At 69.8% G+C, this 56,090-nt stretch carries 50 protein-coding genes and 3 pseudogenes (2 of these 53 running past the window's edge); 31 read left to right on the top strand and 22 right to left on the bottom strand.

Translation table 11 applies throughout. The annotated features are described in order from the left end of the window. The 4 genes from ACFWPS_RS12530 to ACFWPS_RS12515 all read left to right on the top strand — a co-directional run. Window positions 1-486: the 3' portion of an alpha/beta fold hydrolase gene (locus ACFWPS_RS12530; protein ID WP_383703965.1), read on the top strand. The gene continues 357 nt to the left of window position 1, outside the view; only the last 486 of its 843 coding nucleotides appear in the window; its start codon lies beyond the left edge, outside the window; the stop codon is at window positions 484-486. 69 nt (window positions 487-555) lie between these two features. Continuing rightward, complete coding sequence (locus ACFWPS_RS12525; protein ID WP_383703962.1) at window positions 556-1,458, top strand: MBL fold metallo-hydrolase; 903 nt, start codon at window positions 556-558, stop codon at window positions 1,456-1,458. Window positions 1,459-1,594: 136 nt separating this feature from the next. After that, window positions 1,595-2,314, top strand: a complete 720-nt coding sequence (locus ACFWPS_RS12520) for a hypothetical protein (RefSeq protein ID WP_383703960.1) — start codon at window positions 1,595-1,597, stop codon at window positions 2,312-2,314. Window positions 2,315-2,500: 186 nt separating this feature from the next. Further along, complete coding sequence (locus ACFWPS_RS12515) at window positions 2,501-2,839, top strand: winged helix-turn-helix transcriptional regulator (protein WP_383703958.1); 339 nt, start codon at window positions 2,501-2,503, stop codon at window positions 2,837-2,839. Window positions 2,840-3,399: 560 nt separating this feature from the next. Here ACFWPS_RS12515 and ACFWPS_RS12510 read toward each other — a convergent pair. The 3 genes from ACFWPS_RS12510 to ACFWPS_RS12500 form a co-directional block, all read right to left on the bottom strand. Next, window positions 3,400-4,308 (bottom strand): MBL fold metallo-hydrolase, encoded by a 909-nt coding sequence (locus tag ACFWPS_RS12510; RefSeq protein WP_383703956.1) that lies wholly within the window; start codon window positions 4,306-4,308, stop codon window positions 3,400-3,402. Between the two features lie 309 nt (window positions 4,309-4,617). Beyond that, window positions 4,618-5,970: an FAD-dependent oxidoreductase gene (locus ACFWPS_RS12505; RefSeq protein ID WP_383703954.1), complete on the bottom strand. Its 1,353-nt coding sequence runs from the start codon at window positions 5,968-5,970 to the stop codon at window positions 4,618-4,620. A 162-nt stretch (window positions 5,971-6,132) separates the two neighbouring features. Then, complete coding sequence (locus ACFWPS_RS12500; RefSeq protein ID WP_383703952.1) at window positions 6,133-8,799, bottom strand: Ig-like domain-containing protein; 2,667 nt, start codon at window positions 8,797-8,799, stop codon at window positions 6,133-6,135. A 333-nt stretch (window positions 8,800-9,132) separates the two neighbouring features. On the opposite strand from ACFWPS_RS12500, the gene ACFWPS_RS12495 reads away from it, so the two are divergent. Further along, window positions 9,133-9,591 carry a hypothetical protein gene (locus ACFWPS_RS12495; RefSeq protein ID WP_383703950.1) on the top strand — a complete coding sequence of 153 codons (459 nt, stop codon included), beginning with the start codon at window positions 9,133-9,135 and terminating at the stop codon, window positions 9,589-9,591. A 38-nt stretch (window positions 9,592-9,629) separates the two neighbouring features. Here the strand turns inward: ACFWPS_RS12495 and ACFWPS_RS12490 are convergent, their stop codons facing one another. Further along, window positions 9,630-12,275 carry a glycosyl hydrolase gene (locus tag ACFWPS_RS12490; RefSeq protein ID WP_383703948.1) on the bottom strand — a complete coding sequence of 882 codons (2,646 nt, stop codon included), beginning with the start codon at window positions 12,273-12,275 and terminating at the stop codon, window positions 9,630-9,632. Between the two features lie 3 nt (window positions 12,276-12,278). Here ACFWPS_RS12490 and ACFWPS_RS12485 point away from each other — a divergent pair, with 3 nt between their 5' ends. From ACFWPS_RS12485 to ACFWPS_RS12440, 10 genes and pseudogenes are all read left to right on the top strand, one after another. Further along, window positions 12,279-13,115 (top strand): hypothetical protein, encoded by an 837-nt coding sequence (locus tag ACFWPS_RS12485; protein ID WP_383704037.1) that lies wholly within the window; start codon window positions 12,279-12,281, stop codon window positions 13,113-13,115. A 141-nt stretch (window positions 13,116-13,256) separates the two neighbouring features. After that, the gene (locus ACFWPS_RS12480; RefSeq protein ID WP_383703946.1) at window positions 13,257-13,529 is read left to right on the top strand and encodes a hypothetical protein; all 273 of its coding nucleotides are present in this window, start codon (window positions 13,257-13,259) and stop codon (window positions 13,527-13,529) included. After that, window positions 13,526-13,780, top strand: a pseudogene (locus tag ACFWPS_RS12475) (cation transporter); the annotation flags it as partial. The gene ACFWPS_RS12480 and the pseudogene ACFWPS_RS12475, both read left to right, overlap by 4 nt. An 85-nt stretch (window positions 13,781-13,865) precedes the next feature. Beyond that, complete coding sequence (locus tag ACFWPS_RS12470; RefSeq protein ID WP_383703944.1) at window positions 13,866-14,453, top strand: YncE family protein; 588 nt, start codon at window positions 13,866-13,868, stop codon at window positions 14,451-14,453. 210 nt (window positions 14,454-14,663) lie between these two features. After that, a complete protein-coding gene (locus ACFWPS_RS12465) occupies window positions 14,664-15,038 on the top strand; it encodes a hypothetical protein (RefSeq protein ID WP_383703942.1) in 375 nt (124 codons plus the stop codon). A 39-nt stretch (window positions 15,039-15,077) separates the two neighbouring features. Then, window positions 15,078-15,245 (top strand): hypothetical protein, encoded by a 168-nt coding sequence (locus ACFWPS_RS12460; protein ID WP_383703940.1) that lies wholly within the window; start codon window positions 15,078-15,080, stop codon window positions 15,243-15,245. Continuing rightward, entirely contained in the window at window positions 15,238-16,338 is a 1,101-nt protein-coding gene (locus ACFWPS_RS12455; RefSeq protein WP_383703938.1) for a DNA glycosylase AlkZ-like family protein, read from the top strand. The genes ACFWPS_RS12460 and ACFWPS_RS12455 overlap by 8 nt, the downstream gene beginning before the upstream one ends. Window positions 16,339-17,015: 677 nt before the next feature. Next, window positions 17,016-17,582: an MFS transporter gene (locus ACFWPS_RS12450; RefSeq protein ID WP_383703936.1), complete on the top strand. Its 567-nt coding sequence runs from the start codon at window positions 17,016-17,018 to the stop codon at window positions 17,580-17,582. Between the two features lie 280 nt (window positions 17,583-17,862). Continuing rightward, entirely contained in the window at window positions 17,863-18,336 is a 474-nt protein-coding gene (locus tag ACFWPS_RS12445; protein ID WP_383703933.1) for a nuclear transport factor 2 family protein, read from the top strand. Between the two features lie 25 nt (window positions 18,337-18,361). Continuing rightward, on the top strand, window positions 18,362-18,910 hold the full coding sequence (locus tag ACFWPS_RS12440; protein ID WP_383703931.1) for a TetR/AcrR family transcriptional regulator: 549 nt from the start codon (window positions 18,362-18,364) through the stop codon (window positions 18,908-18,910). Window positions 18,911-19,041: 131 nt separating this feature from the next. Here the strand turns inward: ACFWPS_RS12440 and ACFWPS_RS12435 are convergent, their stop codons facing one another. The 4 genes and pseudogenes from ACFWPS_RS12435 to ACFWPS_RS12420 all read right to left on the bottom strand — a co-directional run bounded on the left by ACFWPS_RS12435 (window position 19,042) and on the right by ACFWPS_RS12420 (window position 21,163). Then, window positions 19,042-20,004 (bottom strand): IS5 family transposase, encoded by a 963-nt coding sequence (locus ACFWPS_RS12435; protein WP_383703929.1) that lies wholly within the window; start codon window positions 20,002-20,004, stop codon window positions 19,042-19,044. After that, a pseudogene (locus ACFWPS_RS12430) lies at window positions 19,964-20,137 on the bottom strand (hypothetical protein); the annotation flags it as partial. The gene ACFWPS_RS12435 and the pseudogene ACFWPS_RS12430, both read right to left, overlap by 41 nt. A 29-nt stretch (window positions 20,138-20,166) precedes the next feature. Then, window positions 20,167-20,901: a hypothetical protein gene (locus ACFWPS_RS12425; protein WP_383703927.1), complete on the bottom strand. Its 735-nt coding sequence runs from the start codon at window positions 20,899-20,901 to the stop codon at window positions 20,167-20,169. Next, window positions 20,888-21,163 carry a hypothetical protein gene (locus ACFWPS_RS12420; protein ID WP_383703925.1) on the bottom strand — a complete coding sequence of 92 codons (276 nt, stop codon included), beginning with the start codon at window positions 21,161-21,163 and terminating at the stop codon, window positions 20,888-20,890. The genes ACFWPS_RS12425 and ACFWPS_RS12420 overlap by 14 nt, the downstream gene beginning before the upstream one ends. Before the next feature lie 200 nt (window positions 21,164-21,363). On the opposite strand from ACFWPS_RS12420, the gene ACFWPS_RS12415 reads away from it, so the two are divergent. Further along, entirely contained in the window at window positions 21,364-22,590 is a 1,227-nt protein-coding gene (locus ACFWPS_RS12415) for a tyrosine-type recombinase/integrase (protein ID WP_383703923.1), read from the top strand. Then, window positions 22,587-25,139, top strand: coding sequence for a tyrosine-type recombinase/integrase (locus ACFWPS_RS12410; RefSeq protein WP_383703920.1), 2,553 nt, complete (start codon window positions 22,587-22,589; stop codon window positions 25,137-25,139). Before ACFWPS_RS12415 ends, ACFWPS_RS12410 begins: the two co-directional genes overlap by 4 nt. Here ACFWPS_RS12410 and ACFWPS_RS12405 read toward each other — a convergent pair. From ACFWPS_RS12405 to ACFWPS_RS12395, 3 genes are all read right to left on the bottom strand, one after another. Continuing rightward, window positions 25,042-25,647: a hypothetical protein gene (locus tag ACFWPS_RS12405; RefSeq protein WP_383704034.1), complete on the bottom strand. Its 606-nt coding sequence runs from the start codon at window positions 25,645-25,647 to the stop codon at window positions 25,042-25,044. The genes ACFWPS_RS12410 and ACFWPS_RS12405 overlap by 98 nt on opposite strands. 93 nt (window positions 25,648-25,740) lie before the next feature. Then, window positions 25,741-26,205, bottom strand: a complete 465-nt coding sequence (locus tag ACFWPS_RS12400; RefSeq protein ID WP_383703918.1) for a hypothetical protein — start codon at window positions 26,203-26,205, stop codon at window positions 25,741-25,743. Next, the gene (locus ACFWPS_RS12395; protein WP_383703916.1) at window positions 26,115-27,386 is read right to left on the bottom strand and encodes a tyrosine-type recombinase/integrase; all 1,272 of its coding nucleotides are present in this window, start codon (window positions 27,384-27,386) and stop codon (window positions 26,115-26,117) included. Before ACFWPS_RS12395 ends, ACFWPS_RS12400 begins: the two co-directional genes overlap by 91 nt. Before the next feature lie 335 nt (window positions 27,387-27,721). Here ACFWPS_RS12395 and ACFWPS_RS12390 point away from each other — a divergent pair. The 5 genes and pseudogenes from ACFWPS_RS12390 to ACFWPS_RS12370 all read left to right on the top strand — a co-directional run. Then, window positions 27,722-28,459: pseudogene (locus tag ACFWPS_RS12390) on the top strand (ABC transporter substrate-binding protein); the annotation flags it as partial. Window positions 28,460-28,521: 62 nt separating this feature from the next. After that, entirely contained in the window at window positions 28,522-29,496 is a 975-nt protein-coding gene (locus ACFWPS_RS12385) for a FecCD family ABC transporter permease (RefSeq protein ID WP_383704031.1), read from the top strand. Next, window positions 29,493-30,284, top strand: a complete 792-nt coding sequence (locus ACFWPS_RS12380) for an ABC transporter ATP-binding protein (protein WP_383703914.1) — start codon at window positions 29,493-29,495, stop codon at window positions 30,282-30,284. Before ACFWPS_RS12385 ends, ACFWPS_RS12380 begins: the two co-directional genes overlap by 4 nt. Before the next feature lie 582 nt (window positions 30,285-30,866). Continuing rightward, entirely contained in the window at window positions 30,867-34,091 is a 3,225-nt protein-coding gene (locus ACFWPS_RS12375; RefSeq protein ID WP_383703912.1) for a bifunctional cytochrome P450/NADPH--P450 reductase, read from the top strand. 65 nt (window positions 34,092-34,156) lie between these two features. Further along, entirely contained in the window at window positions 34,157-35,362 is a 1,206-nt protein-coding gene (locus tag ACFWPS_RS12370; protein ID WP_383703910.1) for an MFS transporter, read from the top strand. 92 nt (window positions 35,363-35,454) lie between these two features. Here the strand turns inward: ACFWPS_RS12370 and ACFWPS_RS12365 are convergent, their stop codons facing one another. Then, window positions 35,455-36,078, bottom strand: coding sequence for a TetR/AcrR family transcriptional regulator (locus ACFWPS_RS12365; protein ID WP_383703908.1), 624 nt, complete (start codon window positions 36,076-36,078; stop codon window positions 35,455-35,457). Between the two features lie 158 nt (window positions 36,079-36,236). Here ACFWPS_RS12365 and ACFWPS_RS12360 point away from each other — a divergent pair, with 158 nt between their 5' ends. Then, complete coding sequence (locus tag ACFWPS_RS12360; RefSeq protein ID WP_383703906.1) at window positions 36,237-38,624, top strand: SpoIIE family protein phosphatase; 2,388 nt, start codon at window positions 36,237-36,239, stop codon at window positions 38,622-38,624. Window positions 38,625-38,660: 36 nt separating this feature from the next. Here ACFWPS_RS12360 and ACFWPS_RS12355 read toward each other — a convergent pair whose 3' ends face one another. Then, a complete protein-coding gene (locus tag ACFWPS_RS12355; RefSeq protein ID WP_383703904.1) occupies window positions 38,661-39,947 on the bottom strand; it encodes an MFS transporter in 1,287 nt (428 codons plus the stop codon). A gap of 265 nt (window positions 39,948-40,212) precedes the next feature. Here ACFWPS_RS12355 and ACFWPS_RS12350 point away from each other — a divergent pair, with 265 nt between their 5' ends. The 4 genes from ACFWPS_RS12350 (at window position 40,213) to ACFWPS_RS12335 (ending at window position 45,020) form a co-directional block, all read left to right on the top strand. After that, a complete protein-coding gene (locus tag ACFWPS_RS12350; protein ID WP_383703902.1) occupies window positions 40,213-41,559 on the top strand; it encodes a flavin-containing monooxygenase in 1,347 nt (448 codons plus the stop codon). Then, a complete protein-coding gene (locus tag ACFWPS_RS12345; RefSeq protein WP_383703900.1) occupies window positions 41,556-42,434 on the top strand; it encodes an SDR family NAD(P)-dependent oxidoreductase in 879 nt (292 codons plus the stop codon). Before ACFWPS_RS12350 ends, ACFWPS_RS12345 begins: the two co-directional genes overlap by 4 nt. A gap of 20 nt (window positions 42,435-42,454) precedes the next feature. Continuing rightward, a complete protein-coding gene (locus ACFWPS_RS12340) occupies window positions 42,455-43,882 on the top strand; it encodes an aldehyde dehydrogenase family protein (RefSeq protein WP_383703898.1) in 1,428 nt (475 codons plus the stop codon). A 61-nt stretch (window positions 43,883-43,943) separates the two neighbouring features. Continuing rightward, window positions 43,944-45,020 (top strand): AraC family transcriptional regulator, encoded by a 1,077-nt coding sequence (locus tag ACFWPS_RS12335; RefSeq protein ID WP_383703896.1) that lies wholly within the window; start codon window positions 43,944-43,946, stop codon window positions 45,018-45,020. A 34-nt stretch (window positions 45,021-45,054) separates the two neighbouring features. Here the strand turns inward: ACFWPS_RS12335 and ACFWPS_RS12330 are convergent, their stop codons facing one another. The 4 genes from ACFWPS_RS12330 to ACFWPS_RS12315 all read right to left on the bottom strand — a co-directional run bounded on the left by ACFWPS_RS12330 (window position 45,055) and on the right by ACFWPS_RS12315 (window position 49,730). Further along, window positions 45,055-45,561 carry a hypothetical protein gene (locus ACFWPS_RS12330; protein ID WP_383703894.1) on the bottom strand — a complete coding sequence of 169 codons (507 nt, stop codon included), beginning with the start codon at window positions 45,559-45,561 and terminating at the stop codon, window positions 45,055-45,057. A 406-nt stretch (window positions 45,562-45,967) separates the two neighbouring features. After that, window positions 45,968-47,296, bottom strand: a complete 1,329-nt coding sequence (gene dacB / locus ACFWPS_RS12325) for a D-alanyl-D-alanine carboxypeptidase/D-alanyl-D-alanine-endopeptidase (protein WP_383703891.1) — start codon at window positions 47,294-47,296, stop codon at window positions 45,968-45,970. A 186-nt stretch (window positions 47,297-47,482) separates the two neighbouring features. Beyond that, window positions 47,483-48,238, bottom strand: a complete 756-nt coding sequence (locus ACFWPS_RS12320; protein ID WP_383703889.1) for an SDR family oxidoreductase — start codon at window positions 48,236-48,238, stop codon at window positions 47,483-47,485. Between the two features lie 13 nt (window positions 48,239-48,251). Beyond that, complete coding sequence (locus ACFWPS_RS12315; RefSeq protein WP_383703886.1) at window positions 48,252-49,730, bottom strand: FAD-dependent monooxygenase; 1,479 nt, start codon at window positions 49,728-49,730, stop codon at window positions 48,252-48,254. A 95-nt stretch (window positions 49,731-49,825) separates the two neighbouring features. Here ACFWPS_RS12315 and ACFWPS_RS12310 point away from each other — a divergent pair, with 95 nt between their 5' ends. Beyond that, the gene (locus tag ACFWPS_RS12310) at window positions 49,826-50,452 is read left to right on the top strand and encodes a TetR/AcrR family transcriptional regulator C-terminal domain-containing protein (RefSeq protein ID WP_383703884.1); all 627 of its coding nucleotides are present in this window, start codon (window positions 49,826-49,828) and stop codon (window positions 50,450-50,452) included. 52 nt (window positions 50,453-50,504) lie between these two features. Here the strand turns inward: ACFWPS_RS12310 and ACFWPS_RS12305 are convergent, their stop codons facing one another. Next, complete coding sequence (locus tag ACFWPS_RS12305; RefSeq protein ID WP_383703882.1) at window positions 50,505-50,627, bottom strand: hypothetical protein; 123 nt, start codon at window positions 50,625-50,627, stop codon at window positions 50,505-50,507. Window positions 50,628-50,787: 160 nt separating this feature from the next. Here ACFWPS_RS12305 and ACFWPS_RS12300 point away from each other — a divergent pair, with 160 nt between their 5' ends. Both ACFWPS_RS12300 and ACFWPS_RS12295 read left to right on the top strand, forming a co-directional pair. Continuing rightward, on the top strand, window positions 50,788-51,483 hold the full coding sequence (locus tag ACFWPS_RS12300) for an alpha/beta fold hydrolase (protein ID WP_383703880.1): 696 nt from the start codon (window positions 50,788-50,790) through the stop codon (window positions 51,481-51,483). 91 nt (window positions 51,484-51,574) lie between these two features. Beyond that, window positions 51,575-52,177, top strand: coding sequence for a helix-turn-helix domain-containing protein (locus tag ACFWPS_RS12295; RefSeq protein WP_383703878.1), 603 nt, complete (start codon window positions 51,575-51,577; stop codon window positions 52,175-52,177). Window positions 52,178-52,231: 54 nt separating this feature from the next. Here the strand turns inward: ACFWPS_RS12295 and ACFWPS_RS12290 are convergent, their stop codons facing one another. The 4 genes from ACFWPS_RS12290 to ACFWPS_RS12275 all read right to left on the bottom strand — a co-directional run bounded on the left by ACFWPS_RS12290 (window position 52,232) and on the right by ACFWPS_RS12275 (window position 55,289). Further along, window positions 52,232-53,284, bottom strand: a complete 1,053-nt coding sequence (locus tag ACFWPS_RS12290; RefSeq protein WP_383703876.1) for an alpha/beta hydrolase — start codon at window positions 53,282-53,284, stop codon at window positions 52,232-52,234. 74 nt (window positions 53,285-53,358) lie between these two features. After that, complete coding sequence (locus ACFWPS_RS12285; RefSeq protein WP_383703874.1) at window positions 53,359-53,766, bottom strand: RidA family protein; 408 nt, start codon at window positions 53,764-53,766, stop codon at window positions 53,359-53,361. Window positions 53,767-53,912: 146 nt separating this feature from the next. Next, a complete protein-coding gene (locus tag ACFWPS_RS12280) occupies window positions 53,913-54,722 on the bottom strand; it encodes a class II aldolase/adducin family protein (protein WP_383703872.1) in 810 nt (269 codons plus the stop codon). A gap of 117 nt (window positions 54,723-54,839) precedes the next feature. Next, the gene (locus ACFWPS_RS12275; RefSeq protein ID WP_383703870.1) at window positions 54,840-55,289 is read right to left on the bottom strand and encodes an Lrp/AsnC family transcriptional regulator; all 450 of its coding nucleotides are present in this window, start codon (window positions 55,287-55,289) and stop codon (window positions 54,840-54,842) included. 161 nt (window positions 55,290-55,450) lie between these two features. Here ACFWPS_RS12275 and ACFWPS_RS12270 point away from each other — a divergent pair, with 161 nt between their 5' ends. Beyond that, window positions 55,451-56,090, top strand: the 5' portion of a protein-coding gene (locus ACFWPS_RS12270; RefSeq protein ID WP_383703868.1) for an acyl-CoA dehydrogenase family protein. 512 nt of this gene lie beyond the right edge of the window; only the first 640 of its 1,152 coding nucleotides appear in the window; its start codon is at window positions 55,451-55,453; its stop codon lies beyond the right edge, outside the window.

The following is a 56,090-nucleotide window of genomic DNA, read 5'->3' as shown; positions in this document are numbered from 1 at the left end:
CTGGTACGGCGTCTCGTGCTCGCCTCGGCAGCACCCCAGGGCGCGCCGGGCATGCACGGCTGGGCGCAGTGGGTCATCGACTCGGTCGGTGAGCCGGAGGTCGTTCCCGCCAAGGTGCTGGACGTCTTCTACACCCAGTCGTCCGAGAGCCGCTCCGCAGGCGAGAAGGCCTTCGGGCGGATGTTCACCCGGGCCGAGTTCGACGCACCCACCACCTGGCAGACGCGCCAGGCGCAGTACGACGCGGTCACCACCTGGGGCATCCCCGACTCCTCGCTCCTGGAGCGGGTGACCGCCATCCAGGCACCGGTGTTCGTTGCCAACGGCGACAGCGACCCGATGATCCTCCCGCGCTACTCCCACCTGCTCGCCGGGCTCATCCCCGACGCCCGGATCAAGATCTACCCGGACTCGGCGCACGGCTTCCTCTTCCAGCACCACGAGGAGTTCGCCGGTGACGTCAAGGAGTTCCTCGACCGCGCGTGAGCACCCCGTCGACAACGCCGACCATCGCACCAACTGCCGTACCCCATGCACTGATCGACAGGAGACATCATGTCCACCAGCATCAACTCCGGCCTCGGTTACGACGTGTTCGTCGCGGACCCGCTGCCCGTGGCCGGTCCCGGACCGCTCCCCAACGGAGAGCCCCGCACCTTCCAGCCCATCGCGGTCACCCTGATCCACGGCACGCAGGACGCCGTACTCGTCGATCCACCGCTCACCCTCGACCAGGCGCAGGCGGTCGGTGACTGGGTCGAGGCGAGCGGGAAGCGGCTGACGCACATCGTCGTCACCCACGGGCACGGCGACCACTGGTTCACCGCCGGTGTGCTCGCCGAGCGCTTCGGTGCCCAGGTGATCACCTCCGCGGCCACCATCGCGCAGATGCACAACAACGTGTACGCCAGGGAGGTCCTCTGGGACGTCCTGTGGCCGGGTCAGATCCCCGAGTCCCCGGTGACGGCCGTCGCGGCGCCCGGCAACCGCCTCACCCTCGAAGGTCACGACCTCGACATAGTGGAGGTGGGGCACGCGGACAGCGACGACAGCGCGGTCGTGCATGTGCCGGACCTCGGCCTCGTGGTGGCCGGCGACGTCATCTACAACGGCGTCCACGTCTACCTCGCAGAGTCCACCGACGGTGACTTCGGCCCCTGGCGCAGGGCCATCGGCACCGTCGCCGCGCTGGCACCGCGCCACATCGTGGCGAGCCACCAGAACGAGAACCTCGACGACGACGCCGCCCGCCTTCTCGCCGAGACCCGCCGCTACCTCGACGACGCCGAGGCCGCGCTGGCCGCGCACGACACCTCGGACGCGTTCTTCCAGGCGATGCTCGACCGCTACCCGGACCATGTCGGCCCGACCGTCCTCTGGGTCAGCTCACGCGCCCTCTACCTCGCACGCGAAGGCGGCGACCCGGTGCAGAACCTCGTCGCGGCCTGGCGGCAGTAGGCCGGGGGCCGGGCGGCCTGTCGGCAACACATCGACAGGCCGCCCCCCGTAGCAGAACTCCCGTAACAGAAATCCGTGACAGAACTCCCGTAACACAACTCCCGTAACACAACTCCCCACGAATGGACGGCGTCCCATGAGCGACCTGCTGAATCTCGTTCTCGAAGCCCACGGCGGCCTCCCTCGCTGGCGGGAGGCTCGGACCATCCGGGCCAAGGGCTCGCTGGGCGGGCTGCTGTGGCCCATGCGCGGCCAGGAGGGGATCTTCGCCGAGGCCGACATGACCGTCGACGTACAGCGGCAGCATCTGGTCTACGAGGGCTTCACCGGCCCGGAGCTGCGCGGGGTGTTCACCCCCGGCCGCGTCGCGATCGAGAAGCGGGACGGCGAGGTCGTCGCCGAACGCACCGCGCCCCGCGAGTCCTTCGCCGACCACGGCCCGGACACCCCCTGGGACGAGCTGCACGCGCTCTACTTCGCGGGCTACGCGATGTGGAACTACCTCACGGCCCCCTACCTGCTCACCCGCCCCGGCGTGGTGCTGACGGAAGCGGAGCCCTGGCAGGAGGACGGTACGACCTGGCGACGGTTCCACGCCGCCTTTCCCGAGGACATCGCCACGCACAACACGGAACAGGTCTTCTACTACGACAGCGAAGGCCTCCTGCGGCGTCAGGACTACGCACCCGACGTCCTCGGCAGCCCCAGCGCCGCACACTTCGCCGAACAGCACGTCACGGCGTCGGGACTGGTCTTCCCCACCCACCGGTACATCGTGCCCACCCAGGAAGACGGTCGCGCTCTCAGGGAACCGGTCCTGATCTCCATCGACCTCACCGAGATCTCCGTCGACTGACGCGTGGGCGACCTCGGCTCTGTGGATCGGGCCGACTTGATCTCCAATGGAGACCATGTCACAGATGGGGTCATGGACCCCTTTGGGGGCATAGTATAGGATCCGGTTGTGACAGTAGAAGACCGATCACTGAGCGGCGCCCCGAACCGGCCGAACGTCCTTGACGCGCTCTGCCCTAGCCGTGACGTGTTCGTGGACCTGGCGGACAAGTGGGTTCTGCTCATGCTGGTGTGTCTTCGCGAAGGCGGCGCTCAGCGCTACTCCGAACTGCACCGTTCGCTGGGCGGTATCAGCCGCAAGATGCTGTCCCAGACCCTGCGGACGCTGGAGCGGGACGGCCTTGTCCTGCGTTCCGTCGACCCCAGGTCGACTCCGCCCCTGGTGCTGTACAGCCTGACCGAGCTGGGCGGTGAACTCGCCGAGGAGACAAGGGCTCTGTGCGCCTGGACCGAGAAGCGGACCAGCGTGGTACACGAAGCCCGCGCGGCCTACGACCGGCGTCAGGGCGCCGGCCAGGACGCCTGAGACGAGCTCGGCGGGGGACCGCCGGACCACCCGGCGTCAGTTGCACCCCGCGCTGCCTCCACCACGCGGAGAACTCCATCGCGGGTTTCTGCCGCTGAGTGCCAGACTCCGCTCGAACAGGGGCGCGTGGACGTCCTGGGGCACTTCGTCGGCCAGGAGGCCGGCGCCCCGCATGCGAGGCGCCTCACGCGAGTAGGTGCCGAGCATGGCCCTGGCCAAGGACTCGGGCACGTCGAGACGTTGGCCGGTGGCTACCGCCACGTCCCAGGCGTGGACGGCGAATTCCGCGATGAGGATCTCGCCGAGTGCCTCTGCGGGTATGGGCGGCCCTCCGCATCCGGAGTCGGGTTCTCGTACTGGTCCACCGGCGCACCGTCGACAGCGCCCGCGACCAGGCCGATACTCTGCGCCAGCTGTTCCGCTCCGGCCAGTGGTGTCATGAGACGTCCCTCCGTTTCGCCGCCGGATCCGGGCGAACGGTCCTGCGGCGGCTTGTTCGAGCTGCACCGCGATACACCGCGCCAGGGAGCGTTCGTCCCTTTGCCGCGCGGGTCTTCGGGCTAGTCGATGAAGACGCTCCAGGCGACCGCGTTGAGGTTGTCACGCAGGAAGATGTCGGTTCCTGCCAAGCGCTCGTCCCAGGAAGGCATCAGCTCCTCCGCGCGCGTGACGACCGCGTCCATCCAGACCTTCAGTTCGGCCTGCCGGTTGTTGTGCGGAACCCTGGCGGCGGCTGCCGCTTCCCGCAGGTCGACCGTCCGCAGCGCCTCGGCGGCAGCGGTGCGCAGGTCGCGGATGAACTCACGGTTGTCCGCCACGTCCTCGCGGGTGCCGGGCAGGGCCATGTGGCCGGTCACGATGGTGTCGTAGTCGTACTCGAGCAGCTCGTCCATCGCGTCGTAGTACGCGGGCACGTGCGCTGAGAAGTACAGCCGGAAGAACGGCGCACTCTTCGGTGTGAAGCTGTCCACCGCTGTCATCAGCCGCTGCTCCGGGAGGTGGATGAACAGGTTGCCGGCCACGTGCCAGTCCCTCGTGTAGTCGAGGACGAACCGGACCCCGTCGATGTCCATCTCCTGGTGCCGGCCGCTGAAGGTCTCGGTGGGAAGCGGGCGCCGGTCGTCCTCGGCCTCTTTGACGAGGTCGCCGGTGATCTCGTGCGCGATGATCTGCAGCCCGTCCCGGTTCAGCAGGTGCGCGGCGCCGATGTGGTCGGCGTGCGCGTGGCTGTAGATGAGGTGGGTGAGGGGTTTGGGGGTGACCGACGCTATGGCTTCCAGCAGTTTGTCCCCGAGGAACGGTGACGCGTCCACGAGGACGACACCCTTCTTCGTCACCAGGAACATCGTGTTGATCATCCCTTGCGTGACGACGTAGGCATCGCCGCCCAGGTCGGTGACGGCATACCCGGTGGACTCGGGGATGTCCGGCCCGAGGGCGAAGCCGGGCACGGGCTTGAACTCGGTCATGGTGGTCTCCTCGTTCGCTCGTGGTTTCTAATGTAGACCATGTTTCTTGGAGGGAGCTAGTGGTCAACGGGGTCTCCGTGTGATGTGTGTGGAAGGACGCGTCACTCGCCGTTGTCCGCGTCCTGTACGGGCCGATCAGAGGGCGGCCGCGCGCATGCCTGCGTGTGTGCCCGGGTGCTGCGGCATCGCCGGGCCAGGCGTCTCGTGTATCGAGGTCTATGCCGCTTCCCGGCTCGATGCATCACGTGCCGCACGTGGTTCGTGACCGTGGGGGCGGCACTCTGTCCGCCGGGTCGCGCTTGTGAAAGGTCAGTCCCGAGGGGCGAGTGCCGTGGACAGGACCTTCAGGGCCACGGCGGGATGGAACAGCACCGCGGGGGAGGCGACCATGTTCACCACCCGCACGAACCTCGACCAGACGGCCGCGTCCTTCACGGCGACCTGGAAGAGCCTCGTGTTGTACCAGTGTGCGAACCGCGCCCCCAGGGGCTGGGGGTCCGGGTTCCACATCAGGTCCGAGTTGGTGGAGAGCGTCCACGGGCCGAGCAGCAGCCGGCCCACCCGCTTCTGGAAACCGCCCGCCAGCCCGTCCAGCTGTTTCCCGGACGCGCTGCGGCGGGCCAGCGTCCGCTGCAGCAGCTCCGCCTCCATCGCGGCCACGGTCAGCCCCTGGCCGTAGACGGGGTTGAAGACGCAGACCGCGTCCCCGACGGCGATGAGCCGGTCCGGCCAGTTCCTGACGGCGTGATAGGGCCGCCACTGGTTGTCGACGTTGGTGTAGCGATGGGTCGGTTCCTGGACCGTACGGCGTCCGATCTGCTGGGCCAGGTGCGGGTTGTCCAGGCTCTCGGCGAACCGCAGGTAGCCGGTGTCGTCGGCCGGCGGCGGGTCCTGGAAGCCCAGCAGCGAGCACGTCCACCGGTTCCGCTCCACGGCCAGCAGGACCCCGGCCCGGGGCACGCGGGGAGCGAACAGCATCTGGTAGGCGATGTAGAAGTCCGGGTGGCTCGGGTGGCCCTCCTCGGGCCGGTCGAAGTTCATCGACGTGTAGGTGACCTTCGCCTTCACGGTCCGCTTCGGGGGGACCGTGACACCGGCCGCGCCCAGCCAGTCCTCCAGCGAGCTGGACCGCCCGGAGGCGTCGACGACCAGATCGGCGGCCAGGTCGATCGCTTCCGCGCCCTGCTGCCGGCACGTCACACCGGTCACCCGTCCTGAGGCATCCCGGGTCAGCCCCGAGCAGGGCGTGGCGGCCATCAGCGTGACCTCGGAGCGTGCGAGCACCTTGCGCCGCAGCCGGCGCTCCAGCTCGTCACGGGTGAACGTCTGGATCCGCACCCCCGTCCGGGCACGGGGTGCCAGTCCGGTCGGCAGCAGGAAGTCGATGCCCTGCCCGTAGTCGAACACCGGCGCACCGGCCTCCCGCAGCTCCTCCCGCAGTCCCGGAAACAGCCGTTCCAGGATCTCGCCGCCCTTGGCCAGCATGGCGTGCGCGTGGTAGCCCTGCGGCGCACCCTGATGCGTACCGGTGTCCTCGTCCACGGCGTCCCGCTCCACGAGGACGACCTCCGCGAAGAAGTCGGCCAGCACCCGCGCGGTCACCAGCCCCGCGTAACTCCCGCCGATGACAACGGCCTTGCCCCAGGGGCGGTTCGTCTGCATGTCGTCTCCCACGCTTGCCGGAGCAGGGCGAATCACGGGGATCAACGACGGCACTGATCAGTGCGACACGGCCGGTCGACGTCCTTCAAGTGCTCGGCCCGGTCCCGCGTGGGCGGGGACCGGGCCGAGCACTGACGGCGGGAGATTCACTCCGCTCGGCGTCTACAGGGGATGCCGGAGCAGACGGTGACAGCCCTTCGAGTGACATGGAGGAGCGGGTTTCGGGTGGTGCTCGTTGGCATGCGGCGGGTCCTTGGTGATCTCCACCTTGAGGATCGGTGATGCCGGGCTCACATTGCCCGCGAGGTCTTCGAGACGTACGGCGAAGCCGTACTTCCCCAGGTCGAGCGGGGCGCTGACGACTTCGTACGCGCCGCCCGAGGTGACGGTGTCCTTGCCGACCACGGCCGGGTGGACGAATCCCTTCGGATCGGCGGTCAGCCGCACCAGTGCGTTGGGCTCGACCGACGAGCCCTGGAAGGCGGGCTTGCTGATCGACGTGATGTTGTCCCTGTGGTTGCCGGTGTCGCTCGACGGCAGCAGGTCCGGGGCGGCCGGACGCCTCGGTGCGGTGGTGTCGAGTGTGATCAACAGCCGGTGCGCGCTCTCCCTGCCCGAACCGACGACGTGGGACACCCCGGCGATGCCCGGGTCGTCGGACCGGTCGACGATCACCACTTCCGCGGTGATCTGGTTCTCGCCCTCCACCAGCACAGGGTCCAGACGGATCCGGTACAGCCCCGGTCTGCCGACCGGGTCCACCGGCCGGGCGAAGCCGACGCGCCGTCCGTCGCGTTCCACGGCCACCTTGTAGCCGGGGGCGTCGTCCGTGAGCGTGGCGGTGCTGTTCTGCGGCGACAGCGGGATGCCTGCGGCCCGCAGTTCCGAGTCGTCGACCCGCAGGAAGAGCTGCGGACCGCGGACCCTGGTGACGTCGTCGTTGTCGTACCGGCCCGAGTCCGACCTGCGTGTGAGGTCGAGGCCGAAGGGTTCGGGGGCCGCCCGGTTGACGACGGTGAGGTCGTAGGTGGCCTGCGGCGGGTCGGTCGGCGAGGCGTCGCCCGGCCTGGTCGGGTCGGCGATGCCGGCGTCGCTGACCGCGACGAAGTACGGCTGGTCCTCGACGACCGGGATGGCGAGTCTGCTGGTCGAACTGCCCGGCCTGGTCGTGGCGACGGTTCCGGCGGCCACCTGGTTGCCGAACTTGTCGTACGCGCGGACCTGCAGCCGGGAGATCACCTCGTTGAAGGCGATCTCGGCCTGCAGGTGCCCGGTGTGGCGAGGCTCGACCCTGAAGAAGTCGACGTCGGTCGCGCTGTGCAGGGTCAGGCGCGGCTTGGTGACCCTGTTCTTCGTGCCGAGCGCGGTGGCGACGGCGGTGTCGATCGACTCGTTCGGTTCGAAGGCGTCCGGGAAGGCCCCGAGCAGCGAGAAGACGTCGAAGTAGGTGGTCTGACTGCCCTGGGCCGACGCGGTGGCCGTCGGCGGGACGGTGTTGCCGGTCCAGGTCGCGTAACCGATCCCGTCGGCCGACCACAGTCCGTTGTACTCCCCGATGCGCAGGGTCTGCTGGGTGGAGCCGGCGCCGCAGTCGAAACGGCAGGGGGCATTGACATCGGGGTCGAAGGGGGAGTCGCTGACCCGGAAGTCCTGCGCCCAGGTCTGCCCGCCGTCGCGGCTCGTCGTGCCGTAGAGCTCCAGCAGGAAGTTGTTGGTGCCGTTCGGCCCGGTGCCGAAGTTGTGCCGGCCGCTGCGGTTGTCGTACCAGGTGACGACCGCGTTGCCGTCCTGGTCGATGTGGGCGGTGGGCATCACGGCGAAGGTCTGGCCGGGCCCGTGGTCGACCCTGCCCCGGGTGAAGGTCTGCCCGTTGTCCGTGGAGCGGGCGATGACGACGTCGGCGTCGTCGCCGTTCCCGAAGACGTTGTCGGGGTCGTCGTTGGCGACGACGTAGACGTTCCCCGGCCGCGCCGGGTCGGGCAGGATCCACGGCTGCATGCTGCCCTGGAGCCAGAAGTCGGTCCCCGGGATGTCACCGGCCGGGGAGCTCACCACGTTGCAGGTGATGGTGGCCTGCCCCGCTCCGAACGCCGTCGTCTTCTGCTCGACCGTACCGGCGGCGAAATCGGCGCCCCCGGAGCCGTCGCGAAGGAGCTGTGTGGTGCCCTGGCCGGGCGTTCCGTTGGTTCCTTCGGTGCATCCGTCGGCGTGGTAGGCGACGTAGAGGTCACCGTTCGGGCCGACCGCCGCGTGGGAGGGCCACACGTTCCCCTCTCCGGCCGCGGAGAGGACCCTGGGCGTCGACCATGTCGTGCTCCCGCTCACGAGGCGGGAGAACTGGATCTGCCACGGGGTGCCGAGGTGTGACCAGACGATGTAGAGGTTGTCCCGGTACGGGCTGGTGGGGTTGGTGTCGGCCACCAGCCAGGGCTTGTCGTCGTTGACGGCGCTGTTCGCGCTCACCTGGGTCGCCGTGTACGTCTGGTTCCCCGGTGTCGTCAGATCGTTGATCCGGGCGACGCCCACCCCGAAGTTGGGGGTGGTGTTGAAACTCCTGGAGAGATGGGCGACGAACAGACGTCCCTGCGAGTCGAAGGCGAGGGACGGGTCGCCCGAGCAGGGGAGGGTCGACGTCCGCGTGACCGGGAAGCCGTCCTTGCCGAAGTTGTTGTCGATCCGGACGGTGCATCCCTGCATGACGGCGACCTGGCTCGGCCTGCGGGGATTGACGGTGGCGTTGTGCGGCTCGTTGCCGTTGGTGGCGAGACTGCGGTCGTCGCCCGCCCACGCGGGTGAGGCGGGTCCCATGACTACGAGCGACTGCAGCATGAGAAGCGTGCTGCCGACAACGGTGAGGACGCGCCGTCGAACGCTGCTGTTCAACACGGGTCCCCCTCTCTGGTCTTCCTCATCCCTCTCCTTCTGGTCCGGCCGAGGTACGGGCACCCTGAAGATCTGTTCATCGGGCCAGATGACTGTGACACCGCGTTACCGCTCACCCTGTGTGCCCCCGCCGGGACACGCTGAATTCACCAAGACCCCAACCGGAACCATCCGTACGGAGCACCTCGCTCGCTCGCCGGCTGCAACACACCGTCAGGCATGCGAGGTGGAGGGCATGCTGGTACGTGTACGTGTACGAGTGCGTCGGGAGGTGGCGGGATGCGCCGGCGGGCCGGGGCGGGGATGATCGCCGGGACGGTTGTGCTGGTGGCGTGCGGCGGATCGGCGGGAAGCCCGTCCGAAGGCGCGTCCGCCTCGGTCACCGTGCCTTCGGCGGGGAACTGCGCTGCCGGACATGCCGAGGTCACCGTCGCGCCGGGCGATGCGCCCCGGCGGGAGGTGTGCGTACGGCCCGGAACCGTGCTGTCGCTCGTCCTGCGGCCCCGCGTCGACGACAGGCGCTGGACGGGGGTGCGGAGTTCGGCGCCGGCCTTCGCCGTGGTCTCCGGCCGGCGGCTGGACGCGGACGGCACCGCCCACGCCTCACTGCGATGCGCCGGCACCCGGGGCGGTTCGACCGTGGTCACCGTGACGGCGAAGGCGCCGGACGTGGCGGGTGCGGCGCGGGTCGCCTTCACGCTTGACGTGAGCGTGGTGCCGTACCCGAGGCAGGGGTGACCCGGAAGAGTCCGGGTCACCCCCGTCAGGCCGCTGCCTCAGTCGCAGTCGCGCACCTTGATCGTGTAGATGCCGCGGCCATGGGTCGCCGCGTACAGGGTGCTGCCGTCGGGGCTCAGCTTCAACTGGAGCACGGCGACCGCCGGGAGCGAGCCGACGCGCTCCCACCGCGTGCGGCCCGGGGCGCGGTAGACGACGCCGAGGTCCGTGGCGACGGCGAGACCGCCGTTCGGCGTGACGACCGCGGAGTCGGCCGGCACGTCGGGGAGGTTATTGGAGATGTCCTTCCAGGTGGTGCCGCCGTCGGTGGACTCGAAGACGTGGCCGACGCCCGCGCCGGGGCCCTCCGTCCAGTGCCGTGAGAAGCCGTTGACCGTGAGGAAGACATGGTCGGCGTTCTTCGGGTCGACGGCGAAGCCGCTCAGGTAGCGGTTCGGTACCGTCCCGTCCACGGGGAGGGTGATGTCGTGCCAGCCGGTGCCGTCCGCGTTGCCGACGGAGATGCCGCGGGCGAAGCCCTGGTTGTTGCAGGGGCCGCACCAGGCCGCGTAGACCTTGCCGCCCGAGGCCGCGACGGCGGTCGCGGTGCGGCCGGCTCCGAGGTCGTACACGCTGGTCCACTCCGAACCGCTGCGGATGGCATAGCCGTGGGTCTGCACCCACACGTGGCGGCCGCCCGCGATCCAGGTCGCGGGGTTCTTGGCGTCGGCCGCGAGCGGGGCGATGAAGCGGGCCTCGCCGGTGGCGTTGTCGGCGGGGGCGACGTTGTAGGAGGTCGCCTTGGTGGAGTCGGTGATCCAACTGCCGTCGTTGACCGCGCAGTTCTGGGTCACCTGGATCGCGAGGTAGACGTATTCCTCTGCGATGTCGCAGCCGTTGGCGGGGTCGGTGAGGGTGTCGCCGCCGTCGCCGCCGAAGTCGGAGCCCATCACGGTGTCGTTGCTGCGCAGGATGGACTGGCCGTTGTCCTGGAGGCCGCCGGTGACGGAGACGCCGCCGTGGGCCAGGTCCTTCCCGACGCCCACCGAGTAGTACTGGAGGGTGTCGATCGTCCCGTCGTTCAGCGAGGTCCAGTCGGTGGCATGTCCCGAGGCGTCCTGGGAGCCGCTGACCGGGCGCCTGTAGACGCCGCCGTCGTTGCCGACGTACACGAAGCTCTTGCCGTGATAGCGGCCGACGGCGACGCCGTGCTGGTCGGAGTGGGTGGTCTGGTTGCAGTCACCGGTCTGCTTGCCCGGGTCGATGGACCAGCAGGGGAAGGAGAAGTTCCAGTACGGTCCGACCGTCGACCAGGTGCTGCCGCCGTCCTTGGTCTCGTAGACCTCCTCCAGGCCCGCGTAGACGTGGTCCGCGTTCGCCGGGTCGACGGTGAGGAACTGGTTGTACCAGGCCTGTACGCCCGGCATGTAGCCGCTGGTCGTCAGTGCCGAGCCGTCGGCGGCCAGGCCCTGGTAGTCGGCGATCTTCGTCCAAGGGCCGGTGGGGGAGCCGGACTTGGAGACGTAGATGCCCTCCAGGCCGCTGTCGGGGTTGGTGTTCAGCTGCTCCGGCGACTGGTCGATGGCGTAGTAGCGCGAGCCGTCGGCGGAGCGGGCGAAGGTGACGTTGCCGACGTCGTCCGCGTCGGCCGGCAGGTCGCCCAGGCCGCTGGTGATCCGCGTCCAGGCGCCGTCCGTGCCCTTGGTGTAGAAGCCGTTGTAGTCGTCGCCGCTGCGCCAGCCGACCGCGAGGACCACCTTGCCAGGGTTCTTCGGGTCGATCGCGATGTCGTTGGCGATGTTCTTGTACGCGGCCGAGGGGTCGCTCGCGAGTGAACCGCCCGGCAGGTAGTCGGGGTTGGGCGCGAACTCCAGCTTCCAGGCTCCGGTGAGCTTCTTCGCGGAGTGGCTCCAGACGCCCTCGCTGGTCGCCGCCCACACCTTGCCGCCGCCGAAGCGCAGTTCGTGGATGGTGGTGGATTCCAGCTCGTCGCCGCCGACCCGGGTGCGCGCGGAGAACGTGCCGTGGTGCGGGTCGGAGAGGACGTAGACGCCGCTGCCGAGATAGGCGTCCGCGTTGGTGGTCGCCTCGCCGGTGCCCAGCCACAGACGGCCGGCGGTGTCGAGCGCGAGTGCGCCGGTGGACTGGGAGGGCAGCCGGTCGCTGATCGGCTGCCAGTGCCCGCCGCCGGACCGGGACCGCCACACACCGCCGCCCGCGCTGCCCGCGTAGACGTAACCGTCGTCGTCGGCGGCCATCGCGGCCATCCGGCCGGTGACGTCGCCCGAGCCGCCGCTGGAATTGGAGTCGATGTCACGGTAGCGGGCGTCGTCGGAGTCGTACGGCAGGTCGGTGACGTTCCGCCAACTGCCGCCCGTGCTGGGAAGGTTGGTGAGGCTCGTCCAGGCGGCGCCGTAGGCGCCGGGGGCGACGATGCCGGGTGAGGTGCGGGCCTCGGCGTACTGGTCCGCGCCCTCGGCTATCTCGTCCGCCTCGTTGCCGTCGTCATCGTCCTCGGCCGTCACCTTGGGGGTGACGTTCCCCGCCGAGTGTGTGCGTTCGGCGGCGAGCCGGGCGAGCTCGCGGGCGCCGAACGGGCTGTTGTCCCGGCTCGATGCGGCGCTCGCGGGCATCGCGAGGAGCGCGGTGGTTGCGGTGATGGCGCAGGTCGTGAGCCATCGTCTTCTTCGGGTTGGTGCTGACACCAGATCCTCCCAAACGGGCATGCGTGTGGCCGTCGCTGGGACCCGATCACGGGCGGGAGGGTGTGTCCGGAACTTGGGCAGGCCTTGACTGGAACCTGTCATTTTCGGGTGCGGCGGGTCGATGAGGGCCCGCCGCTGCCGGGAGACGTGGGCGTGGTGACCGGCGCGGGCGAAGCGGCGGCGCTCGGACTGCGGCTGGTCTCGGGCCCGTTGGCGGACCGCACCCGCCGGTTCTGGGGCCTGACGATCGCCGGCTACGCAGGGACGTACGACGAGCAGGCGCTCGAACAGCACCTGGACTCCCGGGGGTTCATGAACCGCATCCTCGGGCGCCTCACCAAGTCCATCACCCACCCGGGGCAGATGTACCCCCTCGGCCTCCTCTTCGGCGTCGGCTTCGACACGGCCACCGAGGTCACGCTGATGGTGATGGCCGGGTCGGGTGCCGCGGCCGGGCTGCCCTGGTACGCCGTTCTCTGCCTGCCGCTGCTGTTCGCCGCCGGAATGAGCCTGTTCGACACCCTCGACGGCACCTTCATGAACTTCGCCTACCAGTGGTCGTTCTCGAACCCGGTGCGCAAGGTGTTCTACAACCTCACCATCACCGGTCTGTCCATCGCCGTCGCCTTCCTGATCGGCACGATCGAGCTCGTGGGCGTGCTGCACGAGAAGCCGGACCTGACCGATGCCGTGACCGGCTGGATCGCCGGGCTCGACCTGGACAACGTGGGCTGTCTCATCGGCGTTCTGTTCGTGGTGGTGTGGGCGGCGGCGGTCGGGTACTGGCAGCTGGCCAAGGTGGAGCAACGGTGGGTGACCCGGTTGGCGGAAGGCGGCTGACGCCCGTCGGCAAGATTTTGTGACGTGCGTCACATCGCGGTCTCGTCTACTCCTGGGACTCATCTCCCATCCCGACCGACCTCTGATGCAGCACGGCTCGATTCGGCCGAAGCCGTGCCCTGTGACCTGGAGACACGGTTGATGGACGAGTCCCGGCAAACCCCGTCAGGGGCAGCTGCGGTGGTGCGAAGGTCCGCACCACCGCCCGCGCTCTGCGGCTTCCTTCTGCTGCTGGCGCTGATGTTCACCGCGTCGTACGCCGTCGGAACGGCCTCCGGCCCGGTGGCGCCCGGCATGCACGGCACCGGCGCGAGCGTCGGCGGAACCAGCGGCGTCGGCGGTGGCGGTGGCGGGGGAGACGGCACGGACATGGACGACATGAACATGGGTGGCGGGCACGGGGGCGGTCGGTGACGGGCGCGGAGTCCGTCACCGTCCTGGTGACCACCGACCTGGCCGTCGGCGGCATGACCTGCGCGGCCTGCGTGAAGCGCGTCGAGAAGAAGCTGGGCAGGCTGGACGGCGTCACGGCGACCGTCAATCTCGCCACCGGGCGTGCCCGGGTGAGCCATCCGGCGGAGATCAGCCCGCAGGAGCTGGTGGCGACCGTCGAGAAGGCCGGGTACACCGCTGCCCTGCCCGAGCCGCCGAAGGACCGCCGACGGTACCGCCGCGTACGTCTGCACATGGGGCTCCAGCTACATCGCCAAGCTCGACCTCAGCGGTCTTGCTGACGGCAAGCCGGAACTGGTGCGCGAGGTCGCACGAATCCAGATCGGTGAGAACCTCCACCCCTACAGCCTGAACTTTGACCGCACCGGCACCCGCGCCCTGGTGGCGTGCAACACCGGCGCCGTCGTTCCGGTCATCGACCTGGCCACCGACACTGTGATCGCCAAAGCCGAGACGGAGATCGACGGCTGCCGGGCGATCGCGTTCACGCCGGACAACAAGTACGCCCTGGCCACCCTGGAGCGCAACAACACCATCGCGGTCATCGACCTGGGCACCTACCAGGTCACCCGGTCCATCCCGACCGGTCCCGGCCCGCGCGGCATCGCCATCGACGATGCGGACGAGACCCTGTACGTCTCGGCGTTCGCGCGGAACACCCCGTTCGCCCCCGACGACGACCACCCGCAGATGGCGCACTCGGTGACGGTGCTCAACATCAAGAACGTCGACCTGGCCGACGCCGGCGCCGCGGTGCCCTTCGAGGAACTCCCGGTCGGGTTCGGCCCGTGCAGTGTGGCGGTGTTCAACACCGAGAAGGCCGGCTGCGCGGCCGACAAGATCGATACCGCGGTCGCCAACCTCGGTACCTCCGTGGCGAGCTGATCCGCAGACCCTCCCGTTCTATCCTTTCCCGGCTCCGCGGACATGTCGCGGGGCCGGGCCCCTTGTCTCCCACAGGAGAGGTTCATTTTCGTGCCACCCGCTGTCCGTTTCCTTCCCTCGCACCCGTGGGCCCTGGTACCCGAGCAGCAACGTGTCGACCGCGCCACCGCGAAAGCCACGAGTGGCCTGTACCGGGAATCGTTCCGATACGTGCGTGCAGAACGGCGCCCGGAGCACTGCGCCCCGTGGGTGATGGGGCAGGAGCTGGGATGGCGGATACCCAGCCCCATCGACGTCACGCTCAGCCCGCTTGAGCAGACGGAGATCGACCCGGGCGACGACCCCAGAGCCGCGGCACAGGCTGCAGCACGGGGAGAGCTGTGGACGCGGGAACGCTCCGCGCTTGCGGTGGACCGTACGAACTGGCTACACCTGTACCAGTTCCGCACGGAGGCCGGCTGGGAAAACATGTTCCTGCCCAATGGCGCCGGAAGCATCGAATGGCACCTGGGGTGGAACGCCGAGATCCCCAAGGGGTACTTCCTGCTGGTCACGCCACTGGAGTCCGGGCCCGAGGGTCTGTAGATCCCCACAGGGGTGGTCTCCAGCACCGTGTGCGGGCGTATGAGCACGGGCCAGGGATTCGGTGTCGCCATCCGCCCCAGGAGATCGGTCACCATCGAGCGGGGACAGCACATCGCCTGCCTGATCCTCCTGCACGCCGACAGCCTCCAGGCCACCAGCACCATCCAGAACACGGACACGACGGCGGCAGGTGAGACTGGTGCTTGATCTCACCCCCACGCAGGTCAGGACCCTGGCCGTTTACGCCCAGGGCCTTCACGCCCCGGACACGCCCCGCCGTACTCCCGCGGAAGTGCTGGACGCACTCGGCTGCATCCAGATCGACACCATCAACGTCGTGCGGCGCTCCCACGAACTGGTCATGCTCGCTCGTGGCGTCTCCTCCGAGACGGCCCGCGCGTTCGCCTCTCACCAGGACAAGGCGGCCTTCTTCGAATACTGGTCCCACGCCGCCGCCTTCACGCCGATCGGCCTATGGCCTCTGTTCGCCTTCCGGCGCCGTCGCATCGCCGCCCGCGGCTGGCAAGGCCCCGCTGTGGATCCGCAAGCCTGCGCCGACGTGCGGAGCGCGGCCCTGGAGCGCGGCCAGGTCACCATCAGCGACCTCGGAGGAATGACCGGCGCCGGATGGGACCGCAGTTCCCCCCACAAGTGGGCGGCAGAATGGCGGTGGGCCATCGGCGAACTCGTGTGCGTACGCCGCCAGGGCTGGAAGCGAGTCTACGAACCCGCCGAGCAGGCGCTACCGGAACACCTTCACGCGACCGAGCTCGATGACGACATGTGCCTTCAAAGCCTGATCCGCATTGCCCCTCGCAATCTCGCCGTGGCCACCACCGAGGACGTCGCCGACTACTTCCGCCTCCCCACCCCGCAAGTCCTCACGCAGCTCGAACGGTTGCCTGAGGTGCGGCGGGTATCCGTCGAGGGCCGGCCCGACGACACCTGGGCTCACGACAGCCTCCTCGAACAACAAGGAACTGTGGACGAGGAGAGGATCACGCCTCTGTCCCCGTTCGACTCGCTGATCTGGACCAGGCCCCGGATGCGCCGACTGTTCGGCGTCGAGTATCTCCTTGAGGCATACAAGCCCGCCGCCAAACGCGAATGCGGCTACTTCGGCATGCCCGTCCTGGCCGGGGACCGACTCGTCGGCCGTGTGGCACTCCGCGCCAGCCGGAAGAAGGCTGTGATCGAGGGATCCCAGGCCATCGATCCGTCGTGGGCACCTGCCGTCGACACCGCCGCGCATACCGCCGCTGCATGGGCGGATGCCACCCTCAGCCCGGAGACACCGTGACCCCGCCCACCGGCTATCTCACCATCTTCAAGACCCGCGGTGTTCCTCGTGGCCTGCTGGCGGGTTTCACCTCGCGCCTCTCCGGGGGCATCGTCCCCTTCGCCACCATCGTGGCCTGTTCCCAGGCGTACGGCGGCTTCGTGACCTCCGGCATCGCTCCGCCGCGTTCATGCTCTCCGGTGCGCTGCTCGGCCCCACCAGAGGTCGCCTCGTCGACCGGCACGGCTGGCCCGCCCTGCTGGTCGGGGCCTCATGCCACGCCTTCTTCCTCACGCTGGCCGCACTGGCGATCGGCCGGTACCCGGCCTGGGCCGCGCTCCCCCTGCTGGCCGTCGGCGGCGCGATCTCCGCACCCGTCACCTCCAGCGTACGCACCCTTTGGTCCCGTCTCGTGCCCGACAAGCAATCCTTGCAACAGGCCCACGCCCTCGACTCGATTCTCGAAGAGATCACCTTCGTCATCACCCCCCTGATCACCGTCGCCGCGACCACCATGCTTCCGGCACGAGCGTGTATCGCCCTCGGCAGCTGGTGCCCCTGCTCGGCGTTGCTCTCCTCTAAAAGCGCATCACCCGAACCCCAGCGGATCATCCCCCGCGCCCTCGAACGCTGCCTCTCCCGCCGCCCAACGGGCCCCTCGACGACGCTCGTTGATCCTGACCCGGGAAGGTCAAGGCGTGATCACCCCCCTGATCGTGCTGGGACTGGTCGGCGGAAGCCTCAATGTGCTGCTTCCTGCCACCGCCGCCCAGCACGGACACATCACCTCGGCCGGCTATCTCTTCGCTCTTTTCTCCGTAGGCGGCATCATCGGCGGACTCACCTACGGAAAGATCCGCTGGTCCAAGCCGCTACGCCTGCGCTACACCGCAGCAGGCGCCGTACTGGCAGCCGCGACCGCGCTGCTTGCGCCGGCCCTGGGCACTCCCGCCTCACTGCTGGCTAAACTCCTCGTCGGCCTCCCCCTCACTCCCATGTTCGTGATCGGATACCTCCTTGTAGACGAACGCCTCTCCCAGCGGCAGACCGAGGCCAACGCCTGGCTCGGCTCCGGGTACGACATCGGCTCGGCGACCGGAGCAGCCGTCTGCGGTTGGCTTCTCACGCAGATGGCCCCACGCCCTATCACCCTTGGACTCGCGGTCGTCGCCGCTCTCGCCGCGGTCTGCGCACTCCGACTCACACCTCAAACTGCATCGGAGAAGACCACAGCGGCAGTACCGAGCACAGCCGCCACTGAATAGCGGCAACCTCTGTGGTTCAACTCCCGCATTGGTATCTGTCGTGGCGCGATCGGGGTAGCTGTCGCCAGCTGGCTGAGAAGCTGTGTCAGAACCGGTGATCCGTGACGCTGCGTGACGGGTGTCCATAGTGCCGGGCCGTCGCCAGCCGCCTACGGGGCGTTTTCTGGACGTCATCCTCTACGTGAACCGGATCGGGATCCCTGGCGCTACCCCTGCTCGCCTACCCGGAGCGGCTGTCGGCGTGGTAGGTTATAGGTCGACCACTAACGTAGGAGTGAAGATGACAGTCAAGGAAGGCGACGCCGCCCGCCGGGCCGCTGCTCAGCACGCCCTGGCCGAGCACCTGCGCCTTACCGCCGCGGGACTCGTCGAGGAATGGGTGGAGCTGTTCGCCCCGGACGCGGTGCTCGAGTTCCCGTACGCGCCGGCCGGCGTGCCTCAGCGGGTGACAGGGCGGGACGCACTGGTCGCGCACATGAGCAACTTTCCCGAGACCTTCGACGTCGAGTTCGTCGACCTGGTCTTCCATGACACCGTCGACCCGAGTCTGGTGATCGCCGAGTTCCGCTCGAAGGGCACGGCGCTGCCGACCGGCAAGCCGTACGAGCAGGTGTGCATCTCCGTCGTGCGGACCGATGACGACGGGCGCATCACTCACTACCTGGACTACTGGAACCCGCTGGTGGCGATCGAGGCGCTCACGCCCGACGACGTGCCGTCCGACTCCGACCTCAGCGTGACTTTTGGGGGCTGAGGGTAGCCGTGTTTGACTGACGCCCATGCCTGCCGCCGGTACCAGCACGAAGAGCGACGAACGACGCCGGGCCATCATGGCCGCCGCGGTCGACTGCTTCGCGCAAAAAGGTTTCTACGGTACGACGACGCACGAGATCGCAGCGTGGGTCGGCGTCTCTCAGCCGTACCTCTACCGCCTGTACCCGAACAAAGAAGCGCTGTTCGCGGCGGCGGTCGACCACGTGTCGGTCGTCATGACCGACACGCTGGTCGCTCACTCGCCGGCGTCGGGCGGGGCTGGCCTCTCGCCCGAGGCGGCGTTGGATGCCGCACGCGGCGCCTACGCCGCGCTCGTCGCGGACCGGAACATCCTGCGTTTCCTGATGCACGCGAACTGTGCCGTCGGCGAGCCGCTGGTGGCACAGGCCGTGCGCCGGTGCTATGCCAAGCAGGTTGACACCGTCCGGCAGCTGCTGGGCGACGACGAGGCCGTGCGGCGCTGGTTCGGCGCCGGCATGCTCGACAACGTGGTCGCCGTTCTGGGGCTGGCCGACATCGATGAACCGTGGGCGCACGTCCTCGCCGCTCGATGACTCGCCACCCCGGGTACGCCCGGGCCGATTGACTCGGCGGTTGCAGGAGTGGGGCGGCAGCCTGCCGGCCGCGCGAGTGCCATGCCCGGGTCGCGCCACGCTGCTGCCAGCGAGCGAAAGGTAATCCGAGGTCAGCGCAAGGTGGTGGGGGCCAGCCGGATCGTCTGTGGCTGTTGCATCCGGATGCGTATGGGCTTGGGCTTACCGGCCGCTTTCACCGGCTCGACAGGGTGCGGTGACGTGCGCGGTGGTCGGGGAGGGCGGGTGAGGCGGCGGACCATGAGGGTGATGAAGGTCCACGTGATGTGGGCCTCGCTGTGGGAGATGATCCGCTCGTAGTCGCGTACGTTTCTCCTAGCTCTCATGATCCACGAGATCGCCCGCTCGACTCGCCACCTCTTCGCCAGGACGGCGAAGCCGTCCTGGTCCTTGCGGCGGGGCACCGCCTTGAGGGTGATCCCGAGAAAGGTGTGGGACCAGTCGACGAGGGTTCCGCCGTAGGCCGAGTCCGCCCAGGCGACGGTGAGTTCGGGATGGGTCAGGCGCAGGCGGAACAGCTGGTCGCGGGCGGGGATACTGTCGTGCGGCGAGGCCTTGGTGACCATGACGGCCAGAGGCATGCCCCGCATGTCCACGGCCAGGTGCCGCTTCCTCCCATTGGCCAACTTCCCGCCGTCGAAGCCGCGGGTGTCCTGGCCCACCGTCTCGGCGCCCTTGACCGACTGGGAGTCCAGGATCACTGCGACGGTGCGGGGATTGAGTCCGTCATGAAGACGGACCAGTTCGTGCAGTTCGGCATGGATGCGGGCCAGGTCCCCGCTCGCCCGCCACCTCTGAAAGAACCCATAAACAGTGCGCCAGGGGATCCCGAAGTCGACCGGAACCGCCCTCCACTTGCACCCATTGTCGTTGACGTATCGGATGGCGTCGACGACGTTGCGGCGCGGATGCTTCTCCGGGCGCCCGCCCATGGGCAACGTGCAGGCCGGGATGGGCAGCAGCGATTCGAGGACGGCCCATTCGGCATCCGTGGTGTCACTGGGGTAGCGCCGTTCACGCGTGGCCGGCGGCCGGGTCTTGTTGATGCTGGTCATCAGCGTTCCATGCGGGTGAGGACTTCCAGGGTGGCCTTGACGCCGCCGAGCTGGTCCAGGACTGGCCCCGCAGCAGCTGGGCGAGCTGTTCGTCGAGATCGACCTGCCCGGTCGCGGCCGCGGTCTCGATCCAGTCGGCCGTCGCTTCTCTGAACTAGCAGCTCAGGGTATATCTGCGCCGGGTAGGTAGTCGTCCAGGCGAACTGCCGGCTGTGGCCAGAAGTCCTCGGGACACCACGCGGATCGAAACGGCTGTTCCCAGCCCAACGGAAGATCGACGCCGAGATTGCCCAGGATGCTGCCCGGATGCCGGAGGCGGTAGTAGCGCTTCAATACTCTGCCGACTGTATTGAGGGCCCGATTTAGATCGAACCAGGACAGAGTGATCTTCTCGTCTGTGATCTGGCGATGAGCGATGATCTTGTTCGTGTAGTACCGAGTCGTCTCGGCCGCTGCATGGAGTGCTGCGAGATCCCCTTCGATCCGATCCTGATCAAGGCATGAGGCTATTGAGGCCAGGGCGAAGTCGTCGTAGCCACGGATCAGTCCCGCCTTGTACTCGTCCTTAACCTCGGGGTTTGTCGTTATGGCTGCTTCGTAGCGGGCTCGGGAGGCCATGCCGGGCGTCTCGGTTAGCCGACGGAGGCACCGCGCAAGACTGGAGGTTCGAGTGTCTTCGTCGCACTCGCGTCGGATTCCGGTGCACTGTGCGTTGACGTAGAGCCTGATGAACCAGTTCTGTGTGATGGTATTGAGCTGGATCTCCGGCCCCGACTGCACCCACATGTCCTCGATCGTGGTCCAGACGTGCCGGTTGTGGAACAGTGTCCGGATGTCGTCCTCGGCGGCGTCGAAGATCGTGCACCACTTCTGCCATTTGGCGTCAGTTCTGGTCATGAGCAGAGGCTACGGGCCCTGGAGTTCCGTTCGTGTGGCTGGCGATATCCCTGAACGTGGAGATCCCGAGGTGCACCGCAGCGGAGCGACGACCCACCTCGGCTTCGAGCTGGGCCAGCTTCTCGTCCGCGCCGGCGAGGCTGACGCGGAGTCCTTCGACTTCACCGAGCCACCCCTCGCGTTCCGCTTCGGCGACCCGGGCGATGAGGTTGTCGCGGATCTCGATAAGACGGGGACGCGGGGTCGGCTCGGGGCGGAGCATCGGGCAGCGGACGTCCCGTTGACCGAACTAGTTTGGGCTCCCTTTGAGGTCAACGCATAGTGACGACAGGGGAGTTGCGGCTCCTGCTGGCGGGTCGCCGTGACTGCGCGTGTGGTGGTGGATCTGGTTTCATCGCGTGCCGTCGAGTAGGTCGGCCCGTGGAGGTATGGATGCCAGAGGACAGCACGACGGTCCGGGACGTGGCGGTGCTGAAGGTGGCCCGGGTCGGCCGCGTTGAGAAGAGCGATGACCCGCTGAGGCCGTTTCGGCTCGTAGACGCCGATGGCACCGAGGTGGCGGCGGTCAGTGAATTCCTGCACCACATGCTCGCCGACGATGCGAGTCCGATGTCGCTGCGGTCCTACGCCTATGAGCTGTTGGCGTGGGTCCGGTTCTTACGCGCCGTGGACGTTCCCTGGCATCTGGCGAGCCGCGTTGAGGCCCGTGACTTCGCACTGTGGCTGAAGACCACGAAGAAGCCGCCCCGGCAGCGCCGTCCCGACGCGCCCGCCCCGGGATCGGTGAACCCGGTCACTGGGAAGGCCGCACCCGGCGAGAACTATGCCGCTCGGACCAGGCGGCACGCTCGCGCGGTGATCCGCTCGTTCTACGAGTACCACCGCGAGACCCACGGCCGACCGCTGATCAACCCGTTCCCCCAGGGAGGGACTGCCGACGAGGAGAGTCCGAATGCGCATCACAACCCGATGCAGCCGTTCCGGCGGCCCTCGCGCCGGGGTACCTATCAGCCCAAGGAGCCCAAGCCGACCCCGCGGACCATTCCTGACCAGGCGTTCAACGACCTGTTCGCCGGGTTGAAGTACAACCGGGACAGGGCTCTGATCGCGTTCTACATCTCGACCGGTGCCCGCGCCTCCGAGCTGCTGGGTGTCCCACAGGGTCTGGTTGCGCCCGGGGACCAGACGATCGGCGTGGTCCGCAAGGGCAGTCAGGTCCTGCAGCATCTCCCGGCCTCCGCCGACGCGTTCGTGTGGCTGCGGCTCTACCAGCAAGAACTGCGCGGCATGGTCCCCAAGCACCCGTCGAAGCCTCTGTGGTGGACGATGCGACGGCCCTTCCGCCCGCTGGAGTACGACGCGGCGCGGATGGTCTTCACCCGTGCCAACCAGTTGCTCGGCGCGAACTGGACCCTGCACGATCTGCGGCACAGCGCGGCCAAGAGGATGGTCCGCGATCCGAACCTGACCCTCGCCGACGTGCAGTGGGTCATGGGACATGCCCACATCACCACCACGGAAATCTATATCGCTCCCACTCCCGACGAGGTCGTCGCCCACGTCCTGGCCCACCATGAACGGCAGCGCGCCGAGCAGGTCAAGCCGCCGGCCCCGCCGGCGCCGGGATACCGCCCCGAGGTGCTGGCCACGCTGTTCGGCACCTCGGCTGCGGGCGGCGGAAGCCGGTGAACCCGACCGCGAACGTCGGCGTTGCCAGGGCCGTCGAGTCACCTGAGGGAGACAAAGCGCTGGAGTGGGAACCGCGAGTCGGCGAAGCGAGCTGGTGGCAGACCCGTCAGAGCCGGGAGAGTCTGGTCGAGCGGTTGCTGGGATTGTTCACCGACCCCGGTGCGGGCCTGACCCGCGACAAGACCCGGCGGCGGGGCCTGGGCAGGCTGCTGGACTGGCTCGAACGCCAGCCCGGAGAGACCTGGCAGGATCGCTGGATGGACAGCGGGGCGGACGACGCCGGCTTCGAGTGGACTGATCTGCCCCTGCAGGGACGAGGCACGCCCAAGGGCCACTGGCGCGATGAACTGGCCACGGGACTGGTGCTCCTGGTCGCCGGGCAGGCGATCCGTCCCAGCTACCGGTGGCTGCTGCGGCAGCGCGTGACGGTGATGCTCACCGAGTCCCGGGCCGCCAGCGACCCCGATGCTTTCCAGCGGCTCGAACAACTGGCCCAGCACGCGACACCCACAGCAAGGTCCGACGCCCTGAACAAACTCACCTGGATCGTGATCCGCAAGGGCGGCCTGGTCAGCGACATCACCGTCGGCGACTGCGTCGAGCTGACCGCCGCACTGGAGGAACACCACTTCCGGGGCAGCGCGGGCCGGCCGCTGTTCTATGCCCTGCTCAAGGAGACCGGCGTGCTCCCGCCCAGCGCACCGCTGCGGCTGCGGGCGCTTCGCATCGAGGGCCGCCGCAGCGTCGAACAGATCGTCGACGCGTACGGCATCGAGTGCCGGGCTGTCCGTGACCTGCTGGTCGAGTACTTCACCGAGCGGGCTCCCGAGCTCGACCACGTCTCGCTGCGTTCCATCGCCCGCAAACTGTGCCGGTTGTTCTGGCGCGACCTGGAGATCCACCATCCGGGCATCGACTCGCTGCGGCTGGCGCCCGAGGTCGCTCAGGCGTGGAAGGAACGCCTGGCCTACATTCGTGACGCTCAGGGCCACCCGGTGCGGCCGCGGGTGAACTTCCGCGGCGAGCTGGTGTTCGTCCGGGCGTTCTACCAGGACATCGCCCGCTGGGCAGCCGACGATCCGGCGCGGTGGGCGCCTTGGGCGGCGCCGTGTCCGGTCAAGGCGAACGAGTGCGCGACGAAGAAATCCAGGTCCGGGGTGAAGTCCCGGATGGACCAGCGGACCAGGACCCAGCTGCCGCTGCTGCCCGCCCTGCTTCGCGCCGTCGACCGGCAGCGCAAGGACACCATGGCCCGCATCACCGCGGCTCGCGCGACGCCGGCCGGTGGACGGTTCCTCGTTGCCGGGGAGGAGTTCGAACGCTGCGGGTCCGGACAGGCCCGCCGCGTCTACGTCACCGAGGTGGCCGCCGGCAGGCGGCGGAACCTGACCCACGAGGAGGAGGCGGCGTTCTGGTCCTGGGCAACAGTGGAGGTGCTGCGGCACACCGGCATCCGGATCGAGGAGATGCTGGAGCTCACCCACCACAGCTTCATCGCCTACACCCTGCCCACCACCGGCGAGGTGGTGCCGATGCTGCAGGTCGCCCCGTCCAAGACCGATGCCGAGCGGCTGCTGCTGGTCTCCCCGGAGCTGGCGGAGGTGCTGACCGCGGTTATCTTCCGGGTACGGGCCGGGAACGCCGCCCTGCCGCTGGTGTCGGCCTACGACGTGTTCGAGCAGACCTGGAGCCCGCCCATGCCGTTCCTGTTCCAACGCAGGTACGGCACCGAGGACCGGCCGCTGAACCGTAGCTACATCCGCGAGTGCCTGGTCGCGACCTCGCAGTCCGCCCAGATCACCGTGGCCGGCGACCCGCTCGAATGGCGCCCCCACGACTTCAGAAGGATCTTCGTGACCGACGCCATCCGTTCCGGACTGCCGCCGCACATCGCCGCGAAGATCTGCGGTCATACCGCTTTAGATACGACCATGGGGTATGCCGCGATCTACCCGGAGGACGTGATCTCCCATCACCGGGCCTTCATCGCCCGCCGCAGAACCGAGCGGCCCAGCGAGGAGTACCGCGAGCTCACCGCCACCGAGTGGGACGAGTTCCTCTCCCACTTCGAACTCCGCAAGGTTGCCCTGGGGACCTGCGGCCGCGATTATGCGACCCCGTGCCAGCATGAAAACGCCTGTGTCAGATGCCCCCTACTGCTCGTGGATCCAGCCCAGATGCCACGCCTCCAGGAGATCCACGCCAACCTCGTCGACCGCCTCCAAGAGGCAAAGGATCAGGGCTGGCTCGGCGAGGTTGCCGCCATCGAGACCACCCTGGCCGCCGCCGCGCAGAAACTGGAGGAAATGCGCGACCGTGCAGCGCAACCGTCCACCGTCCACCTCGGCATGCCCGACTACCGCCGGAACGCCGGACGAACCAGAAGCCCCACCAACCGCGGCAGGCCCGTTGTGAGTCGACCGCGACTTCGGGACGGTTGGCGCCGCGAGATCAAGCCTTGGGCAGGAAATCCCGCCAGAACGAGACGGTCGCCTGGGGGCGCCAGTCGTCGGGGGTGTGGGCGTCGAAATCGTCGAACTCGTGGTTGACGTAGTCGACCAGGTCAGTGCCGTAACAGATGATGTCGGTGCCCCACACTGAGAGAACCGGGTGACCATGGGAGCCATGGCCGGCAGGCAGGAACCGATGCCCGTAGATGGGAACGAGCTTGGGGACCCGAGCAAGCAGCGTCTGAGCTTGCTGAAGGGCCTCGTCGGCATCCTCCGGCCGTTGCCCCCAGCTCGGATGCCAGTAGCCGTGTCGGACCGACAGGGCAATGCCCTCCACGGGCCACTCAAGCCGCTCTCGGAGTCCTTTGGGGTCGCCGTTGCGCCAGTCCGGCCACGGGTTCTCCCACGTGTCCCCCTCTTCGGGCGGCTGACTGACCGGCAAGCCCGACGCCAGGAAAGCCCGGTGGTCGTCGGCAAACTCGATGCCGTACTCCTGCTCAATACGCTGGAGCTCGATCTCGCTCAGCCCCGGCGCTATCTCACAGCAGTCCGCAACGGCGAGAAGGCGCGCTGCTTCGTTCCCCAGCTTCATCCCATCCGGCTTCATCACGTCGGAACAGTACTGGTCCCGCCATCTGAGCTCGGACAGTTTTCGAAGATCACCTGGCTGCAGCCGGAGCCCGCCTGACGCGAGATGAGCTCAGGCGCCCGGCGGCAGGACCTCGATCACGGTGGCCGTTCCGGCAACAGGTCGGGCTTCGTACATGGTGATCACATCGCCGGGCTTCAGGTGCCTCCACTGCTCGGGGCTCAGAGGAGCCAGCCGAACGTCGGCGGTCTCTCCCGGGCCAAGCTCCTGCGCATACTCCACCCACAATCGGGCGATGTTCAGTTCTCGCTCCCTGCCGGCGGTGCGGTTGCCGATGTCCCACATCGGCCGGAGCCGCCCGTCTGCGGCAAAGGCAGTCCGGCGTCGGCCCTCCTCCGCACCCACCAGGCTCAGGGTCGCCCGGACGGTGCCGTGTCGGACTTCCCAGCCCCGCCACTCGCACCAACGCCGGCTGCGGTCGAGCATCATCTGCCAAGCGGCCTCGGCGAGTAGTTCCCAGAAGTCAACGGACGCGGGATGGACATCCCCGATCTCGATGAGAACGCCGAGCACCATCTCCCACTCCTGGCGCCCGATGTCCTCGCGCACATCCCCGACCGTCTGGCCGTTCTCTGCCGCTGCGTCCTCCGGCAGCAGATCGACGGCCTGCCGAAGGAGTGTGAACGCGTCATCCATGTGCTGCATTCTCCCCCCGTCTCCGGACGCCGGTTGAAGGGCGAACAGGCCGACCGGAGTTGGCGGCGCGACACGCCCAATGCTCGCTGGCGCCGAGATTGTTGCCCACTACTTTGAGCAACTCGACTGCGATCCGCCCCCGCCAGACCGTCTGGACTAGTTCGGATAAGCAGGCGTGTTCGTGGACGCAGTCGGTGCCGAATGCCCGGCCGCAGGGTTCGACGGCGGGCGATGAACGCGTGGTGGGCCTCGATGGCCTCGGTCGGGTAGACCGCCTTGTAGCCCATCGTGGTGGAGATGTTCTTGTGCCCGACGATGATCTGAGCGATGTGCGGGGGCAGGCCGCTCATGATCGCATCGGTGACGAAGATCCTGCGGAAGTCGTGGGGTTGATAGCGCAGGGGCTGCCCGGTGTTGTCCGTCAGCCCGGACGCGTCCAGGGTCTCGTCCAGCCCTTTGCGGATCGTGCTCATCGACACCACGCGGTTCTGGCCGCCGCCGGACCACTGGAACAGCAGCGGCATCGGCGGGTTCCAGACCCGTTCGCCGTGGTCATAGGAGGCGACGAGCGGGATCGTGCCGGATTCGTCGCGGGCCCGGCAGACGATAGTGCTTAAGACGTCTGCGAGTTCCGGGCTGACCAGCAGCAGCCGCTCCTCGTCGGTCTTCGACGGGGCGATTTGCAGCAGGGGGACGATCTCGCCGGTGGTCGGCAGTTTGTATTGGACGATGCTGTGGTGGCTGACCTCCAGCATTTCCTCGATGCGGACGCCGGTGAGGCGGAGGAATTCCACTGAGGCCCAGGCCCAGAAGGCCCGGAGCTCTGCGTCGCCCAAGCGCCTCCTCTTGCCGCCCGTGTCGAAGGCGATGGTCATCTGGCCCGGGTCGCTCCAGCGGTTGCCCCGGGCCTTGGTGAACGTCTCGCCCAGGACCGTGAACGTGGTTCCCGGATCAGCCACTTGGACCGCTGCCAGCCTCTCCTGGGCCTTCTTGAGTTCGTCGGCGGCAGTCCTGACCAGAGCGGGCAGAACGGGGAGACGTTCACGGGTCCGCTGATCCATCCGAGCCTTCCGCCGGGATTCGCGCTTCCGGTGGGAGACCTCGTTCGCCTTGATCGGGCAGGGTGCGGCCCAGGGCCCCCAGCGGGACGGCTCTTCCACGGCCCACTGGGCGATGTCGAGGTAGAAGGCACGGACCGCGGCCAGCAGGTCGATGTAGTTCAGCCGCAGGCTGGTGGTGTAGCTGCCGTCCGGCTGCCGCTTGCGGTCGATCTTGGTGCGGACGCGTTCCTTCCAGGCCGCCGTGGTCTCGGCAGACAGACGGAGGGAGTCGATACCGGGCCTGAGTTCTTCGAGATTCTTCCAGAAGTGCCGGGCTGGAATCCGCGAGATGTGCGGGCCGCGCCGCCGCCATCAAGAAGCTGCCCAACGGCGACGTCAGGCTCAACGACGCCTACGACATCCCCCGCGAGGCGATGATCGGGCTGCGCCCGGACCTGGTCCTCTCGACGACGTCCTACGGCTTCGACGAGAAGAACGGCTTCGCCACCCGGGACCAGCTCAAGCAGGTCGGCGCCAACACCTGTGTCTCGCCCCGGGGTTGCGACCAGGACACCTCCAGGATGACCAGCGCGGACAGCTACACGCTGCTGCGCGACATGGGGAAGATCTTCGACCGGAGCGCCCAGGCCGAGAAGCTGGTCACCGCGTCGGAGAAGCACATCGCCGAGGTCGCCGCCAAGGTCGAGGGCGAGAAGCAGCCCAAGGTCGTGGTCCTCTTCTCCAACATGGCCATGGGCGGCAACGACTTCAGCTCGGTCGTCGCCAAGGGCATCTACAACGACATCCTCGCCAAGGCCGGCGGCACCAACGCCTTCGAGAACGCCTCCAAGACCTCCTTCGCCGACCTCAGCAAGGAGAAGGTGGCCGCCACCGACGTCGACGCGCTCGTCGTCATCGGCTACAACGACCCGAACCCGGCGGCCTACGCCAGGAAACTGCTGAAGGAGTTCCCCCAGTGGCCGGCCGCGAAGAACAACAAGTACGCAGCGCTGTCGGACTCGATGTACCTCGGCCCGAGCAACGACCTGGCCGTGGCGAAGATCGCCGAGATGCTGCACCCCGACAAGTTCTGAAAACGCCGAAAGCCCTGAGCGGGCCGGGACTCGTCGTCCTGCCGGTCGTGCTCGTCGCCGTCATGGTGGTGGCGGTGAGCATCGGCGCGGTGAACATCCCGGTGGGCGACGTGTGGCGGATCCTCCTGCACCACGTCACGGGGCAGGGTGCCACCGGCGACCCCGCCCTGGACCAGATCGTATGGACCTTCCGGGCACCCCGTGTCGCCCTGGCCGCCCTGGTCGGCGCGGGCCTGGCCGTCGCCGGGGCGGTGTTGCAGACCCTGGTCTCCAACCCCCTCGCCGACCCCGTCGTCCTCGGCTTCTCCTACGGCGCCTCGCTCGGCGCCGTCCTGGTCATCACCCTCGGCGGCGTCGCGCTCGCCGGGCTGGGCGGACTCGGCGTCTCGGGCGCGGCGTTCGTCGGCGCGCTCGCCGCCGGGGCGCTGGTCTTCGCCCTGGGACAGCGGGGCGGCCGGCTCGCCCCGACCCGACTGGTCCTGGCCGGCTTGGCGGTCGGCTACGTCCTGCTGTCGATGACCAGCTTCGTCCAGCTGCTCGCCACCCCCACCGAGCTGCGGACGGTGATGTTCTGGATGCTCGGCAGCGTCGCGGGCGCCCAGTGGAGCCAACTGCCCACCGTCACGGCCGTCGTCCTGACCAGCACGGTGCTGCTGACCCTGTTCGGCCGGCGCCTCAACGCCCTGCTGGCCGGCGACGAGTCCGCGACCGCGCTCGGCGTGGACGTCCACCGGCTCCGGGCCGTCCTCCTCGTCATCAGCGCGCTGCTCACCGGCACGGTCATCGCCGTCGCGGGCGGGGTGGGCTTCGTCGGCCTGATGATTCCCCACCTGATCCGCCTGACCGTGGGCGCCGGCCACCGCCGCCTGCTGCCCCTGACCGCCCTCCTGGGCGCGATCTACCTGGTCCTGGTGGACCTGCTCTCCCGCACCCTCACCCGCCCCGACGAACTCCCGCTCGGCATCCTCACCGCCCTGCTGGGCGCCCCCTTCTTCCTCTGGCTGCTGCGCCGCAACAAGGGCCCGGACACCGTATGAAACTGACCGTCGATCAGCTGGCCGTGACCCTGGACCGCAATTCGATCCTTCGCGAAGTCACCCTGGAGGCCGCCGAGGGAGACGTCGTCGGGCTCGTCGGCCCCAACGGCAGCGGCAAGTCCACCCTGCTCCGCACGGTCTACCGCTCCCTGCGCCCCGCCGGCGGAGTGGTCCGGGTGGGCGGCGACGACGTGTGGGAACTCTCCGCGCGCACCGCCGCCCGCCGCACGGCGGCCGTCCTCCAGGATGCCGGTACGACGACCGGACTGACCGTCACCGAGATCGTCGCCCTGGGCCGCACACCCCACCACGGCCTGATGGGCCGGGACGGCACCGAGGACCGCGAGGCCGTGGCCGAGGCGGTCGCCCGCTGCGGAGTCGGCCCCTTCGCGGACCGCGACCACACCACCCTCTCCGGCGGCGAACGCCAACGCGTCCTGCTCGCCCGCGCCCTCGCCCAGCGGCCCCGGCTGCTGGTCCTCGACGAACTCACCAACCACCTCGACATCCGCGCCCGCTTCGAGCTCCTGGACCTGATCCGCAGCACGGGCATCACCACCCCGGCGGTCCTCCACGACCTCGAGCTGGCCGCCCGGCTCTGCGACCACCTGGTCGTCCTCCACGAGGGCGCGGTGGTGGCGGGGTCCGTCCTGGACGTCCTTACCCCGGATCTCCTCTGCGATGTCTTCGGTGTCCGAGGCGATACGGAACGCCATGCGGACGGTGTCGTCCGCATCACGTACGCGGCCCAGCCCCTGGCCCAGGAGCCCGAACTGACGGAGGCGTGACGCGCGGGGCCGGGCGCCGGGTGGTTCGTACCGGATCCCGGCCCGGGGCGGCTCGCACCGCTCGGCATCGCCGGACCAGGTGGACCGCTGGACCAGGTGGACCGCCCTGTCGATCCCGGCCGACACTCCGGCCGAGCTGACGACGTCGCCGCCGCCGGCGTACCGAACTCCCGCGCGGACGTCGATCGACCCGTCGTACTTCGCGAGCACGGGCCTCCCCGCCATGCCGTCATCAGCTTGGCGACCGCGGTGCAGCCGTGGACGGCGACGGGCGCGGTCGGCCGCCGAGCGGGAGGGAGCGGTGGCCGACTGCTCGGCGACGGCAGCCGGCCTCCCGTCAGGCGTCCTCGCGGTCGGTGCGGCGGCCGTACGACATGGCCGTGCGGGCCCCGTGCCACCGGCGCCCGCGATCCGCTTTCGCGTGTTCCGGTTCCGGACGCTCCGCATCTCGACTTGGTTCTGTCGGTCGACCGTGTCAATCAACACAATCGACTGACATTGTCGAGTGACAATGTCGCTTGTATGTTGATCACCAAGCGACTGCTGATGTGGAACGAAGATGTGGAACGAAAGGGCACGCCCATGACTCACGCGTTCGTCGAGACGACCGAGGCCCTCCAGGCGATCCCCGAGCGCCCGGCGCTGCCCCTGTTCGGTCACGCGCTCGGCATCCCGAAGGGCGCCGACGGCCTCATCCACCTGATGAAGGAGACGAAGGAGCTCGGGCCGGTGTTCCGGGTCCGGGTCTTCGGGACCGAGACCGTCCTCGTCGGCGGCCCGGACCTGGTGGCCGAGCTGTCGGACGTGACCCGGTTCCGCAAGAACGTGCACCCGGACCTGGTCGAGATCCGCCAGATCGCCGGGGACGGCCTGTTCACGGCCTTCAACGAGGAGGCGAACTGGCACCGGGCGCACGACATCCTCATGCCGGCCTTCTCGCTCGGGGCGATGCGCGGCTACCACGCGACCATGCTCCGGGTCGCCCGCTCCCTCCTCGCCAAGTGGGATCGGGCCGCCGGGCAGCACTCCGTGGACGTTCCCGAGGACATGACCCGGCTGACCTTCGACACGATCGGGCTGTGCGGCTTCGACTACGACTTCGAGTCGTTCCGCCGCGCGGAGCCGCACCCCTTCGTCGAGGCGATGTCACGTGCCCTGGCCTTCACCCAGGCCAAGGGCGAGTCGATCCCCGGCACGGAGCTGTTCCGGTGGAAGCAGGCCGACCAGTTCCGCAAGGACGCCGAGCTGATGACGAACCTCGTCGACGAGGTGATCCGGCAGCGCAGGGCCTCCGGCGACACGAGCACCGACGACCTGCTGGGCCGCATGCTGCACACCCGCGACCTCGAGACGGGAGAGCCGCTGGACGACGTGAACATCCGCCACCAGGTGATCACGTTCCTCATCGCCGGTCACGAGACCACCAGCGGGGCCCTGTCGTTCGCCCTGTACTACCTGACCAAGCACCCCGAGGTGCTGGCCCGGGCCCAGGCCGAGGTGGACTCCCTGTGGGGCGACACCGACAACCCCGAGCCGGAGTACGGGGACATCGGCAAGCTCACCTACATCCGCCAGGTGCTCACCGAGAGCCTGCGGCTGTGGCCGACGGCGCCCGCCTTCGCCGTGGAGCCGACCGAGGACACCGTCATCGGCGGCAAATACCGGGTACGCAAGGGCGAGACGCTGATGATCCTCACCCCGGCCCTGCACCGCGACCCCGCCTGGGGCGAGAACGTCGAGCTCTTCGACCCCGAGCGGTTCACGCCCGAGCAGGAGGCGGCGCGCCCGATCCATCTGTTCAAGCCGTTCGGCAACGGTGAACGCGCCTGCATCGGCCGCCAGTTCGCCCTGCACGAAGCGACCCTGCTGCTGGGTCTGCTGGTCCACCGCTACCGCCTGGTCGACCACTCCGACTACCACCTGAAGATCAAGCAGTCGCTCACCATCAAGCCCGACGAGTTCACCCTCGAACTGGCCCGGCGCACCAGCGGTGAGCGCCGCCTGGTCGCGGCCGCCCCGAGCAGCGACCCCGACGCCCGGGACCGGCCCGCGGTCCGGCGTGCCACCGGCACCGCGCTGACCGTGCTGCACGGCTCCAACCTCGGCACCTGCGCGGGCATCGCCCGCGACCTGGCGGCGGACGGCCAGGAGCACGGCTTCCTCGCGACGGCCGCCGCCCTCGACGACGCCGTGGACCGGCTCTCCGCCGCCGACGGACCGGTCGTCATCGTGGCCGCCTCCTACAACGGCAGGCCCACCGACGACGCGGCGGAGTTCGTCCGCCGGCTGGAAGGGCTCGAACCCGGCTCGCTCGACGGCATGCAGTACGCCGTACTCGGCGTCGGCGACCGCAACTGGGCCGCCACCTACCAGCGCATCCCCACCCTCATCGACGACCGCCTGACCGCTGCCGGCGCCACGCCGCTGCTGGAACGGGGCGCCGCGGACGCCTCCGGAGACTTCGCCGGCACGGTGGACCGGTGGACCGCCGACCTGTGGGCCGCGCTGCTGGAGCGGTACGGCACCGCGGGTGAGGCGGAGCGGGCGGCGGAGCCGGAAGGGGGCGCGGACGACGGACTGTACGCACTGGAGGACGCGGACGACTCGGTCATCGGCGGACTCGCGGCACGGCACGGCGTCCAGCCGATGGAGGTCCTCGCAGCCCGCGAACTGGTCGACATGAACCACGAACTCGGCCGCTCCAAGCGCTTCCTGACGCTGCGGCTGCCGGAGGGCGTCACCTACCGCACCGGCGACCACATCGCCGTACTGCCGAGCAACCCGGAGGCCCTCGTCCGCAGGGTCGCCGACCGCTTCGGCCTCGACCTGGACCGCACCGTCCGGCTGCGCGCCCGCCGCCGCAGCCGGGGCGCCCTGCCCGTCGACCGCCCGCTGACCCTGCGCCGGCTGCTGACCGACTTCGTGGAACTGCAGGACCCCGCCACCCGGGAGCAGGTGGCCGTGCTCGCCGAACACACGGCCTGCCCGCCGGAGCGACGCCCGCTGGCCGCGCTGGCCGCGGCGGACCCGGCAGCCTTCGACGGTGAGGTGACCGCCGCCGGACACAGTGTGCTGGACCTGCTGGAGCGCCACCGCGCCTGCGAGCTGCCGTTCGAGCGCTTCCTGGAGCTGCTGCCGGTGCTGCGCCCGCGCCACTACTCGATCTCCTCGTCCGCCCAGGCGGCACCCGGTGAGGTCGACCTGATGGTGTCGCTGCTCGCCGCGCCCCACCGCGCAGGCGAGGGCACTTTCCGGGGCATCGCCTCGCACTACCTGCAGACCGTGAAGGCCGGCGAGACCGTCCAGGCCAGGGTGCTGCCCTGCAACGAGGACTTCCGGCTTCCGCGCGACCCGTCCGTGCCGGTCATCCTGGTCAGCGCAGGCACGGGGCTGGCTCCATTCCGGGGCGCCGTCCTCGACCGCCACCACGCCCGGTCCACCGGAACGCTCCTGTGCTACTTCGGCTGCGACCACCCCGACGTGGACTACCTGCACCGCGACGAGTTCGAGGCGGCCGAGGCCGCGGGCGCCGTCAGCATGCGGCCCGCCTTCTCCTGCGCCCCCGAGCACGGCGCCCGCTTCGTGCAGGACCGCATCGCGAGGGAGAGCGCCGAGGTCTGGGCGGCGCTGGAAGCCGGCGGGCGGGTCTACGTCTGCGGCGACGGCCGGCGCATGGCCCCCGCGGTGCGGGAGGCGTTCATGGCGGTCTACCGCAGGTACACCGGCGCCGGGGACGCGGAGGCGAGCGCCTGGCTGAGCGCCCTGACCGAGTCCGGCTACTACGTGGAGGACGTCTGGGCGGGCTGACCACTCCGCCCGCCGACCCCCTCCAGGACCTCCGACCTCCCATGTCCCCAACTCGTGAGGACCACATGTCTGTTGCACCCTCGGCCCCCCGCCCGGGCCCGGCCGCCCTCACCTTCGCCGTCGCGGTGGCGCTCGTCGCCGGCGTGACGCTGGGCAACGGCGGAGCGAACGTGATGCCCGTCTTCGTCGACGACTTCGCCTCGCGGTTCGCACTGGCGGACTCCACGGCGGGCCTCGTGGCCGCGACCCAGCTGACCGCGACCGCGATCGTGACCCTGCTGCTGGCCAAGCGCGCCGCGGGGCCCGGCCGGGTGCGGATGACCCGGCTCGGTCTCGTCCTGGCGGCGGCCGGCTTTCTCGGGGCGACGGCGGCGGCCGACGTGCCGACGCTGATCCTGGCCAACGTGGTTCTCGGCGCGGGGCTCGGGGCGGTCTACGCGGCGGCCACGGCCGCGCTCGCCGCCACCGACGACGCCGACAAGGCGTCCGCGGTCACCATCTCCGGTGTGGTCGGCGTGACGGCCCTGCTGATCATGGCCGTGCCCGAGGCCAACCACGACGTGGGGGAGGGCACCGGGTTCCTCCTCATGGCCCTCTGCTGCCTCGCCGCCTGGCCGCTGGTACGACGGCTGCCGGACGGGCCTGCCATGCAGGGGACCATGTCCACCCGCACCGCGGACGAGCGGGCGGCCCGCCCCTCGGCGGGCCTGCTGGCCGGCACCGCGCTCCTCTGGGCGGTGACCCAGGGCGCGTGGTCCTATGCCTCGGTGCTCGGGCGGCAGCACACGGGCATGTCGCACTCCGTCGTGTCGGCCGTGCTCGCGGTGTCCAGCGTCGTGGCGCTCGTCGGCGCGGTGGTCGGACCGGCCGCCGCCCGGCGCTTCGGGCGGCGGCGGTCGATGGCCGCCTTCGTCGGCGCGCAGGCCCTGGCGATGGCGCTTCTGATCTTCACGCACGACCCCGTGCTGTTCACGGTCGCGGCCGTCCTCTGGCAGACGTGCCAGCTGGCGGTCCTGGTCCAGACGCTCGCCGCCGCGGCGCTCATCGACTCCACCGGGCGACTGGTGGCCTCGCTCAGCGGCGCGGGTGCGCTGGGCACCGGCATCGGACCCCTGGCCGTGGGGGCGGTCCTCGACGGCGCGGGGGCCGGGGTCCTGAGCCTGGTCCTGGCGGTCGGCACCTTCGCCGCTTCCATGCCGCTGCTGAGGATGACGGTGGCCAGTGACTCGGTCCCCGGTGACCGTGAGCCTGCCACCTCGCCGGTGGCCTGAGCCGTACGAGGCGAGGCCGCCGCCGTCGGATGACGGCGGCGGCCTCGGCGCTTCACGGGTGCCGGCTCCCGGTGTTCCGGCCGGGGCCCCGGTCAGGTCGTGGGCACCGGCACGGGATCGAGCCGGCCGCCGGCCAGGGCGACGACGGCCGAGACCAGCGCCTGCAGACAGGTCTGCTCGGCCTCCTCGTCGGGCAGGGAGAGGCGTTGCATGATGAGTCCGTCGAAACCGGCGAGGAAGAACCTGGCGATGGTCTCCGACGGCAGGGCGAGCTCGCGGCCGGTACGCGCGGCCGCCACGGCGATCATCTTCGCCGTGACGGCCGTGACCTCGCGGTGGTGACTCGTCGCGGCCTCGTGCAGGCTCGGGGTCCGCAGTGCCAGCATGCTCAACTCGTTGAGCAACTGGTGGCTGGCCGGCTGCTGGTGCACGGTGCGCCACAGGGACGCGGCCAGCGCGGCCAGGGACTCCTCGAAACCGGCGTCCGTGGGCGCCCACTCCTCGACCTGTGCGACCAGGTCATGGGTGATCTGCTCCATGACGGACCGGTAGAGGTCCTCCTTGGTGCCGAAGGTGTAGTGCACCGTCGCCTGCGCCACGCCGAGTTCGGCGGCGATGGCGCGGGTGCTTCCGGCGGCGATGCCCTCGCGGGTCATGAGGTCGATCGCCGCTTTGATCAGCTGGGGGCGGCGCTCCGCCGCGGACACATGAGCCATGACGGCATCATACTGACTTAGTCCCCCGAGCAAGTCGTTCGACCAAGTCGGATCTCCCGACCCTGGCGGCCGCGCCGCCCGGGCGCCGGTCATCCGCAGGCCCGGAGTCGCGGATGCGCATTATGGTGTGAATCGAGCTCTATTTCCTGAGGGATGCCATGAGTGCATCAACCACCTTCGTCAGCGCCCGGTCGTTCACCTGCGACGCGGTGGCCGGCGCCGTGATCGACGACCGCGGCACGATCGTGTCCTGGACCGACGAAGCCGTGCACCTGACGGGTTTCGCCGCCGAGGAGGTCTGCGGCCAGCCGGTCCGGGAGTTGCTGCCGGACCTGCACGACAGCCCGCGCGCCGGGCACGGGGTCGACAAGTGGCCCGCGGCCGGGCGCGTGCGGGTGCGACACCGCGGAGGGGGCGTGGTCGTCGTAGCCTTCCGGGTCACCCGCCTGGCGGGCTCGCCGGAGTTCCTCGTCCTCGCAACCCCGCAACCCCAGGCAGTGGACAGCGAACAGGGCGTCTCGCTGCTGCGCACGCTCTTCGCCCAGAAGCGGTTCCGGATCGCGCTCTGCGACACGGACCTGACCGTCGTGCGCACCAATGCCGGTCCGGAGCTCCCCGGCGATCCCCAGGCGGTCCTCGGCAAGCGCCTGCGCGACACAGTGCCCGCGTCCGAAGCCGAGGGCGTCGAGGAAGTGCTTCGGGAGGTTCTGCGGACCGGCTCGCCCGCGGTTCTCGAGAACCGGCCGACGGAATGGCTGCGGGAGCCGGCACGTCAGCCGCTGCTGTCCCTGACGGCCTTCCGGCTGGAGGACGCGGCAGGACGGCCGACCGGGGTGGTCGTCGTTTTCGGGGACGCCACGGAGGAAAGACGGGCCCGTCTCCACCTGGACGTCCTCCGGCAGGCGGGCGCACGCATCGGACGCTCCCTGGACATCACCCGCACGGCACAGAGCATCGCGGACCTGCTCGCACCCGCCCTCGGATACCTGGCAAGCGTCGATCTCGCGCAGGCGGTCTTCGACGGCGAGGAACCCGCCAAATGGCTGGGCGGAGGTGACCTCCACCTGCGTGACGCCGCCAGAGCACCGATCGGCGCTTTCGACGTGGGCTTGGAGCCCGGCGACGCACTTCCTCCGTTCCCTGACCATCCCAAACTCCGCAGGCTCCAGAGAGGAGAGACGATCATCTTCGATCGTGACGAGTTCGTCGCCGGCCTCGGGGATCCCCAGCTGGCGGAGCACATTCTTCCCAAGGACTTCCGCACGCTGATGGTCGCGCCCCTGCATGCCCGCGGACTGCTGCTCGGGGACATAACGTTGTGGCGCGGCGACCGAAGCGGCCCGTTCACCGAACAGGAAACGGAACTGGTGTCGGAGATCGCGTCCAGGGGCGCCCTCGCCATCGACAACGCCAGGCGTTACACGCGAGAGCATCGCGCGGCTCTGGCCCTGCAGGAGCGGCTGCTCCCGCCGGCCACGACGGACACACCGGCCGCCGAGACGGCCGGCGTCTACCTGCCGGCAGGCGGCGGGGCCGAGATCGGCGGCGACTGGTTCGACGCCATTCCCCTGCCCTCCCTCCGGCTGGCACTCGTGGTCGGAGACGTGGTCGGCCACGGTATGCACGCGACCGCGACCATGGGACGCCTGCGTACGGCGGTCCAGTCGCTCGCCGACCTCGAACCGGAACCCGGCGAACTGCTCGCTCACATCGCCGACCTGGTCCAACGCCTTGCCGCCGAGGCACCGCCCGGACACGACGACGCCGTCGGCGCCACCTGCCTGTACGCGGTCTACGACCCCGTCGCGCGCCGCTGCACCCTCGCCTGCGCGGGACACCCCCCGCCGATCGTCGTCCGACCCGATCTGCGGGCCGAACCCGTGGCGGTCTCCGTGGGGCCGCCCCTCGCCGTGGGCGGCGTGCCCTACGAGACCGCGACCTTCGACCTCGAGCCGGGCAGCGTGCTCGCCCTCTACACCGACGGCCTGATCGAGCGGGACGGCGAGGACGTGGACCGTGGCGTACGGCGGCTCACCGACGCGCTGGCCGCGTCGTGCCGTCCCGATCGCCCGCTGAACGACACCGGCCGGGGTCTCCTCGCGGAACTCGGACCTCCGGAACGGCGGGACGACGCGGCCCTGTTGCTGGCCCGGACCCGCGTCATCCCACCGGAGGACACGGCGCACTGGACGTTCCCGTCGGACCCCGCGGCCGTCTCCGACGCGCGGGCGGCGACGACACGTCAGCTGGCCGCATGGGGGCTCGATCACCTGGCGGTCACGGCCGAGCTCGTCGTCAGTGAACTGGTGACCAACGCCATCCGGTACGGGCGGCCACCGGTGGGCCTGCGCCTCATCCGGCACAACGTCCTGGTCTACGAGGTAACCGACTCCAGCAGTACCCAGCCGCGCCTGAGACGCGCCCGCACCACCGACGAGGGAGGACGCGGCCTGTTCCTGGTGGCCCAGCTCACCACCCGATGGGGCTGTCGCTACGGTCAGAACGGGAAGACGATCTGGGCGGAACAGTCCCTGGAGAGCATCTGAAGCGGGCCGCGCCGATACGAGGCGATCGGCGCGGCGTCACGGGGTACGGCCACGCGGAGGACGTGGGCCGAGCCCGGACACCGCGGAGTCCATGCCCGCGGCGGCCCGGGTGCCGTCGGTCCGGAAGAAGCGTGCCGTGGTCACCAGGACCAGGGCGAGTGCCGCGGGTATCGCGTAGGCGACGCGGAAGTGGCCCGTCGCCCCGAGGCCTCCGCTCGCACCGGCCCCGACGAGAACGCCGACGTAGTTGAAGACGTTGAGCCGGGCCAGCACCGTCTCGGGGGCACCTGGCCGCAGCCGGCCGGCCGCCGCGACGCACAGCGGGGTGAGGGCGGCGACTCCGAGGCCCGCACAACCCGCCGCGGCGACCGCGTACGGCCAGCTCGGGGCCGCTGCCAGCGCGGCCAGGGCGACGGCCGCGAGCAGGGCGGTGGCGCGGACCACCGCCACCGGCCCGACCCGGCGGACCATGAGGTCGGCGCCCGCCCGGCCGGTCACCGTGCCCGCCTGGTAGGCCGCGTACGCGAGCGGCGCGGCCGCCAGGGACGCGGCGAGGGTCTGATGAAGGTAGGCGGTCGACCAGGCCGAGACCGCGGAGTCGACGACGTAGGCGACCAGGAGAACGACACCGAAGGGGACGAGCCGGGCCCACACCCGTCGGCCCAGGGCCTCCTCGACCGCCGTCGGCCTGTCGCCGGACGAGGAGAGCACGGACGAGGAGAGCGCCGGCGGGAGGACGTGGGGCCGGACGGTCAGGGCCAGGAGGGCCACGAGCGCGGCGTGCGCGGTCAGGACGTACTGGACCGGCCAGTCCAGCCGGGAGGCGCCCGCCGTCAGCAGCGCGGCCGCCACGCCCGCGGCGCTCCACGCGGCGTAGAAGGAGGAGAGGATGCTGCGCCCGTAGTGGCGTTCGACGGTGGCCGCGCGGGTGTTGACGGACACGTCGATCGCGCCCAGCGCCAGCCCGAAGAGGACATAGGCCGCCGAGGCGACCGGTCGGCTGGGCGCCCAGGCCACGGACAGCAGGGCCGCGGCCGCGGTCAGCACCGCCGCGCGCATGACGGCGACGGTACCCGAGCGGCGTACGGCGGCCAGGCCCGCGAAGCTGCCGGCGCCCGCGGCCAGCGTCAGGGCGATCGTGAGCGCGGTCATCGCCAGGGACGACAGCCGCAGATGGCTCTGCACGGCGGGCACGGTGGTGGACACGGCGGCCACCGCCGCACCCTGGGCGGCGAACACGGTGGCCGTCACCCGGCGGGCTCCCGCGAGCGGGCCGCCTCTCACGGACAGAGGCGGAGCCGTCGCTCCGAGGGACTGGGTCATGGGACCTCTTCCTGTCACGGACCGTGGGCGGGCCGGGGTGCGCGAACTGGAGCAACCGTAGGAATGCGGGCCGACCCGGCGGAGGGCACCGGCGGCCACACCGGGGACCCTGGCGGCCAGCAGCGGACGGCCCGTGCGGTGCCCAGGCGGTCAACGGGCTGGCCGCTGCGGCCCCCTATGTGGCCGCACAGACCAGTCCGCGGGCGCCTGCGCGGCGCCTAAGTTCCTCCCACGCCGAAACGTGGCGACGAGAGGAGGTGGACTCGTGAAGGAGTCCGAATTCGACATATGTGTCATCGGTGCGGGTCCCGCGGGGCTGGCAGTGGCACGGGCGCTCGGTGAGCGGCGGCTTCCCTACACGCACATCGAGCGTCACACGGGGCCGGGAGGCCTGTGGGACATCGACAACCCGGGCAGCCCGATGTACGAGTCGGCGCATTTCATCTCCAGCAAGACCCTCTCGGGCTTCGGCGGCTGGCCGATGCCCGACCACTTCGCCGACTACCCCTCGCGGCGGCAGATCCTGTCGTACCTGACGTCCTTCGCCGACGCGTACGGGCTGACGGAGCGGATCGAGTTCGGCACGGGAGTCCGTGACGTGACGAAGAACCCGGACGGCACCTGGACGGTCACCCGGTCCGACGGACGGACCAGCCGGCACGGCCAGGTCGTCGTCTGTACCGGCGCGCAGTGGCACCCCGGCATCCCCGAGATCCCGGGTGACTTCAGCGGCGAGATCCGGCACACGGTCGGCTACCGCAGCAGCGACGAACTGCGCGGCAAGCGGGTCCTCGTGGTGGGCGCGGGCAACTCCGGCTGCGACATCGCCTGCGACGCGGCCCGGGCCGCCGACCACGCGGAGATCAGCATGCGCCGCGGCTACTGGTTCATCCCCAAGCATGTGTTCGGCAGGCCCGTGGACACCCTCGAAGGCGTCGGTCCCCGGATGCCGAAGTGGCTGGAGCAGAAGCTGTTCGGCGCACTCCTGCGGGTCATCAACGGCGATCCGCGCCGGCTCGGCCTGCAGAAGCCGGACCACAAGCTCTTCGAGACCCATCCGACGGTCAACTCGATGCTGCTCCACCACCTGCAGCACGGCGACATCACCGCACGGCCGGGCATCGTGCGCGCCGAGGGCCGTACCGTCCACTTCGCCGACGGCAGCAGCAACGAGTTCGACCTGATCCTGCTGGCGACCGGCTACGTCCACAAGGTGCCCGTCGCACAGCGCTACTTCGGCGACGAGCAGCACCCGGACCTGTACCTGTCCTCGTTCTCCCGCGAGCACGAAGGGCTGTTCGGTGTCGGCTTCATCGAGACCAACTCGGGCGCCTACCAACTGTTCGACGCGCAGGCGCAGTTGATCGCGGGCTTCGTCCAGGACACCCGCCGGGGGATGCCGAACGCCGAGCGGTTCGCCCGCATGATCCGGGGCGACCGCCCCGACCTGACCGGCGGCCTGCGGTTCGTGGACTCCCCGCGCCACACCGGCTACGTCGACAGCGCCGCGTACACCAAGTACCTCAAAAAGGTCGCAGCCAACATGGGCTGGCCCACCGAGGGGCGCCCCCCGGCGGTGCCGGCCGTCCGCAGCAGGGAGACGGTGGCATGAGCGGCTACGACTACACCGGCAAGGTGATGCTGGTGACCGGCGGCGCGGGCGGCATCGGCAGCGCGCTGTGCCGGCGGTTCGCGGCGGGCGGCGCGGTGTGCGTCGTCGTCGACCTCGACGGTGGGCGCGCGCAGCGGGTCGCGGAGGCCCTGCCCGGCGCCGGTCATCTGGGCCTCGGCTGCGACCTGTTGGACCGGGCAGGGGTGGCGGCGCTCTTCGAACACGTCGCCTTCGCCTTCGGCCGCCTCGATGTCCTGGTCAACAACGTCGGCATGACCAGCACCGAGCGATTCGACGTGCGCGCAGTGGAGAGCATCGAGCGGGAGATCGACCTCAACCTGCTCTCCCCGCTCGTCGCGACCCGGCTCGCCATCCCCCTGCTGAGGGCCTCCGGCGACCCCCGCGTCATCACGACGGTGTCCCTGGCCGGCATCTTCCCGCAGGGCGAGACCCCCATCTACGCGGCGTCGAAGTTCGGGCTGCGCGGCGCCATGCTGTCCATCGCCCTCGACCTGGGGGACAAGGGCATCCGCGTCGGCTCCGTCCTGCCGTCGGCCACCGACACCCCGATGCTGCGTCAGGAGGCCGTCGACGGCGGCAACTCCCTGCAGTTCCAGGACCCGCCCCAACAGCCGTCCGACGTCGTCGCCGCGGTGGTGAGCATGCTCGACCGGCCGCGACTCGAAGCGTATCCGCGCGCAGGTGAATCCCGCCTGGTCCGCTTCTCCATGCTGGTGCCGAACCTCCTCCCCAGGCTCCTCCCGCTCTTCCGCAGGCGCGGCGAGCGCGGCCTGGCCAGGTACCTGGAGGACCTGCGCCGCAGAGGGCTGGCCCGTCAGGTCGACGGCCGCTGGGAGCTGGTGAAAGAGGCATGACCGGGACAGGTGAAAGAGGCATGGCCGTGACCACGGAAGCGAACGTCCGTCTGCTCAGGATCGTCAACCCGGCGACCGGAGAGACCCTTGACACCCTGCCCGCCGCCACCGCCGAGGAGGTGGACAAGGCCGTGGACCAGGCCCGCCGGCTCTTCGACAGCGGGGCGTGGTCGGGCCGGCCGCCCCGGGAGCGGGCCGCGGTACTCCTGCGCCTGGCCGACCTGATGGAACGCGACGCCGAGATCCTGGCCCGCCTGGACTGCGAGGACGCGGGCAAACCCGTCACGGACTGCCGTACCGGCGACGTGCCCGGCGCGATCGAGTCGATCCGCTGGTTCGCGGAGGCCGCCGACAAGGTCTTCGGCCGCATCTCGCCCACCGGCCACGACCACCTCGGCCTGATGAGCCGGGAACCCGTCGGAGTGGCCGCCGCCGTCCTCCCGTGGAACTACCCCCTCGCCATGGCCGCCTGGAAGGTCGGCCCCGCCCTCGCCGCGGGCAACAGCCTGCTGCTCAAGCCCGCCGAGGCGACACCCCGCTCGGCCCTCCACCTGGCCCGGCTGGCCACCGAAGCGGGGCTGCCGGACGGGGCGCTCACCGTCCTGCCCGGCCACGGGGCGGAGGCCGGCCGGGCACTCGCCCGCCATCCCGGGGTGGACGCCCTGTCCTTCACCGGTTCGACGGCCACCGGACGGCGGATCCTGGCGGATGCCGCGGAGACCAACTTCAAACGGGTCTCCCTGGAGATGGGCGGCAAGAGCCCTCAGGTCCTGATGCCGGACGCGCTCGACTTCGGTGCCGAACTCATCGGCGACATGGCCGAGGCCGCGTTCCTGACGGCGGGCCAGAACTGCACGGCGGGCTCCCGCGTCCTGGTCCACGAGGACATCGCCGCCGAGGTCGTCGCCCGGTTCACGGCCGCCGCCGGGGCGCTGGCCGTCGGGGACCCCGCCGACCCGGGCACCCGGATGGGGCCGTTGATCAGCGCTGCGGCGCGGGACCGGGTCGCAGACGCCGTGGCCGAGGCGGTCGCCGCCGGAGCCGTGGCGCACGCACCCCGGCTGCCGAACGGTCTGCACCCGCACGGGGCCTACCACCCGCCCACCGTCGTGGTCGGCGCCCCCGCCGGCAGCAGGGTCCTCACCGAGGAACTGTTCGGTCCCGTGGTCACCGTCCAGAGCTTCACCTCCGAGCAGGAGGCGATCCGGATGGCGAACGCGACCGACTACGGCCTCGCCGCCTCCGTATGGACCCGCGACCTCGACGCCGCCTTCCGTCTCGCCCGCGGCATCCAGGCCGGAGTGGTCTCCGTCAACGCCTACAGCGAGGGCGACATCACCTCCCCCTTCGGCGGCTGGAAGCAGTCCGGATTCGGCGGGGCGGAGCGGTCCACCAACGCCTTCGACCAGTGGACCAGGGAGAAGACGGTGTGGATCCGCACGCGCTGACAAGGCGGAAAGCGGACGCGACTGCCTAAAGTGGTCGCCAGTACGGCCCTGGAGAGAAGCCATGCCCGAGCCACCCCGTCCGGAGAACGGCACCACGCGCAGCACGTCGGCGACGATCTCGCCGAACATCCTGCGCTACCTCGGCCAGATCACCGGGGAGTACGGCGTCGACCTGCGGCCGGAGCTGACACAGGTGGGTCTCACCGAGGCCTTGCTGCGATCGGCGGCCCTGCGTGTCTCCTACCGCCAGGGCAGTGCCGTCATCCGGCGCGCCATCGAACTCACCGGGGACGAGAACCTGGGCCTGCGGGTGGGAGCCGCACAGCACCTCACCGCCTGGGGCCTGCTGGGCTTCGCCATGCTTGCCAGTGACACCCTCCAGGTGGCCATCGAGACGGGGGTGCGCTTCCAGAACGTGTCCGGGGCCATGACGGTCTGGTCGGCGGGCCGGGAGGGCCCCGACTACGTGGTGCGGGCCGACCTGCCGGATCCGGTGGTCGACCCGCACGTCGCCGTCTTCCTCGTCGAGGAGGCGTTCTCCAGCGTCGTCACGCTGGGCCGCCTGGCCGCCGGCGCCGCCCTCGCACCGCAGGACGTCCACTTCGCCTTTCCCGCGCCGCACGACGTCCAGCCGTTCCACGACCTCTTCCGCTGCCCCCTGCACTTCGGGGCCGCCCGCAACCGGTTCGTGGTGCCGCAGTCATGGATCAACCGCCCGATGCCGGGTCGCGATCCGGTCACCCACGCCTCGATCCTCGAACTGCTCGAAACGCAGATGACCTCGCGCCGTCGGCAGCAGGACCTCCTGGAGGTACTGGAGATCTCCGTCGCGCAGAGCCTTCCGGAGGTGCCCTCCTTCTCCGAACAGGCCCGCAGACACGCGTCGAGCGAACGCACGCTGCGCCGCCGCCTGGCCGGCTGCGGCACCTCCTACGAGGCGATCGTCGAGGGGGTACGACGCGAACGCGTCGAACAACTCCTGCACCGCCCCCACCTCACCCTGCGCGAGGTGGCCCGCCAGGCAGGGTTCTCCGACGAACGCGCCCTCCGCCGAGCGGTCCACCGCTGGCACGGCATGGCACCGCTGCAACTCCGCGAGGCGTTCCTCTCGGACACCGGCGGGAACAGCGCCCCGTGAGGCGACCCGGGACACCGTGGTGGGCCCGGGCGGTTCACGGCTGGACGAAGACGGTGACCCATTCCGCTTCCCGGGGCCGGTACCCGTAGCGGTCCCACAGTCCCGACACGATCGCCGGGACATGGCCGGCTCCGTAGACGACGGCCACCCGGATCGCCTCGTTGCCGCGCTCCGCGTGGATCTCGCCGAGCGCGTCCAGCAACCGCTGGTCCCGGCGACCGGTCATCGCCTGTTCCACGGGACTGTCGGCCATCATCTCCGCCCGCAGCGTCGACGGCAGATCCTCGACCGCCAGGTCTTCGTCGAGGAAGGCGCTCGGACCGCGCAGCGCGAACACCAGGCCCATCACCGGGGCCGCGACCATGAGCAGTATGTACATCCACCGCGGCAGTGTCTTCAGGTCCGCGATGGCCTCGGCCGCGGTCACGTCCGGGTTGATGACCGGCACGTCCTTGGGAAGGAGGGTCTCTTCGCGCTGTTCCTGCAGGCCGTTGCGCCTTCGGCGGGGAGCGAACCGGTAGGCCAGCGTGAGGGCGCTCACTCCGGCCGACTTCCCCCGGATTCCCTCGAGCACTATGAGGTCGCATTCTCTGAGCCTGATGCGGACCTGGGAGTAGAACGTGGGCGAAGCCACATGCAGCATCGGGAAGATCACGAACTCAAGCGGCGCCCCCGTCCGCCTCATTGTGATCACAGCAGATCGGACGGAATACCCGGTCACCTCGATGATCTGCATGATTCCCCCGTGAACTTCGCCTGGTTTCCCTTTCGTCTGTACCTGGACACGACCCTGCCCGCAGCCGCGGTTCCCCGTGCCGCGGCCAAATGGCTGCGTCCGGGATGCCGGGGCCGATGCCTGACCTGTGGGCGGCAGCGGCTCCCGCGCCGCCCACAGCTCGGCGTCGACCACCCCGGAGATCATTTTGTGGGGAGTGCTGGGGGAGTGCTTATGCCCAGCAGCCGTTGACCGTGGCCGCCAGGCCGTCGAGGGCGTCCTTGATGGCGGCCGGGTCGGCGGTGGAGTTGTTCTCGATGAAGGAGAAGATCTTCCAGCGGCCGTCCTCGGCCTTGGTCAGTCCGCTCAGCGCGATCGCTCCGGTGAGGGTGCCCGTCTTCGCCATGACCTTGCCGACGGCGCACTGCGAGTCCGCGGTGTCGAACCGGCCCCATTCGGGACCCAGGGTGGAACCGGCTTCTCCCGCCACGGGCAGGCCGTCGATGATGGAGCCGAGGATCTGCGCGTTGCGGGGGGCGTCGGCCACGTCGAGGATGTCGGCGATGGTCTGTGCCGGGATGCGGTTGGCGCGGGACAGGCCGCTGCCGTCGTGGATCTCGTAGTTGTCCAGCGAGACGCCGTACCGGCCGAGCACCTCGCGTACGACGGCCGCGCCGTCCTCGAAGGTGGGCCGGCGGTCGGCGCCGATCGCGGTCATCCGCAGCAGCGTCTCGGCGATATCGTTGTCACTCACCTTGAGCATGTGCTTCACGATGGTGGACAGCGTGTCGGACTGGTGCTGGGCGACCGGCACGTCACCCGTGGCGGCCGTCCCGTGGGTGACGGCGCCGGTGACGGTGACGCCCTGCACGGCGAGGAGCTCGGCGAAGGCCTGGCCCGCGTCGAGGGACGTGTCCGTGACGTGGTGGCCGTCGACCACCAACGCCCGTACCGGTGCGACGGAGTCCGGGTAGTAGCCGTCGTTCCAGCCGGTCGCGAGCGTGGGCTCGGGGAAGAGACTGTCGTCCACCCGGACCTTGACCGAGGTGAGACCCGCGCTCTTGAGTCCCGCGACGGCGGTCTTCGCCATCGCGGTGAGGTCGGCGCTGGTCAGGGTGCGGTCGCCGCCGCCGACGAGGGTGAGCGTGCCGTTGCCGTATACGGCCCTGGTGGTGAACCGGTGGTCGGGGCCGAGCACCGTCAGCGCGGCGGTGGCGGTGCCGAGTTTGGTGTTGGACGCGGGCATCAGCGCGGTGGCCGCGTCGTGGCCCCAGACGACCTTCTCGGACTCGGCGTCGATGACGACGCCGCTGAGGGTGCTGCCGAGACGGGTGTCCTGGACGCGGGTGCCGAGACTGTCCGCGATCTTCTGCTCGGCGGGGTCGAGTGCCGTGGCCGTGGAGACGGTCTCGTCGGCGGCGAAGGCGGTCGTACCGAACAGGATCGTCCCGGCGACGGGGACGGTCACCGCGACGACGGCGACCCGGCGGAGTGCGGGGTGGAGGGTTCTCGCCCGGTGGCGACGAGCGGTCGTACGGGCGCGGGAAGGGGGGTTGGACATGCAGGCCTCTCGGCGAAGTGCTTGTGCGGGAAAGGGAGTTGGCGGGGAGAACCTGGGTTCTCGAGAGTGAAAGTTACAGGCATGATCCCGTTTCCGAGGTGATTCCTGTGGACGTTCACACCCGCACCGCCGGCGAGGTGTTCCTGACCGGGGCCGAGGAACACCTCCCCGCACCGCCGCGCACCGTCAGAATCCGTGCCGGGCGCCGCCGTCCACCTGGAGCATGAGCCCGGTCAGGTACGAGGCCGCCGGGGACAGCATGAACGCGCCCGCGCGGCCGAACTCCTCCGGCGTGCCGTACCGTCGCAGTGGGATCCGGGACTCGTTGGCGGCCCGCCTGCCCGCGGGGTCGGTGGACAGCCCGTCCAGCTCGCGCATGCGATCCGTGCCGATCCGTCCCGGCAGCAGTCCGAAGACGCGGATGCCGCGCGGCCCCAGCTCGTCCGCGAGCGACTTGGCCAGGCCTGCGAGGCCGGGCCGCAGCCCGTTGGAGATGATCATCCCGGGGGCCGGCTCGTGCGCCGTGATCGACAGGACGAACCCGATGGAGCCCCCGGCCGCCAGCTCCGTTGCTGCCGCCCGGGCGAGCCGTACCGTCCCCAGGAACACCGATTCGAACGCCGCCTGCCACTCTGCGTCGGTGTGGTCCGCGATCCGGCCCGCGGGCGGTCCGCCGACGCTGACGAGGATGCCGTCGAAGCCGCCGAACCGCTCGCGTGCGGTGGCGATCAGTCGTTCCGGCGCTCGCGGGTCCGCGTTGTCGACACCGACTCCGGCCGCGTTCGGACCGAGCTCCGCCGCCGCCTCGGCCGCGCGCTTCTCGTCGCGGCCGGCGACGACCACCCTGGCCCCGTCGGCGACGAGTTCGCGAGCTACGGCGAAGCCCAGCCCCCGGGTGGCACCGGTGAGGACGTACACCTTGTCCTTGAGTTCGAGATCCATGACCCGTGTCCCTTCAGCGACCCAGGATGGCGGCGATGACGTCGTCCACGGCCGCGCCGAGCTTCGCGCCGTCCTGCTCGGTCCAGGCGCGGGCGACATGCCCGTCGGGCCGGATCAGGGCGGCGCGCACGTCGTCCCAGCCGTCGTGGGCCTGGTCGAGCGCCCCGCCGTACACGGCGATCCGCTCCTGCGCGCGATCGCCGAGGGTGCCTTCGGCGGTCAGGTCGAGCAGGACGTACGCGTTCGCCCGCAGCAGGCCGAACAGGGTGATGTCCGTGCCGGTGAAGGTGAGTCCGGGGGCGCGGGCGCCGGTCAGCGGGTGCGCCGCCGGGTCGTCGCCGGGGTAGCCGATGCCGATCGCGCTGATCTTTCCGGCCAGGATCCGGCCGAACTCCGGCACGGCGGCGATCATCTGGGCGGTCAGGGACCGCATGGCGAGCGCCTCGGGCGTGAAGGTGGTCAGCAGGAGGGTCTGGGCGCGGCTGTGCTCCTCCAACTGGGTGCCGATCAGGTGCCGTTCGGTGTGGTAGCTGTCCAGCAGGCCTTCGGGGGCCCAGCCGCCGATGGTGGCGGCGAGCTTCCAGCCGAGGTTGTGGGCGTCCTGCATGCCGTAGTTCATGCCGACGCCGCCGGTGGGGAAGTGCTGATGGGCGGCGTCGCCCGCGAGCAGGACGCGTCCGCGTCGGTACTCGGTGGCCAGCCTGGTCGTGTTGCTGTACCGGGAGAGCCAGGAAGGGTCGCGCATGCCGAAGTCGTCGCCGGTGATGGCGACGGTCTTCTGCCGCAGCTCGTCCATCGTGAGGTCGCCGGGCCACTCCGTGGCGCCCCCGTCGGGGCTGGTGCCGGCGAGCCGCCACCGGTTGCCGGGCAGCGGCGCGACCAGTACCCCGCCGTGCTCGTTGAACTGGTTGAAGGCGAGCGGGGGCGGGTTGTCGAGCGCCACGTCGCCGAGCCAGCCGAGGAAGTTGAACGGGGTGCCCGGGAAGTCGATGCCGGCGCTCTCGCGCACGGTGCTGCGGGAGCCGTCACAGCCGGCGAGGTAGTCGGCTTCGATCGAGTACGGCCCCTGTTCCCCCGCCACCTGCACGGTCACCGAGTCCGCGTGCTCGGTGAAGCCGGTGACACAGTGGCCGCGCCGTACGGTGGCGCCGAGTCCGCCGGCGTACTCCTCGAAGAGCTGCTCGGTGCGGGCCTGCGGCAGGAAGAGGGTGTACGGGAACGGGGTGTCCAGCAGCGAGAAGTCGAGTCGGCTGGGCAGATTGGCGAAGTGGCCGGTGGGGATCTTCGGTGCCTCGTCGTGGAACCGCTGGTGGATCCCGCGGGAGGCCAGCAGCTCGATGCTCCGCGGGTGCATGGTGAGCGCCTTGGACCGCTGGTCGATCTCGGTGCGCTCCTCCAGGACCGTGACGGAGATGCCGTTCAGCCGCAGCTCCGCGGCGAGCCAGAGCCCGACGGGCCCGCCGCCGGCGATGACGACCCGCTGCTTTTCCATGCGATCACCTTTCCTCGGTTCTGCGGTCAGGTTCTGAGATCCCCAAGTTTCTTGGTCGACGACCAAGAGTCTGGTGCGGTCAGTAAACTAGGTCAATGACCAATAGGCAACAAGGTGACCGTCTGGATCCGGCCACCGTGATCGGTACGGCACTGGAGCTGCTGGACGAGAACGGCCTGGACGCGCTGTCCACCCGGGCGGTCGCCGACCGTCTCGGCGTCCGCATGAACACGGTGCTGTGGCATGTGAAGACCAAGGCCCGGATGCTGGAGCTGATGGCGGACGCCGTACTCGGCGAGATCCGGCTGGACGAGCTGCCGCCGGCCCCCGACGAACGCGTCCGCGAGCTGGCCCGCCGCTACCGCCGTGCCCTCCTCGGCCACCGTGACGGTGCCGCGCTCGTCGTCGGCACCTATGGCGTCGAACCGCACACCCTGCGCTTCGCGGACACCCTGGTGGGAGCGCTGCTCGAGTGCGGCCTCGAAGACCGCGAGGTCGCCTGGACCGCGTGGGCGCTCACCTACTTCGCCCTGGGCCTCGCCCAGGAACAGCAGGCGGCCGGAGACCGCCCCCTCGGGGAGGCGCTGGCGAACGTGGTCTCCGAGACGAGCCATCCTGCGCTGCACCGTGTGGCCGCACATCTCGCGCCGGGGTCCTTCGACGAGAGATTCGAGTTCGGGGTGGCTGCGATCCTTGCCGGTCGGCCGTCCCCCCACCGCTGAGGCCGGGCGGCGGGGCGGGCCCCGTCCAGCGGGGCGGGGGCGTGACGGCCCGTCAGGCCGCCGTCCCGTGCATGCGTACCCTGTCCCGCACGTCCAGCGCGGCGAAGGCGTGGGCCTCCCTGTCGGGCCCGTCGGCGAGCGCGGCGGAGATCTGCCTGACCGGGGCTCGTGCCATGGTCGGCGATCCGGCCTCCGCTTCGATGATTGACCTGTGAGGCAATTTTATGTGCCAAGTAGGTTGACTACCGAGTGATGGTTGCTGACCCTGTGAGGGAGGGCCACAGGGCCCTCGCGGACGCGGGGCCTCGGGGCCCGGACCCTCCTGGGGGCGGTAAATGGCAACCTTCGTACTCGTGCACGGTTCTTGGGGTGGCGGCTGGGTCTGGGACCGGTTGCGCCCCCGGCTGGAGGATGCCGGTCATCGCGTCCTGACCCCGACCCTGACCGGTCTCGCCGAGCGGCGGCACCTTTCCGCGCCGGACGTAGGACTGAGCGCGCACGTGCGGGATGTCGTCGAACTCCTGGAGTTCGAGCAGGTGGAGGACGCGGTCCTCGTCGGGCACAGCTACGGCGGCATGGTGATCACGGGCGTGGCCGCGGCGGCGGGTGACCGCGTCGGGCAACTGGTGTACGCCGACGCCTTCGCTCCCGTGACCGGCGAGTCGGCGTTCAGCCTGCTGCCGTGGCTGGAGCAGGCGTTCGCCGATTCGCCGGGACCCGCGGAATGGGAGGTCGCTCCGCTGGACCCGGACTCGCTCGGCGCCGACGGCGAGGGCGCCGCATGGCTGTCGAGCAGGCTGACGCCGATGCCGCGGCGCACCCATGAGGAGCCGCTGGGCCCGGGCAGCGAGGAGGTGCTGGCCGGCAAGCCGGTCACGTACCTCTACTGTGCCGACCAGGCCATCTTCAAGGACATGGCCGCCTCGGCGGAGGAGCGGGGGTTCCGGGTCGTCGCGCTGTCCGGCGCCACCCATGTCGACCTGCTGACTCAACCGCATGTGCTCGAGCGGGAACTGCTGAACCTCGGGTAGGTGCGGCCGGCGCGGTCGAGGGGTCCGGCGGCAGCGGCTGCATGCCTGTCAGGTGATGTCTCTTGCCTGACAGGCATGCTATGTTGCCGAAATGTCGATCGAAGACACCGATCTCTGGGTGGCCCAGCGTCTGAAGGACATGCGCAGCGAGCGCGGTATCACCCTGACGACCCTGGCCGAACAGACCGGCATCTCCTCCGCGCATCTGTCGCGCCTTGAGAAGGGTGTCCGCAAGCCCTCCATCGGCAGCCTGCTGCAGATCGCCCGCGTCTACGGCGTCTCCATCAGCGAGTTGGTGCAGGAACCGGACGAGAACGACTTCCATCTGGTGCGTGCCGACGCGGCGATGACGCGGGACGGCCAGGACGGCCGTTACACCGTACTGAGCGGCCCGCGCGAGACCATGTCCGTCATCCGGGTCGACCTGACGCCCGGCAAGCACAGCAAGACCGCCCGGCACGTCGGCGAGGAATGGCTGCATGTGCTGACGGGGACGGTCACTCTCCACATCTCCGGGACGTCGCTGCAGCTCGGAGCCGGTGATTCGGTGCATTTCGACTCGTCGAAGGAGCATCGCCTGGTCAACGACGAGGATGCCGCCGCCACCGTACTCATCGCCTCGACCGCGGCGACCGTTCCCATGCGCCACCCCATCCCCGCGTCCCGCCGCGGCTCCACGGCCTCGCAGGGCTGACCCCCGCGCGGTCGGCGGTCGGCCCCGACTCCGTGTCTCGCCGACCGTGGAGCGTCATCGCCCTTCGTGCTCGCGGGAAACCCCGATGCCGTCCGCGAAGGCGGTGATCCACCCGTCGACGGCTCGACGACTCGCGCCGATGGCCGGGGCCAGAACGTCGAACATGTGCGGTACCCCGGGCGCGAGGTGGACCTCGACGGAGTTTCCGGCCTCGCTCAGCCTTGCCGCGAACTCCAGCGTCTCGTCCCGTACCGGATCGACCGCGGCGACCATGACGTACATGGGCGGCAGATCCCCGAGGTCCTCCGCGCGCGCAGGCACGGCGTAGTCGGGCCGGGGATCGCTCCCCTGGCGGTACATCTCCCAACCGGCCTTCGTGCCATGCAGGTTGAAGAGCCTGGGATCTGCGACGGCCCGGGCCGACGCGGACTCCAGGCGGTCATCCAGGACCGGGTATCCCGGATAGACGTACCTGATGCGCGGTCCCTTTCGGTCGCGAGCGGCGAGGGTCACGGCCGTCGCGAGGGCGGCGCCGGCGGAGTGCCCGCCCAGGGCCAGGTGTGCCGCGTCGACACCCAGGGCCTCGGCCTCGTCGACCACCCAGGCCACCACGGCATAACAGTCGTCGAGCGCGGCGGGGTAGGGGTCTTCCGGAGCGAGCCGGTAGTCCGGAGCGAGCCGGTAGTCCGGGGCGACGACGGCGATGCCCAGTCGCGCGGACAGCCGTCGACAGGTAGCGTCTTCCGCGCTGGGCCCGCCGAGGACGAACCCGCCCCCGTGCATCCAGACCGCGACCGGCAGGGCCCCGGCCCCCTTGGCGGCCGGGGTGTAGAGGCGCAGACCCAAGGAGTGCCCGTTCGCGGGGATGACGCGGTCCTCGACCGTCACCTCGCTGTCCGGCTTGCCGTCTCGCACCGCGGCCTGGGCGCACTGGACCGTGTTCTGTCTGATCCTGGGAATCACACAGGAGCAGCAGGCGCAGTCTGCCGAGTCGGCCGAGCGGGTTACGGCGGCCATGGACGACCCCGCTTTCCCGGCGCTGCGGAAGGCCTCCGCCCACATCACCGCCGGCACCTTCGACGAGCGCTCCGAGTTCGCCCTGGACATGCAGGTGACAGCGCTGCAGGCTGCGTTGTCGCGTGCGGACCACCCGGCAAAGCCTCCTTTGCCGGCTGGCCTTCCTACGGCAGGACCGCGAACCCGTCGACTTCGATGAGCCATTCCGGCATGCCGAGCGTCTGTACTCCGAGGAAGGTGCTCGCGGACACGGGCCACTTGCCGTCGAAGGCGCGACTGCCCGCGGCGAAGACGGGTCCGACCAACTCGGGCCGGTGACCGACGACGTGGATCGTGTTCTTGATCAGGTCGTCCGGGGTGGCCCCGGCTGCCTCCAGGGCAACCCGGAAGTTACGGAAGGCCTGTTCGGCCTGTGCCTCGTGGTCACCGGGGCCGACGAGGTTGCCGTCCTCGTCCAGGGCGATCTGGCCGGCGATGGCGATGAAGCGGGTGCCTGTGCCCGTCACCGCATGGCTGTAGAGGCCTTGGATCGGGGGTGCGAGAGCGTCCGAGTTGACGCGTTGAATCGACATCGCTTCTCCAGAATGGTCGTCGGGCGCAGGGCGCGGAGCACAGAGCACAGAGCACAGAGCACAAGGCGTAGTCACTTGGCGGTCCTTGTTCCTGTATGTCGGCGACAGGACCGGTTCGCATCGGCGTCGGGCGGACGCCGTCCTCGCTAGTCCAGGACGTCGGGCTCCTCGTCCGTCACGAGCCCGGCGAGGAGGTTGAAGTTGTGCCGGGCCACGTTGGCGTTGCTGAACTGCCGGTGCGCCAGGGTCACTTCCTCGTCGCTCATGATCCGGGGCCGTCCTGCGGCGTCGGCCAGCAGCTGCATCTGGCAGGCCCGGTCCATGGTGATGAACCACCAGGCCGCCTCCTCCACCGACCGGCCCACCGTGAGCAGTCCGTGATGGCGCAGGATCGCGGCCCTGCTGTCCCCGAGCCGTTCGGCGATACGCTCACCCTCGGCCTTCTCCAGGACGAGCCCCTTGTACTCGTCGAAGAGCACGTGGTCGCCGGTGAAGGCGCAGGACTCCTGGACGATCGGGTCGAGCAGCTTGTCGAGCGAGGCGAACGCCCGGCCGTGGATCGTGTGGGCGTGCGCGACGGCGACCACGTCGGGGCGCGCCTGGTGGATGGAGGAGTGGATCCAGAACGCCGCCTTGTTGGTACGGCGGCCGCCCTCGATCACGTGCCCCTGCTCGTCGATGAGCAGGAGATCGCTCACCCGGATCCTCGAGAAGTGGACGGCGTAGGGGTTGACCCAGAAGCGGTCGGGGAACTCCGGGTCGCGCGCCGTGATGTGCCCCGCGATGCCTTCGTCGAATCCGTGGCGAGCGAAGATCCGGAAGGCGATCGCGAGCTGTTCCTTGCGGTGCCGGCGTTCGGACTCCACGGAGTCCTCGGTCTCCGAGAGCTGGGGTATGTCGAGCTCGCCGATGTTCTCCAGCTCTGCTGCGCCGGCGCTGTCGGTCGACACGGACATGCGTTGATGCCTCCCTCGGTCGGTGTGGTCGGGCCTCCTTCAGGGTGGGGGCGACGGATGCGCGAAGTCAACCTGACAGGCAAATCAATGTGCCTACTGGGCAAATTCCGGAGCCCCTCACCCGTCCCGCCGCCATGTCCCCAGCACCATCAGCGTCTTCGTCCCGATCACCGGCCCCGACCGGCGCAGCCGGTCGATGACATCCCGTAGATGCTGGACGCCGGACACCCGGACCCGGACCAGCGCGTCGGGGTCCCCGGCCACCGTGAAGACCTCCAGGACCTCCGGGACGCTCGTGGCCGCCATGGTGATCATCTCGACCTTCACGTCCCCGGCGAACCTGAGCTCGACGAAGGCCTCGAAGCCGGACCCGAGCTTGTTGTGGTCGAGGATGACCGTGTAGCCCGCGATGACCCCGACCCGCTCCAGGCGGTCGATGCGCCGCTTCACGGCGGAGGGGGACAGGCTGACGTGGTCCGCGATCTCCGTGACCGTTCGCCGGCCGTCCTGCACCAGCAGGTCGATGATCATGCTGTCGACGCTGTCGACGTGCTCGGTACCGGACATCTCCACCCCTCACTCGGAAGCGGGTTTCTTGCATGGAACCCAGGTCGGGCATAGGAAATTTTGCGTGCACCGCAAGAACTCAGCAGGTTAATTGCACCACGGGTCGCGCGCTGTCGACTGTGGTGCTCCACCGGGAGACGACCGCAGGAGGGGGCACAGCAGTGAGAGTCGAACGAGAACTGCCATCCCGCGAGGCCTATGACCTGCTGGAACTGGTCACGGACATCGCGGACAAGGAACTGGGGCCGCGTGTCGCAGAGTTCGAGGACCAGGCAAGGTTTCCGCGCAAGGTCTTCGAACTCCTCGGCGAGGCCGGGCTGCTCACTCTGCCGTTCGGTGAGGACGTCGGCGGAGGAGGACAGCCGTACACGGTCTACCTCCAGGTCCTGGAGGAGATCGCCGCGCGCTGGGCCGCGGTGGCCGTGGGCATGAGCGTGCACACGCTGGCCTGTCTGCCGCTGGCCACGTTCGGCACGCAGGCGCAGCAGGCCGAGTACCTCCCGCGGATGATGAGCGGAAAGCTGCTGGGCGCGTACTCCCTGTCGGAGGCCCACGCGGGTTCCGATCCCGCGGCGCTGCGCGCGTCCGCGTCGGAAGGCCCGCAGGGCTGGACCGCTCGCGGTACCAAGTCCTGGGTCACGCATGGCGGCGAGGCCGACTTCTACACCGTGTTCCTGCGGACCTCCCCCGATACGCGGTCGGGCATCTCCTGCTTCCACGTCGACGCCGGCACGGCGGGACTGGTCGCGGGGGCACCGGAGCGCAAGATGGGGCTGCGCAGCTCGACGACCGCCGAGATGC

It is taken from the genome of Streptomyces sp. NPDC058457 (genome assembly GCF_042720695.1).
In the GTDB taxonomy this organism is placed as follows: domain Bacteria; phylum Actinomycetota; class Actinomycetes; order Streptomycetales; family Streptomycetaceae; genus Streptomyces.
The sequence above is the reverse complement of the archived record's forward strand: the minus strand, read 5'-3'. Positions and strand labels throughout refer to the sequence as shown.

What these genes read in the sequence shown, in the direction of transcription:
- ACFWPS_RS12395 (WP_383703916.1), bottom strand. Translation starts at nt 27,386, where the DNA reads ATGGATCAGCGGACCCGTGAACGTCTCCCCGTTCTGCCCGCTCTGGTC.
- ACFWPS_RS12295 (WP_383703878.1), top strand. Translation starts at nt 51,575, where the DNA reads ATGTCGATCGAAGACACCGATCTCTGGGTGGCCCAGCGTCTGAAGGAC.
- ACFWPS_RS12400 (WP_383703918.1), bottom strand. Translation starts at nt 26,205, where the DNA reads ATGGTGCTCGGCGTTCTCATCGAGATCGGGGATGTCCATCCCGCGTCC.
- ACFWPS_RS12445 (WP_383703933.1), top strand. Translation starts at nt 17,863, where the DNA reads ATGACAGTCAAGGAAGGCGACGCCGCCCGCCGGGCCGCTGCTCAGCAC.
- ACFWPS_RS12525 (WP_383703962.1), top strand. Translation starts at nt 556, where the DNA reads ATGTCCACCAGCATCAACTCCGGCCTCGGTTACGACGTGTTCGTCGCG.
- ACFWPS_RS12375 (WP_383703912.1), top strand. Translation starts at nt 30,867, where the DNA reads ATGACTCACGCGTTCGTCGAGACGACCGAGGCCCTCCAGGCGATCCCC.
- ACFWPS_RS12300 (WP_383703880.1), top strand. Translation starts at nt 50,788, where the DNA reads ATGGCAACCTTCGTACTCGTGCACGGTTCTTGGGGTGGCGGCTGGGTC.
- ACFWPS_RS12360 (WP_383703906.1), top strand. Translation starts at nt 36,237, where the DNA reads ATGAGTGCATCAACCACCTTCGTCAGCGCCCGGTCGTTCACCTGCGAC.
- ACFWPS_RS12345 (WP_383703900.1), top strand. Translation starts at nt 41,556, where the DNA reads ATGAGCGGCTACGACTACACCGGCAAGGTGATGCTGGTGACCGGCGGC.
- ACFWPS_RS12405 (WP_383704034.1), bottom strand. Translation starts at nt 25,647, where the DNA reads ATGAAGCCGGATGGGATGAAGCTGGGGAACGAAGCAGCGCGCCTTCTC.
- ACFWPS_RS12460 (WP_383703940.1), top strand. Translation starts at nt 15,078, where the DNA reads ATGAGCACGGGCCAGGGATTCGGTGTCGCCATCCGCCCCAGGAGATCG.
- ACFWPS_RS12355 (WP_383703904.1), bottom strand. Translation starts at nt 39,947, where the DNA reads ATGACCCAGTCCCTCGGAGCGACGGCTCCGCCTCTGTCCGTGAGAGGC.
- ACFWPS_RS12520 (WP_383703960.1), top strand. Translation starts at nt 1,595, where the DNA reads ATGAGCGACCTGCTGAATCTCGTTCTCGAAGCCCACGGCGGCCTCCCT.
- ACFWPS_RS12305 (WP_383703882.1), bottom strand. Translation starts at nt 50,627, where the DNA reads ATGGCACGAGCCCCGGTCAGGCAGATCTCCGCCGCGCTCGCCGACGGG.
- ACFWPS_RS12275 (WP_383703870.1), bottom strand. Translation starts at nt 55,289, where the DNA reads ATGTCCGGTACCGAGCACGTCGACAGCGTCGACAGCATGATCATCGAC.
- ACFWPS_RS12320 (WP_383703889.1), bottom strand. Translation starts at nt 48,238, where the DNA reads ATGGATCTCGAACTCAAGGACAAGGTGTACGTCCTCACCGGTGCCACC.
- ACFWPS_RS12290 (WP_383703876.1), bottom strand. Translation starts at nt 53,284, where the DNA reads ATGTCCAGGGCGAACTCGGAGCGCTCGTCGAAGGTGCCGGCGGTGATG.
- ACFWPS_RS12280 (WP_383703872.1), bottom strand. Translation starts at nt 54,722, where the DNA reads ATGTCCGTGTCGACCGACAGCGCCGGCGCAGCAGAGCTGGAGAACATC.
- ACFWPS_RS12285 (WP_383703874.1), bottom strand. Translation starts at nt 53,766, where the DNA reads ATGTCGATTCAACGCGTCAACTCGGACGCTCTCGCACCCCCGATCCAA.
- ACFWPS_RS12380 (WP_383703914.1), top strand. Translation starts at nt 29,493, where the DNA reads ATGAAACTGACCGTCGATCAGCTGGCCGTGACCCTGGACCGCAATTCG.
- ACFWPS_RS12370 (WP_383703910.1), top strand. Translation starts at nt 34,157, where the DNA reads ATGTCTGTTGCACCCTCGGCCCCCCGCCCGGGCCCGGCCGCCCTCACC.
- ACFWPS_RS12365 (WP_383703908.1), bottom strand. Translation starts at nt 36,078, where the DNA reads ATGGCTCATGTGTCCGCGGCGGAGCGCCGCCCCCAGCTGATCAAAGCG.
- ACFWPS_RS12335 (WP_383703896.1), top strand. Translation starts at nt 43,944, where the DNA reads ATGCCCGAGCCACCCCGTCCGGAGAACGGCACCACGCGCAGCACGTCG.
- ACFWPS_RS12315 (WP_383703886.1), bottom strand. Translation starts at nt 49,730, where the DNA reads ATGGAAAAGCAGCGGGTCGTCATCGCCGGCGGCGGGCCCGTCGGGCTC.
- ACFWPS_RS12340 (WP_383703898.1), top strand. Translation starts at nt 42,455, where the DNA reads ATGGCCGTGACCACGGAAGCGAACGTCCGTCTGCTCAGGATCGTCAAC.
- ACFWPS_RS12385 (WP_383704031.1), top strand. Translation starts at nt 28,522, where the DNA reads ATGGTGGTGGCGGTGAGCATCGGCGCGGTGAACATCCCGGTGGGCGAC.
- ACFWPS_RS12440 (WP_383703931.1), top strand. Translation starts at nt 18,362, where the DNA reads ATGCCTGCCGCCGGTACCAGCACGAAGAGCGACGAACGACGCCGGGCC.
- ACFWPS_RS12310 (WP_383703884.1), top strand. Translation starts at nt 49,826, where the DNA reads ATGACCAATAGGCAACAAGGTGACCGTCTGGATCCGGCCACCGTGATC.
- ACFWPS_RS12500 (WP_383703952.1), bottom strand. Translation starts at nt 8,799, where the DNA reads ATGCTGCAGTCGCTCGTAGTCATGGGACCCGCCTCACCCGCGTGGGCG.
- ACFWPS_RS12420 (WP_383703925.1), bottom strand. Translation starts at nt 21,163, where the DNA reads ATGCTCCGCCCCGAGCCGACCCCGCGTCCCCGTCTTATCGAGATCCGC.
- ACFWPS_RS12505 (WP_383703954.1), bottom strand. Translation starts at nt 5,970, where the DNA reads ATGCAGACGAACCGCCCCTGGGGCAAGGCCGTTGTCATCGGCGGGAGT.
- ACFWPS_RS12510 (WP_383703956.1), bottom strand. Translation starts at nt 4,308, where the DNA reads ATGACCGAGTTCAAGCCCGTGCCCGGCTTCGCCCTCGGGCCGGACATC.
- dacB (WP_383703891.1), bottom strand. Translation starts at nt 47,296, where the DNA reads ATGTCCAACCCCCCTTCCCGCGCCCGTACGACCGCTCGTCGCCACCGG.
- ACFWPS_RS12435 (WP_383703929.1), bottom strand. Translation starts at nt 20,004, where the DNA reads ATGACCAGCATCAACAAGACCCGGCCGCCGGCCACGCGTGAACGGCGC.
- ACFWPS_RS12480 (WP_383703946.1), top strand. Translation starts at nt 13,257, where the DNA reads ATGGACGAGTCCCGGCAAACCCCGTCAGGGGCAGCTGCGGTGGTGCGA.
- ACFWPS_RS12425 (WP_383703927.1), bottom strand. Translation starts at nt 20,901, where the DNA reads ATGACCAGAACTGACGCCAAATGGCAGAAGTGGTGCACGATCTTCGAC.
- ACFWPS_RS12495 (WP_383703950.1), top strand. Translation starts at nt 9,133, where the DNA reads ATGCGCCGGCGGGCCGGGGCGGGGATGATCGCCGGGACGGTTGTGCTG.